This window comes from uncultured Actinomyces sp. (assembly GCA_900541895.1).
In the GTDB taxonomy this organism is placed as follows: Bacteria; Actinomycetota; Actinomycetes; order Actinomycetales; family Actinomycetaceae; genus Pauljensenia.
Genome location: UWSI01000007.1, coordinates 1 through 57,671 on the forward strand (window position 1 = coordinate 1; position 57,671 = coordinate 57,671).

Sequence of the window (57,671 nt, forward strand, 5' to 3'; positions counted from 1 at the left end):
ACCTGGTGCCGGGAAGGTCTGGCACCGTGTACAAGAACTGGCTGGCCGAGCGCGGAAAAGACTTCCGTGCGGGGGTGCGAATCGCGACGCTAGATCCCCTTCCAGGGACAGCAAGAACGCCATCGCTTGGCCTGCTCCAAGGACGCAACCAGCGTGCCAGGCGCCTGTCACATCGTCACACTCGCCGGGGGACGACCCAGGTGAGGTACGCCGCCGCGTCCAGCAAGACACGACCGGTCACCGCGGACGCAGGGGGGGGATCGCCTCTACCAAATCCGGCTTCTCCTGCGCGCCTCGCGTGATCGGCTCACCAAGCGTCAACGGGAACGACTCCATGCAGCCTTCATTGCCGACGAGGCGCACATCGGTGTCGAAGTCGCCTACCACTGCGCCCAGCAAGTCCGAGACGTCTTCCACCAAGCCACACCCGTCCAAGCCCAACGCCTGGCCACGCACCTCATCGAGAGACTACCAATGTGTCCCATCCCCGAAATCACCCGCCTAGGCCGGACCCCACGCAAGTGGAAGGACGCCTTCTTAGCCTACCTCGACACAGGCGGAGCCAGCAACAGGCCAACAGAAGCCATCAACGGACATTATCGAACTAGGCAGACGCACCACCAGAGGCTACCGCAACCCTACCAACCACCAACTCCGAATACTCCTCATCGCAGGAAGCCTAGACGCCTCCACCCACACTCAACTCTGAAGAGCCCATAAAGCGATCACTGCCCGATACTCAGCCCTTGACGCCGCCTGCCTCAACGCCCTTGAAGAAGTACTTCTGTGCAAAGGCAAAGAGAACGATCAAGGGGATCAAAGCAATCATCGTTCCAGCCGCAACGACGCGTTGGTCTGTACCAAATGATGACTGAAGATACTGCATACCAACCGTCAAGGTGTACTTCTCAGGCTCGTTCAAAACAACCAACGGCCACAGGAAGTCATCCCACGCACCGATAAAGGACATAAGCGCCACAACCGATGCCATACCTTTGACATTTGGCCACACGATGTGGCGTAGACGCTGGTATGTGGTTGCGCCGTCAATTGCTGCTGCATCCAGAATCGAATTTGGGATGGCGCGTGCTGCGGTGTACATCAACAGCACATTCATCGCTGAAATTGCACCTGGAAGGAACACCCCGACGAGGCTGTTCGCAGCACCCAAAGACTTGATAGTGAGGTACTGAGAAGTCAGCGTCACTTCACCGGGAAGCAGCAGGGTTGACAGCATGATTGCCATGAACAGCCCCTTGCCCCTGAACTTCATCTGCGCAAAGGCATAACCAGCAAAGGTCGAGAAAACAACATTTGTCAGCACTGTTCCAATACCAACAAGCAGCGAGTGCCAGGCGTAGCTAATGACAGGAACTGTTCGTAAAACTTCTGAGTAATTATCCAGTGTTGGGTTACTCGGGATCAGGCTGGGTGGGAACGCATAAATATCATCCCCAGGCCCTTTGAGGGAGGTCGAGAGTTCCCAAAGGAAGGGGCCAACTGTGATAACGAAACAGAAAAGTAGCAGCAGATAACGACCGATGAAACCGGGAAGCGTTGGCTTGTCAAAACCCGCTTCTCCACGTCGCCTCCACGGAAGCTCACGTCTGGGGGTTTCACTTCGAGTATTCACGGTTGCGGTACTCATTCCCTGATCCCTTCCGTGTTTGATACGCCTACTTCGGCAAGTTCCTCGCGCTCAACGTGGGCATCCGTCTCCTTCAGAGACGTCTGGTCTTTAAGCCGCAATTCATGCGCCTTCTGTGCTTCCTTGGACTTCTTCCGCAGGCGAAGAGCAGCACGGATTTCAGGTCCCTGATTAATCCACGCAACCAGCAAGAGAGGACCAATAGTCAGGAAGAAGAGAGCTACCGACAGCGCGGAAGCATAGCCAAGATTTCCGCGGAGTCCCTTTCCGGTTGCTTGAATCAACATCACAATTGACTGAGCTTGACCGCCTGGCCCACCAGATCCATTGGTCAGCACGTAAATCTCAGAGAAGATTCGCATTGCCGAGACCGTAATGAGCGCTGAGATTAGCAACATTGCTGGCTTGACGGCAGGGACGGTTACGGTCCAGAAACGACGCCACGCGCCCGCACCATCCAGTGCGGCAGCCTCGTGTAGTTCCTTATTTACGCCGGCAAGAGCCGCAAGATACACGACCATGTAGTAGCCGAGGCCCTTCCACACTGTCAGCGACGTTGACGACAGAAGAATGAGCCAGCGATCAACGAGGAAGTTAATCGAGTGGTCCGTCATACCGACGAATTGCAGCGATTGGTTAATAAGACCCTTCGAGTCAAATAGCCAGGACCAGATAATACCGACCACCACGACCGAGGCGATGACCGGGAAGTAATAGCTCGTCCGGAAAATAGAAATTCCGGGGACTTTTTTCTCAACCAGTAGTGCGAGCAGAAGAGGAAGGAAAGTCAGTAGGGGGACACAGACCAGAACGTAAACCAGTGAGGTCGTCAGAGCGTAGCCAAAGCGCTCGTCACTGAAGAGAGTGACAAAATTCGTCAGTCCAATAAACTTGGCAGGCTTGAGCGGGCGCGCATCAGTAAATGCAAGAACAACGGTGTTCAAGAAAGGCCAGATGGAAAATACCAAGACCCAAATGACCGCCGGCGCAAGCAGGAGATAGGGAGTTAGCTTTGAGTGGGATTTCATGTGTTGTTCCTCCTTATCCCAAAGAAAGTCGGTACACAGAGCCGCCACTGATAACAAGAGCGGCGGGGACGGTGGTGTTGGGAGAAGCTAGCTCCCAACACCACCAAGTGATCAGAGAATCACTTTGCCAGGTTATCGTTGCAGTACTTGACTGCCTTATCAAGGGCGTCCTTAGAGGAGATTTCACCCTTCACAGCAAGAGCAAGCTGCTGCTTGACGTAGGTACCCATCTCGTCGGTGAACTGCAGCGGAGACTGCTCAACGGTGTTGGGCAGTTCCTTTGCGGCCAGCTCAGTGGCCTTCTTCTGCAGGTCAAGAGAGACAACAGAGGTGAAAGCCTCGGGCTTCTCGTTACCGGCCTTGGTTCCGGGGAAGAAGCCCTGAGCGATCTTAACGAACTCAACCTGGTTCTTCGTATTGGTCACGTACTGTGCAAACTTCACGGCAGCGGCCTGGTTCTTAGAGTTCTTCGCAACCGAGATACCCTGGATGAACACCGGTGCGTGGCCGATGCGCGGGGTAACCTCGGTCTGATCGATCAGAGAAGGAGCATCTGCCTTAAGCGCGGATGCAAAGCCAGCTGAACCGGTGGTCCAGGTGCTCTTCCCCTGCTTGTAAAGCGCCGCATTGCCCTGGTAGTCAGCGTTCAGGGCCTCGGCAGGCATTGCGCCATCCTTGTAGGCCTTCTGGAACTGGTCGATAATCTTGGCAGCTTCATCGGTGTTGAAGACGAACTTTCCGTCCTTGTAGATATCAATACCAGCAGCAGAGAAGGTACCAATGTCGGGAACGGAGGAGATCATCTTGACCTCGCCGTTGCTGGCCTTAGCAACATTCGAGGCCATCGAAAAGAGTTCGTCGAGGGTGGTCGGAAGCTTAGAGGTATCGACACCTACTTCTTTCATCTTGCCAACGTTGTACCAGTTCAGATCGGTACCCAGGTACCAGGGGTATCCATAGTGCCCCTCGATATTGGGGAACTGGTAGGCCTTTGCAGCACTATCGACATACTCGGAGACCTTCGCTCCTTCAACCTTGTCAAGATCGACAAGAAGTCCGGTATCCGCAAGCTTGTATGCGAAGCCCGGGGGCAGGTTCAGAACATCGGGAAGTTCACCGGAGTTAGCTTGCTGGAGGATCTTGTCCTCGTAGCCGTCGCCGGGCTGATCAATCCACTTGACCTTGATGTCGGGGTTCTCAGCCTCGAAGTCCTTCACCAACTGCTCGAAGTAGGGGGTGAAACGATCGTTCTTTAGTGACCAAGTCTGGAAGGAAATCTCAGTAGTGCCGCCTGCTGAGCTAGAAGCACTAGAGGTGGAGCTTGCACCGGATCCGCCGGTGCAAGCGGCGAGGCTAAACGCCGCAGCAAGTGCGACACCAGTCACGATAGTGCGCGTCTTACGCATGGTCTTCTCCTTCGAAGGTTTTTTCGTTGAACGCTGTGGAATTAGGAATCCCACGTTGAGAGGAAAATATTCTTTTCCTCGTCCTTGCTCTCGCCCGAAGAACGATAACAAGAACGATTCAATTCGATTCGACGGACATCGCCCGCTAATGCGAGTTCCATCCAGCGATCGAAATATTCGTGCCGAGCGTCGGTGTCGACGCGCGTCCACTCCTGTGCAGTCAGGGGGAGGGACGAACGTTGCTCACCAAGAGCTCGCGCATCCGCCCAACGCTGAGCAGCACGATGGAAGGCCTCTCCAATGGGTTTTGGATTGCCATCCTGTCCCAACAGTCCCAAGGAATGCTCGAGTGCCGGGAAATCTGAGAGGTCACGGGAGACATCGTGGGAGCACCACCAGGTGACTCCTTCGAGGCCGGGAGATACTCCGCCACCTCGTTCTCCCATGAGAATTTCTACGGTGTCTGTGAGGAACTGAGGAGCCTCTTCTGGATCCACGTAGTTCTCAGGTGCACCGATTTCTTGAAGCCATACGCCACGCGAGGGGTCCTCGGCCCACGCAGCTGCGAGTTCGCACAGGTAACGGGCAAACCACACGAGCTGCGGGGCACGAGCACCAAGACGCGGACCAACCCGACCAAAAATCCATGAATGGACAGTGGTGAGATCTCCCAATGACGTGGCCATTTGGGGAGAAAAAGGCTGGTCGTTTTCAAACCATAGATCGTCATCATGACTGTGGGTGCGAACGCCTTCGGGCCACTCTTCACGGGCAGTACCGAGCATTTGCTCCAACCAGCGTCCCGCTTCTTCCTCAGTGACTTTGTGAGGGAAAGGATGACGCGATGCGGCAAATTGGAAGAACTCATTGCCAATCGACAAGCCACTAGCAGCGGGGATGCCACGCAGCGCCTGTGCCATCTCGCTGATCAGATTGCGTTCTGCTTGAACGACATCCGGGTCAGTAAAGAGATTGCGTCGATGCCACGAGGTGACCCACGAAGGTAGGAAGTCAAAAGATGAGAGGTGTCCTTGAAGGACATCCACAGTCACCTGAAGACCGCACTCCCCCGCAATTTCAACCACGGTTGCAACATCGTCAATTGCCTTTGAGCGAATGAGAGTGCGATTGGGTTGAAGGAGCGGCCAGATCGGGAAAATCCTCACGTGGTCGGCACCGATAGCGCGGATCGCGTGGAAATCATCCCGCACGGCCTCGGAGTCAAAATCCAACCATGAATGGAACCATCCCTGCCGCGGAGTGTAGTTCACACCGAACTTCATGACGACTCACCTATTCACTTCGCGAAGGAAACCCGCAGCGTAGTGATCTGGAAGGCAGACAGATCGAAGGTCCACTTCCCTTGGCCGCCGCGGAGCTCGGGTTCGCTATCGCTCGGACGGTAACGCAGATCGCAAGCTGTGACAGAGCCAGCTTTAGGGGCACGGAATGTGACGCGTGAGGGCCCACCTTCAGCCTCGTACAGGCGGATCACAAGGTCACCACTGCGGTCAGGAGCCAAAGCAACTGACTCAACGACCGCACCACTAACACTAAAAGGAGCTTCGACGGGAGCGCCGCTGACCTCTCGCTCACCCAGGTTAATCTGCTGACCGGCAGCGACTGCCTCGAGAACCGAGGCATCGGGAACGATCCTAAAGTTCCACTGGTGCTGTCCCTGATCCTGATCGGGATCGGGGAATCGGGCCGACTTCACCAAGGTTGCGCGCACCTGCGACCAGGTACCTCGCCTGTCATTTTGGTGACGCGTGACATCCCACCCATAGGTGGCATCGTTTGCGATCGCCCACGAACGCGAGGCATTTTCCAAGCGGATCCAGCGGTGAGCAGAAACCTCAAAGCGGTAGGCATCCCACGAGGTATTCTCATGGGTTGGACGGGTAATGTACCCCATCTGCGTTTCGTACTGGGCGTGATCGGTGTGTAATTCAACCGGGATCGAAAGCTTGAGAAGCTTTTCATGCTCGTGCCAATCGGCCTCAACATGGAGGTCAATTGCTTTGCTTCCCGAGGTGAAAATCCAGACCAGCTCCATGCTGGAAGAATCAATACGCGCGGTGGAATGAATCTCTACCCGATCGTGTTCGACGACGACATTGGACACCGAACGATCGGTGACAACACGTAGTGAATTGCGGTAGAAGGGATCCAAATCCCAGGCGTCCCACATATTCGGGAAGTCCTGATGAATATGGAACTCTCCGGCCTTTTGACCGGCAGGAATCCATTCACGATCAGATTCAATTTCTCGCAGAGAGGTGAGTTCGCCACTTGCAGAAACACGCGCCTTAAAGAAGGCGTTCGTAATTTCGTAGCCATCGTCAACCTGGAGCAGGTGAACTCCCTGGGAGTCCTTTTCTTCCGCAGGCGCAGCAACCGACAGAGGTGCAGTTCCACGAAGCGGGAAGGAGGACGCATTAGCAAGCAATTCCCCGCTTTGGCCGTCCTTGCTTGACGCAGTAAGAACCGTGAGCGCCTTCTGAATGAGCGCTTCACAACCTTCGCGAATCTGCTTGTGAAGCTCACGGACTTCGCGGTAAACCCAAGCGATCGATGTTCCGGGCAGGATGTCGTGGAACTGGCAGAGCAAAAGGGTGCGCCAGTAAGAACGAAGCTCCTCATAGGGGTAATCCATCAAGCCTTGAATCGCAGCGTAAGAACACCACAGTTCAGTCTCGCGCAGGATTGACTCGCCGCGGCGGTTCCCTTGCTTCGCATCGATCTGTGAGGTGAAAGTGCCGCGGTGCAGCTCAAGATAGAGCTCACCAACCCACACCGGGATCTGGTCAGCATCTTCCAAAGCCCGATCAAAGAACTGCTTGGGAGTTTCCATGACAACTTCAGGGGCGCCGCGTAGTGAACGGAAGCGGTCAATGCGCTCAAGCATTTCACGGGTGGGACCGCCACCGCCGTCACCGTAGCCGAAGGGCATCAGGGAAACACTTGCATGTCCCTTGTCCTTGAAGTTCTCGACGGCGTGAGTGAGGTTTTGGCCGGTGACTTCCGCACCGTAGGTGTCCATCGGCGGGAAGTGCGTAAAGATTCGCGATCCATCAATGCCTTCCCACAACAGGGTGTGGTGCGGGAAGGTATTGACCTGGTTCCATGAAATCTTTTGCGTCAGGAAGCGTTCGATTCCGGCTTCTCGAGCAATTTGAGGAAGCGCGGCAGAGTAGCCAAAAGAGTCAGGAAGCCAGATTTCTTGGCACGAGGCGCCAAGTTCATTTTCGAAGAAGTCCAAGCCCTCAACCAGCTGGCGGCACATTGCCTCGCCGCCGGGAAGGACAGCATCCGGTTCGACCCACATTCCGCCTACGGGAACGATTCGGCCCTTTGCGACGAGCTCACGTACGCGCTCGAAAAGTTCAGGATCGTCTTCCTTCAGCCAGGCGACATGCTGGGCAGCAGGAAGGGCGAAGATCAAGGAAGAACCGTCCTCGATAAGACGGACGACGTTGGCAAGAGTCCTGTTGACCTTGCGACGCGTTTCGCGCAGTGGCCACAGCCATGCAGAGTCAATATGTGCATGGCCAACAGCGCTGATTCGGTGTGCTCCGGGGTAAGCAGCAGCCTCCATGAAAGGCTTCAGAAGTTGACGTGCTGCGCCGGCAGTTCCAACCACATCGTCAAGATCGAGGCAATCGAGCGCACGATTGAGTCCCAGCAGGACATCCCATTCATGATCACCAAAGTGAGGCGCTGCCTCGATCATCTCGTGCAGAACTTGAATATCCAGTGCCAGTCCGTAGACATCTTCGTTTACGACGACAAGGTCTGCTTGGCGGAAGTGGTACAGCTCCTGGTGCGAAGCAGTGAGCTTATCGCCATCATGAGTGGGCTGGAAGGGAGGAATGCCCAAAAGCAAGGGGTTTGCCGCTGCCTCAATGACGTAGTCGATGTTACTTCCGGCCTTTTGCGCGACAGGAAGCCACCGGCTTCGAGGGTTCAGGGCCTTGATAGTCTTCCCTGACAGGTCCCTGACCAGTGCTTCAGCATGGAAACCTACCGAGTGTTCCTCGAATCCCAGATCAATGCGAAGCTCAAGACGCTGACCTTGCAAAAGTTCCACGTCGTTGGGAACTTGACCATGGAGCTTGAACCACGTTGTCTGCCATGCTCCGCCCCATGTCTGTCCCAACTCAAAAGGAGTGAAGTCGGCTTTCATGGCCTGCGCAAAACGAACTGGCTCCGAGATGACACCATCTTCTAAGGGCTGGCGCCACTGAGTGACATGCAGTGAAGAAATCTTCGTGTACTCGCGCGGAAGGATTCGTTCCTTCAATGTGCGTGTCACACGCTGCATGAGGATTTCTTGATTATCGTGCATCACGTCTCCGTCTTCTGCAGTGCTTCTACTTCGAGGCACTGCGTTTAGAATAGCAACTAATCCGGTTTAGTACGAGGTAAACTTGTAACAATCCGATTACGACCAGAGAAGGTATCGCAATGGCGCGTCCAACAATCCGTGATATTGCGCGAGAAGCAGGCGTTTCCCGCGCAGCCGTATCATTCGCCCTCAACGATCGTCCCGGCGTTTCGCCTACCACGCGAGCAAGAATAATCGATATCGCAGCCAAGATGGGATGGCGCCCAAATGCAACAGCACGTGCACTTTCTTCCTCACGTTCCAACGCAATTGGCTTGGTCTTGCAACGTCCACGTGTCAATAATTCTTCAGAACGTTTCTTCTTCGAATTCATTACCGGTGTCCAAGATGCCTTAGACAACAGCGGCATTGATCTCCTCCTCCACCTTTCCCACTCAATGGAAGAAGAACTTAAGGCATATGAAAACTGGTGGGCTCAAGGACGCGTCGACGGAACAATCGTGGTTGACCCTCGCGACGATGATCCCCGTCCATCAAAGCTCAATGAATACGGGCTTCCAACCGTCGTTATCGGGCAAAAGTTTGATGAATGCGGCGCGGTTATTGGTGACGACGAACAAATGGTGCGCCTTCTTGCACTTCACTTGGCCGAGCAGGGATGCCGACACATTGCATTCGTCTGCGGCTCTTCATCCTTCACACACATCCAGCAGCGCATTACCACCCTGCACAATTTTGGTCAGGAGAACGCAATCTCAATCACTATCGCGGCGAATAACGAGTTTTCTGAGGCCTCGGCGCTTCATGCAACACGAGCACTATTAGCTAAAAGCAACCTCCCCGACGGGATCATCTTCGCTAACGAAATCTTGACCTTGGGCGGCTTACAGGCAATTGCTCATGCGGGGCTGAAAACCGGTAAGGATATTAAGGTTTGCTCCTGCGAAGACTCCCCTATGTTAGGAATGTTCTCTCCCGCTGTTACTGCAATATCTCGAAATCCTGCAACACTTGGGTTTGCAGGTGCACAACTCCTTCTAGAACAGCTACAGGGTGAAAACCCCCGTACAGTTTCCGATCAAGAACCCACGCTTATCGTTCGGTCTTCAACCACGTCAACCCAATAAGCTACTCATCCTCTATTCGGAGATGAGTGAAAACACATGCGTATACCTTTGATGGGGATAGGGATTTTAGTAAGCTTTCCCTTATCTAATTAAGGAAGGTATATGCCTCGTCATCGTATTGTCATCATTGGTTCCGGCTTTGCAGGATTGACTGCCGCACGTCGCCTCAAGCATGCAAATGCAGACATCACCATTCTTGCCCGTACATCACACCATCTTTTCCAGCCGCTCCTCTATCAGGTTGCTACTGGAATTCTTTCTGAGGGCGATATCGCGCCAACGACGCGTGAAATTTTACGCAAGCAAAAGAACGTCGAGGTCTTCCAGGCACTCGTCGAAGATATTGACGTCGAGAACCGAATTGTCAAGTGGCGTAACCACAACAAGCACGAGCAGACCGAATACGACACGCTGATCGTGGCCGCGGGCGCCGGCCAGTCCTACTTCGGCAACGATCACTTCGCGGTCTTCGCGCCGGGCATGAAGACGATCGACGACGCCCTCGAGCTACGTGCGCGTATTTTCGGCGCCTTCGAGCTGGCCGAGATCGAGACCGACCCGGCTGCGGTCGAGAAGCTCCTAACCTTCGTCGTCGTGGGCGCCGGCCCGACCGGCGTGGAGATGGCAGGACAGATCCGAGAGCTGGCCTCTAAGACACTCAAGGGTGAATTCCGGCGGATCGATCCAACTCAGGCACGAGTCATTTTGGTTGATGGCGCCTCCTACCCGCTGCCGCCTTTCGGCGAAAAACTTGGCCATAAGACCTGGGAAGAACTGGAAAAGCTCGGCGTTGAGCTCAAAATGGATGCTTTTGTCACCAATGTTGACGCTGAAGGTGTGACCCTGAAGTACAAATCAGGTGAAGAAGAAACCATCGAATGTGTCTGCAAGGTATGGGCAGCAGGCGTTTCAGCCAGCCCCCTTGGAGCACAGATCGCAAAGGCCACGGGTGCTGAGGTTGATCGAGCAGGCCGCGTCCTGGTCAATAAGGATCTGACTCTTCCCGGCCACCCTGAAATCTTTGTCCTGGGTGACATGATGGCCTTCCCAGGTGTCCCCGGAGTGGCACAGGGAGCAATCCAGTCGGCGCGTTTCGCTGCAGATACGGTTCTAGCTCGCCTCGACAAGCGCTCCCCCAAGCGAAGTGAATTCTCATACTTCGACAAGGGATCCATGGCGACCATTGCCCGCTTTAAGGCTGTCGTGCAGATGGGCAAGATGGAACTGACTGGTTTCATGGCATGGATTTCATGGTGTTTCCTCCACCTGCTCTACATTGTTGGCTTTAAGTCGCAGGTGGGAACGCTGGTGAACTGGTTCTTCAGTTTCCTTTCCGGCGCTCGTTCTCAGCGCACGACCACAAACCAGCAATTGGTTGCACGTCTAGCGATGGAGCAGCTGGGTAGCGGAGTTTCCGGCAAGCTTGTCGCCGGAGAAGACGTCGTCGAAGAGATTGTTCAGGCAGCCCAAGAAGAATCTCACGAGGCCGAGGGTTCGCAGTCGGATAACGCTGAGTAGACACCGCGTAAGTCTGCAAAAAGATTGGGGTCGGAAGCTTAAAGCTTCCGACCCCAATTCTGTGGGCCCTACCGGGCTCGAACCGATGACCTTCTGGGTGTAAACCAGATGCTCTAGCCAACTGAGCTAAAGGCCCAAAGCACGTTCTTTAATGAACGCACCAGTACAGCATAGAGTACAAGCAGCAATTACTTGGAATCAGACGCTGTGAGATGCATTGCGCACACTGCAAAAGAGTGAGCATAATGCGGTCACGCAAGACGAAATCGCGCGAAAACTCAGTGCTTTCTTGAACGTGCGGTGAGACGGATTCCGGCCCATTCAGGAGCCAGCGCACTCGCTGAAGTCGCGTGGAGACCGGCAGTGTGAGCAGCTTCTTCAACATCAGAAACCGGGACAGTTCCGGGGCGTCCAGGCTTGGGAATCAAGACCCAGATCAGTCCTCCATCGTCAAGGTTTGACATGGCATCAACCAACAGGTCCGCCAGATCTTCCTCTTCGGCATCATCCGCGCGCCACCATACGATCGCTCCATCGACGACATCTTCGTAGTCGGGATCGACAAGCTGATGACCGCTCTCTTCTTCAGCAAGTTGGCGCAGCGCTTGATCCGCATCATCGTCAACGTAGAACTCTTGAATAATCTGACCCTTCGTGAACCCTAGCTTGACACTCACTGGAGTTCCCCTTCGAGCCACGACACAGACAGTGTTACATCGCTTTTCACGGCTTCAATCGTAATGCACACAGCGCAATTATTTTTTATTTCTCTCGATTCCTGTGATTTTCTCAGCAAAGCACCATCTTTGGCCTTGACAAATGAGGCGTGAATCATGGGCCAGAAGTCCCATTTTCACTCGCATTTTCCACTCGCAGGTACCAAAATAGACCTGTAAGCACGAGGGCGTGCCCCACCAGGCGCTTCCGCTAAGTTAATCAGAGGAGTTCGAGATCCAGTGAGCGAGAACCACCCCGTCGTCAACGGGTTACTCAGCCAGGTACCCGACAATGACCCCGCAGAAACCTCAGAATGGGTCGAGTCACTGAGTGGCCTGATCGAAGAAAAGGGCGGCCCACGTGCACGCTACATCTTGCTGCACATGCTCGATGAGGCACGCCGTAAGGGAATCCAACTTCCTCAGGAATACACGACCCCCTACGTCAACACGATTCCTGTCGATCAAGAACCTTACTTCCCCGGTGACGAGGCCATGGAACGCCAGTACCGCCGTTGGATCCGCTGGAACGCAGCGGTCCAGGTCACCAGGGCTCAGCGTCCGGGTGTCAAGGTCGGTGGACACATCTCCTCCTACGCCTCGGTTTCAACGCTCTACGAGGTTGGCCTCAACCACTTCTTCCGCGGTAAGGATCACCCGGGCGGCGGTGACCACGTATTCTTCCAAGGCCATGCCTCTCCCGGACCTTACGCACGCGCTTTCATTGAAGGGCGTCTCTCCGAAGAAGAGATGGACGGATTCCGTCAACAGGTTTCCACTCCTCACGGACTCCCCTCTTACCCCCACCCTCGCCAACTCCCCCACTTCTGGGAGTTCCCGACCGTCTCCCTTGGCCTCGGGCCAGCAGAGGCGATCTACCAAGCCTGGTTTGATAAGTACCTGCACCTGCGTGGCATTAAAGACACCTCATTGCAGCGCACATGGGCCTTCTTGGGCGATGGCGAAATGGACGAGCCTGAATCGCGTGGCATGCTTCAGCTTGCCGCGCAGCAGGGCCTGGACAACCTGACTTTCGTCGTGAACTGCAACCTGCAGCGCCTTGATGGCCCTGTTCGCGGCAATGGCAAGATCATCCAGGAACTCGAAGCCTTCTTCAAGGGTGCGGGTTGGAACGTTATTAAGGTCATCTGGGGTCGTGGTTGGGACCAGCTCTTGGCCTCAGATAAGGATGACGCGCTTATTCACTTGATGAACGAAACTCTGGATGGTGACTACCAGACCTTCGGTGCAAATGATGGTGCATACATTCGTGAGCACTTCTTTGGCCGCGATCCGCGGACCAAGGCAATGGTTCAAAACTGGACCGACGATCAGATCTGGGCGTTGCAGCGCGGCGGCCACGACTACCGAAAGGTGTACGCCGCCTACAAGGCTGCAACCGAGCACACCGGTCAACCGACCGTTATCTTGGCTCACACCATTAAGGGCTATGCGTTGGGTAGTCACTTCGCTGGTCGTAACTCGACGCACCAGATGAAGAAGCTCACCGTGGAAGACGCGAAGCTTCTGCGCGATCGCCTGCAGCTTCCCATCACCGATGAAGAGCTGGAACGCGATCCCTACATGCCTCCCTACTACATGCCGCCGGCAGATCACCCGGCTCTGCTGTACATGAAGGAACTGCGTGAGAAGCTGGGCGGTTGGGTTCCCGAGCGCCGCGATCACCAGCCGAAGCTCCCTGAGCTTCCCTCGAAGCCTTTCGAGGCTCTTTCTAAGGGATCCGGCAAGCTCGAAGTTGCCACCACTATGGCTTTGGTGCGCCTGATCAAGGACCTCATCAAGGACAAGAACGTCGGCAAGTACTTCGTTCCGATCATCCCCGACGAGGCACGCACCTTCGGTCTGGATGCCATCTTCCCCTCGGCGAAGATCTTCAACACGACGGGTCAGGCCTACACTCCGGTTGACGCAGATATGATGCTGTCCTACCGCGAGTCCGAGCAAGGTCAGGTTCTGCACACCGGTATTACCGAGGCCGGTAGTGCGGCAGCATTCCAGGTGGTCGGCACCGCCTACGCCACTCACAACCTGCCGATGGTTCCCTTCTACATCTTCTATTCGATGTTCGGCTTCCAACGCACGGGCGATCAGTTCTGGGCTGCTGGCGATCAACTCTCGAAGGGCTTTGTTATCGGTGCAACCGCTGGGCGTACAACCCTCACCGGTGAAGGCCTGCAGCACATGGATGGCAACTCCCCCGTTCTGGCATCCACTAACCGCGCCTTTGTCACATACGATCCCGCTTATGCCTACGAATTGCGGTACATCATGGCCGACGGCCTTGAACGTATGTACGGCGATGCAGGTGGACGCGATCCGAATGTCATGTACTACCTGACGGTGTACAACGAGCCCATTCACCAGCCAGCAGAGCCCGAAAACCTTGATGTCAACGGGCTTATTAAGGGCATCTACAAAGTCGACGATCATGCGAACTTCGGAGGCCCGAAGGCTCAGCTGCTCGCATCCGGTGTCGGCGTGCCGTGGGCACGCGAGGCACGAGAGCTGCTTGCACGTGATTGGGGTGTCGACGCGGCAGTTTGGTCGGTCACCTCGTGGACCGAGCTCCGTCGCGAGGCCCTGGACGTGGAAGAGTTCAACTTCCTCCACCCGAACGAGCCTCAGCGCACACCCTTTGTTTCCAGCCAGCTGCAGGGAACTGAAGGCCCCTTCGTGGCGTCTTCTGACTTTGACCGCCTTCTGCCCGACCAGATTCGTCAGTGGGTGCCCGGTGACTACTACGTCTTGGGTGCTGATGGCTTTGGCTTCTCTGATACTCGTCGCGCGGCTCGCCGTTGGTTCCACATCGATGCCGAGTCGATGACGGTTCGCGTTCTGAAGGCACTGGCTGACCGTGGTCAGATTGATCCTTCGGTTGTTCAGCAGGCGATCGACCGCTATCAGCTGTTCAACTACGCGATTTCCGGAGCGGATCACACCGGCGAAGAGTAAACACTTCTCAGCCTGCGTAACGACAAGTGCAGGCAAAGCTCAGTGGGTGGTGAGGTTCTCGAAACCTCACCACCCACTTTTCGTTCTGCTATCAATACAACACAGATTAAAAGCAGGAGTCTGAAAGTCGAAACTGCTTGCGCTCTTTCAGCCTCTGGCGTAGTGTCTGTTGTGTAGGCATCGATGCACCGTGTCAGTGGCGATATGGAGGCAAGTGGCGTGTTACCTGAATCTGCAGTGCTTACCCCCCTTCAGCAGCACTGTATCGGAACTCCCCAATCAAGCTACAACGGGATTGAAACAATCTCATGGGATTTCACAACAAATGTTGATGCAATGTTTGCTGCCGACACCCTATTCCAAACTTTGATTGATAACCTTACCAACGCAGCGAACGACGCTTATGCCGCTAGACGTATCATGGATGGTCAGGCAGCAGCGTGCGTTCCACTGGCGCGAGGAGATTTAAGTCGTATCGAAAACTCGGCATTAGACATCGCAACACTCGTTAAGAGTTTGCGGAGTACACTATCTACCTACGCGTGGAATATGAGAAAAATCCGCGACGACTTCCGATCGATAACTGCTGACGCACAAAAGGCATCTCTAGCCGTCAGTACCTGCGGAGAAAGCGCGTTTATTCATCTAGAGGATTCCCAACGCGCATCCCTACAGTCTTTGTTCGATTCTTTAGCTCAGCGATGCTCATGGGCAAAAACTGCAATGGAGCGAGCAAACTACGAATTTAGTACTGACCTTGCCAAAATCGACACAAGCTTTGTTGAACAATTACTCTTGGATCTGGTTGAACGTTTTAAAGATAAGTTCATTCCCCCTAGGGGACATAACGCAGCCTTCAACATGCCAAAGTATCTTCACGGGTTACTCTCCGATGGCGCAAAGACTGTACATGGCATCTATTTGTACGCTGAACACGCTTCCTTCTCACCCGGTGAGCAGTTTAAAAACGCGTCAAAATTAGGACGTTTTCTTGCGCGCGGAGAATTTGAGAATTGGAAGCCGCAACGTGGTAGACACGCAAAAATCACCATCGAAACTCCACTTGAGCCCCTACCCCGCTCTGGAGCTACAGGAACAGCAGAAGTAGCAACGACGACTAGTACACTCCCAAAGTCTGTCACTCTTATCGAAAAAGGGGGCAAGATTGGAGGTGGTGCAATCGCGATCCTTGGCGGCGGAATTACTGCTTACGAGTCCTACCAATCCGATACCTACCACCATCCCGAAATGGGCGAAGGGACAAAAATCGCACGTGCCGGCATCAAAGGTGCATTAAGTGCTGGTGGCGGCTGGGGCGGCGCAGTGCTAGGCGCAAAAGTTGGGGCGGCAGTCGGAGCCTCGCTAGGTCCTCTCGGAATTGTTGCAGGAAGTATAGTCGGTGGTCTTCTAGGCGGGTGGCTAGGAGGCAACATCGGCAACGGTAGCGCAACACTTTTCAACAGTTACGCACTGTCCTCTTAGGGAAAATTATGGATTCAAGCATTCTTTTTACTGCTTTAGGTCTTCCTTTTGGCTGTTTGGGACTGTACGTCTGGTACGTGGAGACATATACGGACACCCCATTGGCTCAGTTTTGGCGGGCATACGGCAAGACGATTGCGCCACGGCGCGTCAACGAAATTGCCATTCCGTTGTGGATGCTTTGCATGATCTCAGGTTCTCTCTTGCTGTTTTCTATAAAGATCGCTCTGCCACAGCACATCCAATCGGTTATTGCTGGAAGTATTCCTTTCTTCCTCATACTCAGCATCGTCTATTTATTGCCGATTCCTATTCCACACCTAGTAGACCAACAATGGCAGTGGCATAAACGCCACGGTTTCATCGACGAAAACGGCAAAATTATCACATCAACACCACATCAGACCAACACGCAGACGTACCCCATTGGACAGCAAACCATGACTATCAAAACCAGTATGGAACTACCCGAGACATGGAGAGCACTCGATCTCAATAACCCCAATTCCCCCCTTATCCCTCATCTCCCCCATACATTGACGACACTCAACAACCTCAAAAACTCACTCTTCATCGCTGTCAGCACCCCCGAAAGAACCACAGGGTTCCGGCCTAACTTCATCATCACAATGGATCCAACCGACCAAAACCCCATTCCCCTGGAAGACGCAATCCCAGGATGGCTAACGATCGAGGAAATACCATTCCCCATCCACAGTCCAGACGCAACCATGTCAAGCGGAATCTACATAGATGACCATCAGTCCTACACCGCTATCCAATGGACATGGACACAAAGAATTGCAGAACATAATATCCGTGTCTATGCCACACTGACCTCTACAACAACCAACATCAACCACATCGCCGACGACCTACCAGACATGATCAGTAGCCTAGAAATCACACAATGAACACCAACACACCAAATCCCAATCGCCCCGCGATCGTCATCCCCACAACCTTCGCTCCCTCTTTCATCAGTGTGGCCATCAACCCCCGTAATGGTTTTGAAGAATGGCAACATGTGGAAACACGCGCCGGGCGCCACTTATCGGAAGTATCGACAGGTAGCTCCCTAACGCCCACTGCGCAGGCGCTACTCGCGCCAATTACCGCATGCACCGGACCAATTACCCTCTATTCGTGCTCCCCCGCATATACACCCGATGCCACACGCAAGTTATGCGTATTCCAAGCAAAGGACCACTCAACAGTCCTTCGTAGCGTTGGCGACACAACTCACGTATATCTCATTGATACCGAGGAAGTTCCTCACGTGGTCCTAGCAAATAGCCCTTTACACACCAGAGAAGGGGACAATGACGCCCCGAACTATATTTTTGATGAAGCAATTCGCGCAATGAGCCACGCAAATTTCGAGCAAGTACAAAGGCTCCTTGTCGATTCCACCGCTCAAGATAAGTACCGCAATTTCGCGTCATATATACAAAACGGGCTGTGGGAATACACAGCGTGGACACGATGGAGGCGAACAGCCACGACCTATGCGCCTACTTCAAGCGTTACTGCACTCTCCACGCCAGCGTCAAGTTATCGCTTTGAAACACCTATAGTTCCTGAGAGCTATCTATCCTCTACTACCTCGTTACCATCAAAGGCAGTAAATAGACAGTACGCTCCCCTAGAGCCCTGCTACGAAACACTGCTCTGGTGCTTACTGGCGGCCTACTTTAACTTCACGCCACACACGCTTAAACGCTAGGAGCCGTTAAATGTATGACTTTATCGAATGGAACCCGGAGCAGGTAACCGAGTGCGCAAAAAAGTGCGATGCTGCAGGTGAGATCTTCTCAAATAGCAAGCTCGCCTCAATTTCTACCGGTACTCAACACCAAGAAGCCCTCGACGAACTTATTCAAGAAATTAACGGTCTTATCGCGGGGCTCACACTTGCATGCGCTGGAGTCTCCCAAGCAACAACAGCGGTCAATCAAGCCTTCCAGGAAGCAGAAGAACAGAACCGCCATGCGTTAGAAACAGATAAGATTTACGGTCACAACAAAGGCAAGTAATACCAAAATTTCAACATATAAGCATCGGTCGAGAGCACAGTAGCGATGAGCAGCGAACTTGGTGTAGTTATCCCAGGATTAATTCTCTTTCTCATCGGATTATTTATCTGGTGTTCAGAAACATACAGCGATGCACAAATCGCTGTTTTCTGGAGAGATATGTCCAGTGATTTCTATTCAAAACGAGGAGCGAGCATACGCCGCCTCGCATGGACGTTAGCAGCAATTTCCAGCGGCACAGGCATACTTCTAGAAACAGCCGGCGCACCGCGCTCACTCGTTTTTATCATTGCTATCTTCGGGCTTCTCTTTCTTCTCATTGCTGTCCTCTATTTCCTTCCGCTCCCAGTCCCTCGCTGCATAGACGCGCAGTGGCAGTGGCACAAGCGCCAAGGATTTCTCGACGAAAATCGCCAAATCATCGCTCCTACACCGAACCAGGTCAATAATTTGACATTCACATTTGGAGATATCTCAATGTCTTTAACCGCGACAATGGAACTCCCCGACACATGGAGGGCGTTATCTCTCCCGAATCCGAAGGCGATACTCACTCCACAGATTCCACCAATAGTTAACGCGACCTCCACGCACCCCCGCTCCCCGTTAGATGATGCTCTCTTTGTTGCAGTCGGAATTCCGGAAAAAACGACAGGCTTCCGACCGAATTTCATCGTGACCATCGATTTAATGGGGGAAAGCCCGATACCCCTCGATGGAATTATTCCCGGCTGGATGACTATCGAACAGACAGGGTTTTCGATCCCAAGTGATGACACACTAATGACTACTGGCCTTTACGTTGACGAAGGACTCTCCTACACAGCGATCCAGTGGACCTGGACTCAGACAGTTAGTAACAGAACTGTCCGCCTCTATGCGACAGCAACCGCAACAACGACTTCAATTAATTCAATCGCTGATCAACTTCCCCGGATGCTCGAGACTTTGCAGGTGATTTCATGAATACTAAAGGTCGCCCCACAATTTCAATTCCGACTTGCCTCACAGAAGCGTTTCGCGCTGCGGCTCTCACATCAGGAAATGGCGAAAAAGTATGGTTAGAAGCTGAAGAAGCGGCTGGACAGCACGTTGAATCCGTTTTTTCTGCAGGCTGCCTGACCGAGGACGCGGTGAATCTGTTTGCCCCTATCCAGAAGAGCACTCATCCGATCACTATTTATTCACTCTCACCTCATTACACACCCAACGTAATACGTCAACTCTGTATTTTTCAGGCCCCGGTTTCGACAACAGTTTTACGCTCCGTCGGAGAAGAAAGTCATATCTATCTGATCGATACAGAAGAAACCCCCCACGTTTTACTGGCAAACTCACCGATCTTCACTCGTGAGAACGATTTCGACGCTCCAAGATACATTCAGTCGCAGGCAGTTGACGCACTTAGTAGAGGTGATATCGAAGAAGCCAAAGGACTGCTCGTAGATCGGACAACTCGATATATGAATCCAAGGTTTCACCAGGAAATTGAGGAAGATAACTGGGAATATTCGGCGTGGACTCGATGGAAGCGCGTTGCCAGCCGCTATGAGCCAATTTCCAGCATCGCAGCGCTATCAATGCCTTCGGCAAGCTACAAGATCGCAACCTCACGTGTGCCATCCAGCTACCTCGCTCCGCCCTGCATGGTTCGTAAACAACGTTCAGATCCGGCACGAGTTGGGCTCGAGGGCTACTATCAAACGATGCTCTGGTGCGAGCTCGCGAATTACTTCAACCTCTAGGAGGTAAGGTGTCTCAGGATATCGATTGGCGTCCAGAGCAGGTGGCGCAAGCGGCGAAAAAAGCTGATGACGCCGGAGAAAGTGCGACAAAAACACGACTCTCTTCAATCCCAGCTGCTGGCAGCAGCCAGGAAATACTCGATTCATTGATTGGTGAAATGAACAATCTAGCCGATCAGATAGCATTCGCTGCTGCAGGGATATCGCATGTGGTGACAGAGGTAAACCAAGCATTTATCCGCGTTGAAGCAGACAATCAGGATTTAGCCAAATCGGCGATTCTTTTATCCTGAAATAACCACCAATTTGGGAGCCCACCTGGTTTGGGACGAGAGAGAATATCCCCCCGCCCCAAACCAAACAAGAAGATCAATCGACCTGTGCGCCTCGGTAATGAGGGTTCGCAAGGTTTTCCGGCGAAAGAATCGCCTCGACCTCTTCATCCGAAAGCAATCCCATCTCTGCAATCACTTCGCGGACGGTCTTCCCCTCTGCAGCAGCGCGCTTACCAACAACATCGCCGAGGTGGTGCCCGATCACATCATTGAAGTACGTAACAATACCAATAGAATTCTCAACGTAGGATCGGCAAACCTCAGCATTTGCCGTGATTCCATTGACGCAGCGCTCACGAAGAGTGTCGCACGCATTCACAAGAAGATCGATGGATTCGAAGGTTGCTTGCGCAATAACAGGCTCCATGACATTCAACTGAAGCTGGCCAGCTTCAGCAGCCATTGTCACAGTTTGGTCATTTCCGATGACCTTAAAGCACACTTGGTTGACGACCTCGGGAATAATCGGATTCACCTTTGCAGGCATGATCGACGAACCTGCAGCCATCTCAGGAAGATTAATTTCATTCAAACCGGCGCGTGGCCCCGAAGCAAGCAAACGAAGATCATTACAGATCTTCGACAGTTTCACGGCTGTGCGCTTAATCGCTGCATGCATGGACACATATGCTCCGGTGTCGGAAGTTGCCTCAACCAAGTGGGTCGCAGCCTTAACTCGAGAGCCGGTAATACGGCGCAGGTGACGGACAACCACGTCCTGGTAACCAGTAGGGGTATTTAGCCCCGTACCGATCGCCGTTGCACCCAAGTTTGTCTCAAGGAGAAGCTCTGCATTCACTTCAAGACGCGGATCTTCCTCACGAAGCGTAACTGCAAAGGCCGACATTTCCTGTCCAAGCGTCATCGGCACCGCATCCTGCAGCTGAGTACGCCCCATGGTCAGCACATCACGGAATTCATCGCCCTTCGTTGCGAAAGCATCGGCAAGATCCTCCACAGCCCTGCGAAGCCTCTCGATCTTTCCGTGAAGTGCCAAGCGGAACGCAGTCGGGTAGGCATCGTTCGTCGACTGGGAATGATTCACGTGGTCATTGGGGTTGATCACGTCATAATCACCGCGGCGAAGCCCTAGCATCTCCAGTGCGCGATTCGCGATGACCTCATTGGCATTCATATTGACGCTAGTACCCGCGCCACCTTGGAATTGATCAATCGGAAATTGATCCATGCAGGTTCCATTAGTCAAAATATCGTCACAAGCCGCAACAATAGCCTCTGCGGTCTTAGCGCTGATCACGTGAAGTTCGCGATTTGCCAGAGCACAGGCCTTTTTTACCTGGACGATTGCGCGGATCATCTCAGGAACTTGGTTAATTGTCCGTCCACTGATTTGATAGTTCTCAAGGGCGCGAAGCGTGTGGATTCCCCAGTATGCATCATCAGGAACTTCTCGCGTACCCAGCAGATCCTCTTCGATTCGTGCCACCTGTTTTTCTCCTTGAGTTGGTGTGGTCGCAGACAATAACACCATTCTAGGTCAGAAGTTTGAGACTACCTCACCAGCTCACCGACACTGCTCGCAATATCTCCAATGGTCACCCATTGGGATACCACGGCATCCGGGATACTGATAGCCAGTTCATGCTCGACGGCTGAAACAGCGGCATACAGAGATAAGGTGTCCAGATCAAGCGCGCTCAATAAACATGCATCATCGATATTCTCTGGAACTACTGAAGCGTTTGAAACAAGCGCATCCCGTACAACCTGACGCACATGGTTAGCGCGTTCCTCTGCCGCCTGCTCACGTGCACCTTCAATTGCCTCAACGGGTGCAGCTTCAGAGTTCGAGGCTAATGCCTGTCCCAGCGCATCGCCTAAAAGGTCACCGATAGTACCCATAGATCATTAGCCTACGCGGTTGAGCCAGCGAACGGGCGCTCCTGCTCCTGCATGACGGAAGGGCTCCAGCTCATCATCCCAAGCCTGGCCCAAAGCCAGATCGAGGCCTTCACGCAGTTCTTCATAAGAACTTGCCTTTTCGATCGCTGCACGCACGCGGTCTTCGGGAACGACGACATTACCAACGCTGTCCATCTGCGCATGGAAAATTCCCAATGACGGAGTATGCGACCAGCGTCCTGCATCGCAAGAGGGGCTGGCTTCTTCGGTGACCTCGTAGCGCAGGTGCTCCCAGCCGCGTAGTGCCGAGGCCAAACGAGCTCCCGTACCGGCACTTCCCACCCAGGAGTATTCGCAGCGGAGCATTCCCGGGGCCGCCTCTTGGGGGGTCCACTGAAGGTGAACTTCGCTTCCCAAGGCAGCACCGACAGCCCACTCGATGTGCGGACATAGAGCGGGCGGCGTTGAGTGTACGAAAAGTACACCGCGGGTATAGGACCCTCGCATTGTGGCCTCCTGTGTTTGAGGATCGTCTTCCCCTACGCCCTCAATCCAATGCCACAGCAAACGGTGTACGTTCATTCTAACGCAAAAACTGCGGCGGATCGCGTGGGATCCGCCGCAGTTGCGCAAAGATCAGTTCGACATCTGTCTTTTAATAGTTTGCCTCGCGAATTTCACGTAGAGCGCGTTTACGCGTCTTGCGATCCAGTCGATCAATATAGAGCATGCCGTCAAGGTGATCGCACTCGTGCTGAATACAACGAGCCATCAGCTCTTCACCCTCGATCACTACTGGCTTTCCATCCAAGTCAACACCTTCGCAGCGGGCATACCACGCACGCTGCGTGGGGAACCAGAGCTGGGGAACAGACAGACAGCCTTCATCACCGTCCTGATACTCATCTTTGCTGAGCTCAACAATCTTCGGGTTCAGAACGTAGCCGATCTCTCCATCAATGTTGTAGGAGAACGCACGCAACCCCACACCGATTTGGTTTGCCGCAAGACCTGCGCGCCCATCCATATTGACAGTCTCAAGCAAGTCTTCGACCAATGACTTCACAGAAGCATCGATATCAGTAATGGGATCACAGGGGGTTCGAAGGACCGGATCACCGATCACACGGATCTCACGCAGAGCCATTTACTTACCCTCCCCCATCAGCTCACGATGAAGCTGCTCAATACGCTCAACCGCAGAGTCGACCGGAACCTCGAAAGACTCACCACTTGCGCGGAGACGAATCTCGACCTTTCCCTCTGCCAATCCTCGGCCAATAACAACCGCAATCGGAAGACCGACCAGTTCGGCATCGGCAAACTTCACACCGGCAGATACCTTGCGACGATCATCAAAGAGGACATCAAAGCCATCACGGTCCAATGCCGATGAGATCGACTCAGCGGCCTCGAAAACCTCGTCCGTCTTACCCGTAGCAAGAACGTGAACATCGAATGGCGCAATATTCGCAGGCCATGCCAGACCACGCTCGTCGCTATTGGATTCAGCAAGTGCGGCCAGGACACGGGAAACACCAATGCCGTATGAGCCCATGGTGACAACCTGGCTCTTGCCATTTTGGTCGAGAACAGTCAGGCCCAAAGACTTTGCGTACTTGCGGCCAAGCTGGAAGATATGACCAACTTCAATACCGCGTTCCAAGTGAAGCGGACCAGAGCCATCTGGAGCCTGATCGCCCTCGCGGACCTCGGCGGCCTCGATGGTACCGTCGGCGGTAAAATCGCGCCCCATCGTCAGCCAGTACACGTGCTTTCCGGGAGTATTTGCACCAGCGATCCACGTGGTCCCATCAACCACGCGAGGATCAACCAAGAAGCGAATACCACCCACAGGGTTACCATCCTCATCAAGGTGGCGAGCAGGTGAATTCGGTCCTGCAGCCATGGGACCGATGTAACCGGGCACCAACTCGGGGTGCTTTGCCAGATCTTCCGGACCGGCCATCTCAACTTCTGCTGGCGCGACCGAAGCCTCGAGACGCTTCATATCGACATCACGATCACCGGGCACACCCAAGAGGACGACCTCACGCTCGCCGTCAGGATGCGTGAGTGTGACAACGAAGCTCTTCAATGTATCCGAGGCTTGCCACGGGCGATCATCGCGGGGGTAAAGCTCATTCGAGCGCTCAACCAAGGCCTCGATAGTCGGCGCATTGGGAGTTTCGCGCATCTCAGATTCGGGCATGCCATCGAACGGAAGCGGCTCGGGAGCAGGAGTCACCACGGCCTCGGCGTTGGCGGCGTAGCCTCCTGGAGAGCGCACGAAAGTATCCTCACCGATCGGGCTGGGGTGAAGGAATTCCTCGGAACGAGAACCACCCATGGCACCCGACATGGCGGAAACAATCACGTACTCCAAGCCCAGACGCTTAAAGATGCGCTCGTAGGCATCGCGCTCATTCTGGTACGCAGCATCCAGACCAGCATCATCAATATCGAAGGAATACGCATCCTTCATGATGAACTCACGGCCGCGGATCAGACCCGCGCGCGGACGAGCTTCATCACGATACTTCGTCTGAATCTGGTAGATCGTCAGAGGCAGGTCCTTGTACGAGGAGTACTGATCCTTCACCAAGAGGGTGAACATCTCCTCGTGGGTAGGAGCCAAGAGGTAGTCCCCGCCCTTGCGGTCTTGCAGCTTGAACAGGGTCGGACCGTATTCATCCCAGCGATCGGTCGCCTTGTAGGGCTCTGCAGGAAGAAGTGCAGGAAGGTGGACTTCCTGGGCACCGATACGGTCCATTTCTTCACGAACAATTGCCTCTACCTTGCGCAACAGACGCAGGCCAAGAGGAAGCCACGTGTAGATACCAGGGGCAGTACGACGAATGTAGCCCGCACGGACAAGGAGCTTATGGGAAACAACTTCGGCATCAGCCGGATCTTCGCGCAGCGTGCGCAGGAAGAAAGAGGAAAGAGTTCTTAACACACCTCAATCCTAAAGCACAGCGGGCACAGGCACGAAGCCTGCACCCGCCGTGGACTATTGTTCAGCTCACAAAGCCTCTGCTGCTTCTTTCAAATCACGCAGCATCGACATGGTTGAGTAGGACTCGGCACACACGCCGGCCCAGAGGCGCCAGAGCGGAGTCGACTCGGTAGCCTGGTGGCGCTCACGCAGGTGAAGGCGGGTACGGCCATTGGCCTCGGGAAGAAGAGCAAAAGTGCAGGTACCGGTGTACTCATCCACTTCGTCTTCCCACTCCAGATTGCGTCCCGGGGCGGGAACACGGATCACCAGGCAATCACCCTCCTGGCGGATCAGGACACGACCGTCCTCATCTTCTTCAAAAGCAGCATCAATCACTTCCCACACGCGAGTCGGCAGTGCGTCAATCTCTACCGCACGATCAACGACGACATCGGCATTCAGAAGCTCAAGATCGCCGGGAAGGGAAACCGAGGCCTCGGAACGAGTCAGTCCAATACGACGCGGAAAACCCGTCGCGTAAATTGCGCCGGCACAGCCCAGGACCCCCAGAGCAGCTACGGTACGAATCTTCATAACAAATCCCCTTTGATCAGGCTGTTACATTCAATGTTCTTATATGGAAGGATACGTGAATTCTTCGCGATTGTTGCCTTTATCGAATAACCGGAAGAACCTCGACAGATCCCTCACCTTCTTCGAGTCCCATTTCTTCGGCAAGCAGGTTCGCATGCTTAATGAGGGTTGGGACAATGTCATCTTCAGGAACGGTTTCGACAACCTCCCCACGGATGAAGATCTGTCCCTTACCATTGCCCGAGGCCACACCGAGGTCTGCCTCACGAGCCTCGCCTGGACCGTTGACAACGCAGCCCATGACGGCAACGCGCAAGGGCACAGTCAGATCCTTGAGGCCTTCAGTGACATTTTCTGCCAGTGTCCAGACATCAACCTGCGCACGCCCACAGGAAGGACAGGAAACAATCTCGAGGGTCTTTTCACGCAGGCCCATGAACTCCAAGAGCTTCGTGCCGACCTTGACCTCTTCAACAGGAGGTGCAGAAAGAGAAACACGGATCGTATCGCCAATACCATCAGCCAAGAGCACACCGAAAGCCGCGCAGGACTTAATGGTGCCCTGGAAGGCTGGCCCGGCCTCGGTCACGCCAAGGTGAAGCGGCCAATCGCCCTTTTCAGAGAGCAAACGGTAGGCCTGAATCATCGTCAAAACATCGTGGTGCTTGACCGAAATCTTGAAATCATGGAAGTCGTTCTCTTCAAAGAGGGATGCTTCCCAGACTGCTGATTCAACAAGGGCTTCAGGGGTTGCACGACCGTACTTCTTGAGAAGACGCGGATCCAAAGAACCCGCATTCACACCAATGCGCAGCGAGGTTCCATGATCGGAAGCAGCGCGGCAAATTTCCTTGACCTGATCGTCGAACTTACGAATATTTCCGGGGTTTACGCGAACCGCACCGCAACCGGCCTCAATCGCTGCAAAAACATACTTCGGGTTGAAGTGAATATCGGCAATAACAGGAATGCGCGATTGCTTAGCAATAATTGGCAGTGCTTCAGCATCCTTATCAGTCGGGCACGCAACACGAACAATGTCGCAGCCCGCTGCGGTGAGCTCTGCGATCTGTTGCAGCGTCGCACCGATATCGTGGGTCTTCGTTGTGGTCATTGACTGAACAGAAACGGGAGCACCCCCACCAACAGGCACATCCCCCACCATGATTTGACGAGTCTTGCGACGCGGAAAAGGAGCTTCGTGGACGCTGGGCATCCCTAAGTTAATTTCAGTCACCTTGTCATTATCTCCCACTTGTATGCAGCTGGCACCCGGGCCAGCCAGACGCTGATGAAACCGATGAAAGCTCGCAGCGATGTGAGCGGCCTATTGCAGAGTAATTGGCGCGACAATATCTGCAATCATCAGCAGAACGGTCATCGCTACCAAGATCGTGCCCATCGCGTATGTCAGTGGCATGAGCCGTGCAGTATCAACCGGCGGCGGCACTTTCCTTCCACGTACCCGAGCAAGGCCTCGCCGAATCCATTCATAGATTGCCGGAACGATATGTCCTCCATCGAGCGGCGGGAAAGGAAGAAGATTAAACACAAAGAGCGCCATATTCAGGGAAGCCAGGATCGACAGCAATAGTGCAGCCGAACGCATCCACCCACCGCTGCTCGACGTGACGTCAGACGAGGTTGCATCTGCAGCAATCCTGCCGATACCGACAACCGACATGACCCCGCCCGAATCACGGGGTGCACCTGTGAAAATCGAACGACCAACATCCCACAGGGCAATTGGTAGACGGGCAACGACGCTCACTGTGCCGGTAAAGGTCTCCCCCACGGCTGAGGCAACAGTTCCCGCGCTGGCGGCTTGATATTCGGTCCCCGCAATGACACCGATACTGACGCTGTCTCCTGATCGCAGCGGATCGACTTTCACGTGGAAAAGTTGGCCATTTCGCAAGTAGTCAATATCGATACTGCCCTGTGAGTCTGCAATGCTTTGACGCATCTGCTCCCACGAGGTGACGGCACTGCCGTTGACCCCCGTGATCGTATCCCCCGCTCGAATACCTGCGGCGTATGCCGGCGCGTCGACGGTGGTTCCCTGGGCAGTCAGCTGCTGGGGAACCTCGCTCAGTGTCAACGAGGCTTTGGGAATTCCAATCCCAACCAGAGCAATCGATAGGAAGAGAATCGAAAGGAATAGATTGACCAGAGGACCACTGATCATGACGATGATCTTCTGTGCGGGATGAAGAAGATAAAATGCGCGAGAGCTGTAGCCTTCCGGAATTTCTTCCATACTGGCCTCGCGAGCCTCCTGTGCAAGGGTCGGGTTTCCGCGTCGATTCGTCGTTTTCACCCCGTCGCGAGCCGGTGCAAACATCCCTACCAAACGGACGTAGCCACCCAGAAGAATCGCTCGAAGAGAATAGGTCGTCTCCCCTTTTTTAATGCCAAAAATCTGAGGTCCAAAACCGACAGCAAACTCAGGAACGTAAACGCCAAATTTTTTTGCAGGAATCATATGGCCGCATTCGTGAAGTGCGACAGAAATCAACAACCCCACGACGATGACTAGAACACCAATAATTCCCACGAGAAACCTTTTTCTTTCCTCTCACATAATGTGAGAACGAGCAGAAGCCTTGGCCCACTCTTGGGCGCCAAGAATATCGTCCAGCGTAGGCTCATCGATACCTTGGTGCTCGGTCAGAACCTCCTCAAGAAGATCCACGATCGACAGATACGCAAGCTGTCCGCGTAGAAATGCATCAACAAAAACTTCGTTTGCAGCGTTGTACACAGCGGGATGGGTCGGCGATTCACTAACAGCCGCACGTGCCAAATTGATTGCCGGGAAAGTCTGCGAATCAACCGGCTCAAAAGTCCATTCTTGTCGCTGAAGGAAATCCACTGGTTTTTCGATATCTGGAAGTCGCTTCGGCCATGTCAATCCCAATGCAATAGGAAGCTTCATATCGGGGGGCGAGGCTTGCGCAATCGTCGCCCCGTCCTTCCAGGTCACCATAGAGTGGACGATGGACTGAGGATGAACGACTGGGACGATATCCGAGGCCGGAACATCGAACAGAAGATGTGCCTCGATGAGTTCTAGGCCTTTATTGACCAGAGTGGATGAATTAATGGTGACAACGGGTCCCATATTCCACGTTGGGTGCGCCAGCGCCTGCTGCGGGGTTACTTCCGCCAGATCAGCGCGTTTCTTCCCCCTAAAAGGCCCTCCCGAGGCCGTGAGGACCAATTGGGCAAGCTCACTCTTGCCAGTGACTCGCTGTGCGGTCAAACCTTTTTCGTGAACTCCACTGGCGAGACATTGGGCAATGGCCGAGTGTTCTGAATCGACAGGGACAATTTGCCCATCACGCTTCATTGCCCGCCGGACTAGGGGCCCACCAACAACCAGAGATTCTTTATTTGCCAAGGCAAGAGTCGATCCGGCCTCGAGGGCCGCAAGGGTAGGCCCTAGCCCAACACCGCCGGTAATACCGTTGAGGACGACTGCGCGAGGGAAGGATCCCGCAATTTGTGTTGAAGCATCCGATCCGACCAAAATCTCTGGAATTTCACCAGCAGTCGCAGCAATCAGGCGCTCAAGCCTGTGCGCATCACCATCGTGGATTCCAACGACTCGAGGCCGATAACGAACACATTGTTCTGCCAAAAGCTCAAGAGAATGGCCGCCAGCGCTCAGGGCAACAACCTCGAAATCTTCGTGGTGCTGGTCAATAACCTCAAGAGCCTGTGTGCCAATTGATCCCGTAGAACCAAGCAGAACAACCTGTGTACTCATGTGTCAGTTCACTGAAAGAAGGATTTCAACGGCGCGCCCAAGATAGGCATCGACCGGACCCATTGCATAGGCTTTTTTACCACGTGCGGACTTGAAAAGCGTATGCCGCACATCATCAGCAGCCAGATCCTCACGATCATCAAAGAAAGCTGCAATCTGATCCAAAAGGTCATCGACCTGTTCAGCGTTATAGCCAATTCCCGAACGGGGATGTGAAAAACGCTGTCCGTAGGGGCGAAGCAGGCGCGGATACAGTGTCGTCGCACGATCGGCTACCTTTTCGTACCAAGCGCCTTCGCCATTAACAGCGATATGGTCGGCGCGGTCACGCTGAACAAAAGCAGCTTCAAGTCGACTCATTGCCGCATCTACCGCTTGGGTGTCATAGCCATTACGTTGCCTTGGGAAGGACGCTTGACGAACCTGTTCAGCACTGAACTGTTCAGCCGGAAGCCCTCCTTCGTATGCATGACGAGCATCGATGAAGAACTCGTCTACGGCATCCCTACCGTAACCGCGCCGGAAGATTCCCGTAGTCGGGAAAGCGTCGCCCATCACTTCTCCTCTTCGTATGCACTATTCTCACGTACACTCTGACGTGCACGCTCACGGTTATTAACAGCCGTTGCGAGCTGGCCGCAAGCCCCGTCGATATCGGAACCCCGTGTATCTCGAATCGTTGTCGAGATTCCATTGTCTCGCAGCGTCTTCACAAATGCATCCTGCGCCCGACGGGTGGATGCGGTCCAGATCGAACCAGGGGTGGGATTCAAAGGAATGGGATTGACGTGTGCCCATCCCCTGCCTCTCTTATTGAGCTCATCTGCCAGCAACTGAGCACGCCAAACCTGATCGTTCATGTCTTTAATCAGCGCATATTCGATAGAAACGCGCCGACCAGTAGCCACAAAGTACCTGCGTGCCGCATCCAGAAGCTCTCCTACTTTCCATCTGGAGTTAATGGGGATGAGCTCATCACGAAGGTCATCATCCGGGGTGTGCAGTGAGACCGCAAGAGTCACCGGCAGACCTTCTTGAGAGAGACGATCAATTGCGGGAACCAAACCGACCGTTGAAACAGTCACGTTCCGTGCAGACATCCCAAAACCGGCAGGTGCGGGATCGATAATACGGTGAAGAGCCGCGACTACCGCCTTGTAGTTCGCTAAAGGCTCCCCCATTCCCATGAAGACCACATTTGACAGGTGTGTTGGAGAGCCTCCAACCAGCCCTTCTTCACATGCTTGGTGGGCAGCGCGCACTTGGTCAATAATCTCTGCGGTTGAGAGATTTCGGGTTAGTCCCATCTGACCTGTAGCGCAGAAAGGACAGCCCATACCGCATCCAGCTTGGGAAGAGATGCAAAGCGTCGTACGGTCGGTGTAACGCATCAAAACGGATTCAACACGGGCGCCATCATAAAGCTCCCATAGGTGCTTGAGTGTTTCTCCGCCATCAGCTTCCAGAACGGCAACCTCACGAACAAGAGGCGGAAGGAGAGTCGATGCAATAAGATCGTGGGCACTCTTTGGCATGTCCGTCATCAAGGCAGGATCGCTGACATGACGCTCAAAGTAGTGGCGCGACAGCTGATCAGAGCGGAAGGAAGGAAGTCCGGCCTCGGACACAAACTCCTTGCGTTCCTTCTGATCGAAATCTGCAAGGTGGCGAGGAGCCTTACCGCGCCGACGCGCTGTAAAAGTAACTCGAGGCTTCGCATCAGGCGAGGTCGCACCCTCAGGTAACTGGTCTGTCGGGCGAACTTCTCGTCTTGCTCGATTGCTTGTGCTCATTCGTTACTCCTCCTCTCCCCGTGCATAGCCTAGTCGCATGCACCCTCAAGTGCTTTCATTCAGATGCGAACTTAACGCAAAGCGAAAATAAAGATCACATAGAAAACCGGGGCGGTCATCAGCAGTGAATCGATACGATCAAGCACACCACCGTGCCCGGGGATCAATCCCGACATATCTTTGAGCCCAACCTCACGCTTAATTAAAGATTCGGTAAGGTCCCCGATCGTCGCACACACACAGCCACAGACACCGGCAATAACACCCCACCACCACGTTGCGCCCAGCAGCATAAATCCGCCGATTCCCGTGAGGATGCAAAAAAGCAAAGAGCCGATAAAGCCTTCCCATGACTTCTTCGGAGACAGTCGCGGTGCCATGGGGTGTTTACCAAACATAATTCCCGCAAGCCATCCACCGATGTCATTAAAGGCGGTGATAAGGACATAAACACCGATCACCGCGGGCGAGCGAAAATCTCGCAGCAAGAGGACAACAAAGCAGGCCAAGAAAGGAACGTAAACGGCACTGAAGACACTCGCAATGATGTCAGTGATTCTGGAAGGAGTCGGCGCATCAACCAGTCTCCATGCGACGACAGCAAAAACCGTCAAGTACAGCGCCATTGTGACGGCCTCGGGGCCCAAGAACCACGCGCACACCATCATCCCAATTGCGCCAAGATACAGCGGCGCCATGGCAAGACGTGTGCCCACGCGAGCAAAGGCTCCACCCAACTCCCATAAACCGAGGAGGGCAATGCAGCATACAAAGGCGACAAAAATACCTTGAACAACAAGCAGTGAAGCGACAAGAAGAGCAATCAGCACGACAGCGGAAGAAATGGCTGCCGGAAGGTTCCGACCCGCACGCCCGGTGGGTGCAAGTGGCTGATTGTTTTCGCGCGGCTCCGGAGAGAAGACGCGCGAAAACACTGAGGGACGCGGTTGATGGGATGAAGCCGACATCAGATTGTCAGGAGTTCGCTTTCCTTCGTAGCCAAGAGCTTGTCGATCAGCTCAACACGCGCCTTCGTTGCGGATTCGAGAGCCTTTTCTGCGCGTTCGACCTCATCCTCACCTGCGTCGCCGTCCTTCTTTAGGCGATCAAGAGCTTCCTTGGCCTTACGACGGATAGAACGAACAGAAACGCGAGCGTCTTCGGCTTTGTTCTTAGCCTGCTTCACGTATTCCTTACGACGCTCTTCAGTCAGCGCAGGCAGAACCACGCGGACAACATTGCCGTCATCGGTCGGGTTGACACCCAGATCCGACTCACGCAGGGTCTTAATAATTTCTTGAGTCGCGGTGCGGTCGAAAGGAGAAATCAGAACCGTGCGGGCCTCGGGAATCTGGAAAGAAGCAAGTTGCTGCATGGGAGTCGGGGCACCGTAGTAGTCCACCAAAAGCTGTTCAAACATACCGGCATTTGCACGGCCAGTGCGGATATTTCCAAACTCATGGCGGGCAGCCTCGACCGTCTTATCCATCTTGTCTTCTGCTTCGAGCAGGATGTCATCAATCACGGAAGTGTTCCTTTCAGTGTGATTCGCTGAGCACAAGCGTACCGATTTTTTCGCCTCGTAGCGCTGCAGTAACGTTACCAGCTTCGGACATGCCAAAGACGCGCATTGTGAGACCGTTTTCCTGGCCAAGAGCAAACGCTGCCGCATCGACAACTTTCAGGCCTCGACTCAAGGCGTCTTGGTAGGTGACAAAGTCAAGTTTCTTCGCATCGGGGTTAATGCGGGGATCGTCATCATAGACGCCGTCTACGCCATTCTTTGCGACAAGCAGTTCATCGCAATGAGTTTCCAAGGCTCGCTGAGCAGAGACAGTATCGGTGGAGAAATATGGAAGGCCCGCGCCAGCACCGAAAAGAACGACACGGCCTTTCTCCAGGTGACGGATTGCGCGCAGAGGAATGTAAGGTTCTGCGACCTGCTGCATAGCAATCGCACTTTGAACACGCGCCGGGACACCGGATTGCTCAATAAAGTCTTGAAGCGCCAGGGCATTCATGACGGTTCCGAGCATTCCCATGTAGTCTGCGCGGGAGCGGTCAAGCCCCTGCCGAGAGAGCTCAGCACCACGGAAAAAGTTACCGCCACCAACGACGACTGCAACCTGGATCCCAGCGTGAACGGCATCTGCAATCTGTTCTGCGATTGAGCGGACTACCGTGGGATCGAGACCGACGGAACCTCCGCCGAAAGCCTCACCTGAGAGTTTGAGCAGGACACGACGAGCAGCTGGCATGAATTCTTCTCCTTTGAATATGTGCTGAGTCGAAAGAGATAGGGCGATGGCCCCGCCAGAAGCGGGGCCATCACACGAAATCAGGCGCCGACGTGGACGCGCACGAACTGGGTGACCTTTGCACCAGCCTCGCGCAGGACCTGTCCGACGGACTTTGAAGGATCGCGAGCAAATGCCTGATCGACCAGGCAGTTGTCCTTGAAGAATGCCTCAAGACGTCCCTGAACGATCTTGGGGACGATCTTCTCGGGCTTGCCTTCCTCGAGGGTGATCTTCTCGAGGGTGGCGCGTTCCTTTTCCAAGATATCGGCCGGGACCGAGTCGCGGTCAAGGTAAGCGGGCATGTAGGCAGCGACGTGCATCGCGATATCGTGTGCAACGCCTGCTCCAGCTGCGTCGGTGACGACGAAGACGCCAACCTGCGGGGGCAGGTCGGGGCTGGTCTGGTGCAGGTAGAGATCAACGTTCTCGCCCTCAACACGAATCACGCGACGGATCTCGAGCTTTTCGCCGATAACTGCGGCCATTGCATCAAGCTGCTCCTTAACGGTGGAGTCAGCCATGGGGGCTGCAAGCAGCGAGTCGACATCAGAAGCACCAGAAGCGACTGCAGCTTCGAGTACTGACTTAGCGAAGTCAATGAACTTCTGGTTCTTTGCGACGAAGTCGGTCTCGGAGTTGACCTCAACCATAACACCCACGCCATCTTGAACCGAAGCGGCAAGCAGGCCTGCAGATGCCTGACGACCTTCACGCTTGGACAGCGACTTGAGGCCCTTGAGGCGAATGATCTCGAGAGCCTTCTCGGCATCGCCATCGGCTTCCTGGAGAGCCTTCTTGACGTCCATCATGCCTGCGCCGGTCTTCTCGCGCAGAGCCTTCACATCAGCGGCAGTGAAATTAGCCATTACTGAATTCCTTTCTCAGCTCAGTCCTGTGCAGGCTTTTCGGACTCTTCGACAACGGCTTCTGCTGCGGACTCGTCAGCCGCAACTTCACCTTCGAGGAGCTCGCGCTCCCACTCAGCCAGAGGCTCAACTGCAGAGGAATCCTCAGAAGCATTCTTACGGCCGGCGCTGCGTGCAAGCAGGCCTTCAGCAACTGCGTCTGCAATCACGCGGGTCAGCAGTGCAACCGCGCGAATCGCGTCGTCGTTGCCGGGAATGCGGTAGTCGACCTCGTCCGGATCAGCATTGGTGTCCAGGATGGCAACGATCGGGATGTTGAGCTTGCGAGCTTCAGAAACAGCGAGGTGTTCCTTCTTGGGGTCAACGATCCACACTGCGGAAGGAACCTTGGCCATATCGCGGATACCGCCGAGGGTGCGAGCGAGCTTGTCCTTCTCGCGACGCATCATAAGCAGTTCCTTCTTGGTGCGACCGGAAGAGGCAACATCATCGAAGTCGATCTGCTCAAGTTCCTTCAGACGCTGGAGGCGCTTGGAAACGGTGGAGAAGTTGGTGAGCATACCACCGAGCCAGCGGTGGTTCACATAGGGCATGCCAACGCGCTGTGCCTGCTCGGCGACAGCTTCCTGTGCCTGCTTCTTGGTGCCGACGAAGAGGATGGTTCCGCCGTGTGCAACGGTTTCCTTGACGAAGTCGAAGGCGATATCGATATCGGCAATGGTCTGCTCGAGGTCGATGATGTAGATGCCGTTACGCTCGGTCAGGATGAAGCGCTTCATCTTCGGGTTCCAACGACGGGTCTGGTGCCCGAAGTGAACGCCAGATTCCAGAAGCTGGCGCATGGTGACGATTGCCATTGCATCGTCCTTTCCCCGCTGAGCGGGATCATGGGGTTTCCCCCGGTTTTCTCGGTTAATGTGCCTTTCGGCCCTGGTGCCATGACGTTGCGACCCATTGGACCGTGACGCAACTGCCCCGGCACTTTCACTTCCGTGAGGTGCTCGGAAAATGGCACGCGAAGTCATCCGCATAGCGAATGCTGTTCAATCCTACCGTATTCGTCACGGAGATTCGGCCTTCAGAAGGTGTGCAATGACGAAATTGAGCTTGTGATTGCTCACTTTTTATCCACAGGTCGTACGTCCTCTCCGTGTTTTCCACAGGTTCAAGCATGCTCATGCATACAGATGACTTTTAGAGAGATCGTGGACTATGGCGACATTTCCTGATCTTCGCAAGATGCTGACACACATAGGACTAGCAACACTCGTTGCCTTTGCATTTCTAGGTCTACCGGCATACGGTGCCACGCAGTCTCATTCTGTTCCGCAGTGGCACCATCCTTTCAGAGGCGGATTCACCCTGGTTAAAGCTTTTAACCCACCAGATAGACCCTGGTTGAGTGGATCTCGGGGAGTATGGCTCGACCTCCATAACCCTCAAGGAACAATCGAGTCACCATGCGATGGCAGGGTGATCTACAGCGCCGAGCTCGCTGGCCGAAAGGTTCTTTCAATTGACTGCGGCGGGATCCATTCGACTTTCGAACCTGTGGTGACCACGCTGCGCACCGGCCAAAGTGTGAGGCGAGGAGAGCAAATTGCTTCAGTTCCTCCTCTAGGGAGCGAATGGACAAGCACATCTATTCGAGAAGCACAGATTCACTGGGGCGCAAAAGTCTCACGCACTCGATATATCAACCCATTGCGAATGCTCACTGGGCACCCCAGGCTTAAAACCCTTTGAACACGCTAGGCACGCGGGTGTGCTTGTCGATAGATTGCACTTAGACGCTGGGCATCAACATGCGTATACCTTTGCGTTGTTTGAAGTGAGGAATGCCCAAGCATTTCTTGCACTGCTCGAAGATCGGCTCCCCCACCCAAAATATGCGTTGCTGCGGTATGCCGAAGGGCGTGAGGTGCAATATCTCGAACCCCTGCACGTGCACACATCCGGTGGAGCATTCCTCGGATTACGCGCGGATCGATACGCTTACCTTTGTCACCGACAAAAAGTGCCTTCCCTGCTTCTGGATGGGCCAACTCTTGTCTTGGCCCATTAAGCCAACGCTGAAGGGCATTGAGACAAGTCCGGGTAAAGGGAACAATGCGTTCCTTATTTCCTTTACCGATCACACGAAGGGTCATTCCCTGTTGATCAATCGAGGTCGTATCCAAGGAACAGACTTCACTCACACGCATTCCAGTCGCGTAAATAGTTTCTAGAATTGCCCAATCTCGTACTGCTGCTGGTGAGGGATCATCACTGGCTTGGAGCGCAGCACATGCAAGGAGGCGTTCAGTATCAGAAACTGTTTGGACCTGAGGAAGCTTTTGATCACCGCGAGCGCTGGTCACAAGCAGCCCGGGATCAGTTGTGAGATAGCCCCGACGGTGAGCCCACGCCGTGAATGAGCGTATCGAGGCAGTCTTCCGTGACACAGTTGAGCGTGAGTTCCCCTTGCGAAGTTCATCCGCAAGCCACATGCGAATTGCCCGCAAGGTAACGATGTCATTGACGTTTTCTACTGTGAGCTCATCGGTATCGGTATGTTCGAGAAATGAGTGCAAGTCTCCGATGTAGGCACGCAGAGTATGCGGAGAAACTACAGCATTAGCGCGCAGGTAGGTCTCCCACGCTTCCAGCAGTCTCTCATCCATACCGAGCAGTTTAGCGATGTGGGGATTTACTTCGGTGCCAGCCGCGCTCATCATTTGCGACATAACCCTCTAATTGAAGTCGAACAAGCGCGATCTTCACGCTCTCTTCATCCAGACCAGCAGCAACCGCCGCTCTTTCAATTGTCATTGAACTCCTCTGCGGAAGCGCCTCAAATACTCTGCGCATCAGTGGCTGAAGCGCATCAATCCCATGATCGGAAGCTACTGGGTCTCCAAATAGTGGCATTTGGTTTTCTTCAGGGAGCTTCTCCCCGATCATGTCGACAATATCTGCCCAATCACGAACGAGTATTCCTCCGTTACGCAACAGTTCGTGGACGCCTCGTGAAGCCTCTGAATAGACCGAGCCCGGAACTCCGCCAACGGGGGTCCCCATCTCTAGTGCCCAACGCGCAGTTGCCAGCGCACCAGAGCGTGGTGAAGCCTCGACGACGACAACCCCAGCGGCAGCTGCGGCGATCAGGCGGTTCCTTCCTAAGAAGCGCCACTTAGCTGGACGGAAAGTGCAGGGAACTTCGGATACTAAGGCCCCTCCACACCTCAGAATCGCACGAAATAGATCGCTATTGCTGGCTGGGTAGAGGTTTCCCAATCCGCCAGCCATGTAGGCACAGGTCTGGCCTCGAACATTAACGCTTCCCTGGTGCACCGCGGTATCTATGCCTATTGCTCCGCCCGAAATTGTCCCATAACCACGATGCGACAGCTCTGATGCCAGTTCACTTGCTACTTCGTTCCCATAGTGCGATGAGGCTCGAGCGCCAACGATTGCGATAGCAGGTGACTTCGGCATCTCTCCGATGACCCAGAGCAACCGAGGCTGCCCTTCCCCTAGTTTTTCAAAGCCACCTGGCCAGTCAGGATCGCTAGGAAGAACAAGACGTCCACCGATTTTATTCAAGATTTCCAATTCAACGTGTGGATTCGCAGCCAAAGCGCGCGGTCGCCAGCGTTTCCAGCAGGAACGAAATACTTCTTCCTCACTTCTCAAGCACTGAGGGATTACCGGCGTCGAGGCTAATATCCAAGATTTCGCTTCTTCGTCTCCCAAACGTAGTCGCAAAAGATCAAGGTGCACATCCGATGGTTCGCTCACGCTATTCCACCAGATTTCGTCGAGTAGTTCGGGGGTCTCACCCAATGCCATAGTTCTCGCCTCCTTGCCTGAGCTGGAGAGCTGCAGAGAACTCATCCAGTCCAATCGAGTTTTTTCCCGAATAATCCGCGCAGGTCCACATAAGTCGCAGTAAGCGATCCGCTCCCCTCATTGAGAGCCGACCTTGATCAACTGAGTGATCGATCATGCTCAGGATCTGATCCGAAGGTGGGTGAAGCGATCGAATCCACGAGCCCGCGACATCCCGATTCAGACGCCATTGAGTATCTTTAAGCCGATGAGCAGCTCGTTCACGCGCTTCGAAGACCTTGTCTTTGAGTGAATGCGAGGTGAAGTGAGATGCACAAGCAAGATCCGCCTGGCTGGGAACACGCATTGACAGTGTGATGTCGATGCGATCAATCAGAGGTCCTGAAAGACGTGCCAGGTAACGCCTCCTTTGGATGGAGGAGCAGGAACACGAACGAATTCGTCCACCCAGGTGCCCACACGGACAGGGATTTGTTGCCATCACCAATTGGAAAGAAGCTGGGTAACGCGCCGTATGGCCTGAACGTTGGATTCGCACCCACCCTGACTCCAATGGTTGCCGAAGAGAATCCAGAACTGCCGGCGCAAATTCTGTGGCTTCATCAAGAAACAGAATTCCTGCATGCGCCAATGAAGCGGCACCCGGGCGGATCACACCGCTGCCACCACCGACCATTGCAGGGATCGACATCGAGTGATGCGGAGCTTGAAATGGAGGTTCTGTCAGCAATTGTCCGCTGCTCAAGTCCCCGGCAATCGAATGAATAGCGCTAGCAGTTAAGGCATCGCTTTGTTCAAGTTCCGGAAGGATTGAAGGAAGTCTGGAAGCCATCATCGTCTTCCCGCTTCCAGGTTCCCCGATCATCATCAGATGATGGCCGCCCGAGGCCGCGATGGCGACCGCTTCGATTGCCGAGTTATGTCCACGTACTTGAGAAAAGTCTCCTACTCCCCCGCTTCGCATTCCTTCTTCTCCGGCATTTTTAAGCACCGATTCTTGAGCGGCTAGCCCAAGTACTCGTGCTCGTTTTGCCTGCCCGCCGAATGCCTGGACGAAGTCCGCGAGGTGCGCGAATGCGCACACTTCTATCCCTGGAACGAGTTGGGCTTCGCTGCGCGCCTCAAGAGGAACGAATACTCGGGTAATTCCCGATCGTCGCGCCGAAATTACCGCGGGCAAAATTCCCGGAAGAGTATGCAGACTGCCGTCCAAAGCAAGTTCGCCAATGAAGACTTCACCTGCAACTCCTGTGCTTTGGATCTTCGAAGTTGCCAGAAGTATCGAGGCGGCAATGGAGAAATCAAATCCCGAGCCCGATTTTGGAAGCCCAGCGGGAGAAAGTCCGACCGTAACGTGCCGGTCGAGAACTTCCAACTCACAGGCTTGGAGGGCTGAGCGAACACGATCGCGAGCCTCTCTTAGGGATGCATCCGGAAGCCCGACGAGGGTGAAATTCACCAGCCCGCGGCCGACATGCGTTTCAACGTCGACGATATTTCCATCTAGGCCCACCAGAGCAATTGCGCGTGTACGCGCAAGCGAAGAAGTCACGCGATCCCCCTGAGCCATTCGATCTTCGGGGGATACCGCAAGAAATCTACACTTCCGCCTTCTCGCAGTTCTTGTCCGCAGGCACGAGGCACCGTCAACGCAACAATGTCGATACGCAGTTTTGAGAAGAGCCTGCGCTGGCGAGCCCACTGGGCCGCAAGCCGGCGAAGTTTCAATACCTTCCGAGTATCAATTGATTCGAGCGCACTGCCGTAACCAATCCCGACGCGAGTGCGTACCTCGACAACGACTGCGGTATTTCCTTCGCGCGCAAGAATGTCGAGCTCTCCGCGGTTTGAGTCGCGCCAATTCCGTTCAAGAACTTCTAGCCCCTGTTCTTCAATGAAACGACACGCATAGTCTTCCCCCGCTTGACCGAGGTATTTTCTGTAGTCCACCACAGCTCCTTCCCGTTGAAGGAAGGATGACAAAACAGGGATTACAGGGAAGTATTCACACGAAATTCTGTGGAAAACACCGATGAAATGTCATCCCTGTGGACAATGCACCGGCCGCAATAATGAGATGCGCAATAGACAATGAAGCACGCATCGGATTAGCCGATACGTGCTTTCCACTAGCAATACCAACTTAAGCGAGAGGTAGCTCAGGCTTATTGAGTTCCTCGACGTTGACATCCTTGTAGGTAACGACGCGCACTGAGTGTACGAATCGCGAGGAACGGTAAATATCCCAGACCCATGCATCGGTCAGGGTCAATTCAAAAAAGATATCCCCGCCAACTGGACGAGCCTGCACATCGACGTGGTTACACAGATAGAAGCGACGTTCAGTTTCGACGACATACTTGAACAAGCCAATGACATCGCGATATTCGCGAAACAGTTCAAGTTCGAGGTTGTTTTCATACGATTCGATATCGCCAGCCATGATCGCCTCCTGTGTTGCTCCCAGTATCTTAGAGCGCGACCGAGTAATTCAGCTTTCGACACCCGGAAGCCGCCATGAGCGCCGGTGAAGCACCGAGGGACCCAAACGCCTCAAAGCTTCGATATGCGCGGCCGAAGAATACCCTTTGTTCGATGCCCATCCATATCCCGGGTCCTCGTATTCTTCCATCAAGCGATCGCGAAAGACTTTCGCAGCAACTGAAGCAGCAGACACCGTCGCACACGATGCATCCGCCTTAATACGAGTGACAACCTTTGGGGTAGAGACCGTGGGATAAAGAGGACCATCAAGATCATCAAAAAGATCCGGAGAATCACTGAGCCAATCGTGGCTTCCATCCAACATGACGATATCTGCTTGAAAACCACGATCAGATGCGGCCTTTAAAGCACGCCGTCCGGCAAGTCGAAGTGCGGCAATAATTCCATAACGATCGATCTCATCGTTGCTTGCCTGGCCAATTTCAATGCAGGGACTCCACTGAAAAACAGGCTCAAATAAGGCCTCGCGAGCGCGAAGACTGAGCATCTTTGAATCAGCGAGCCCCGGAAGAACTGGAATCCCGGCAGGAGGAGCGAAAGCCAAGCCAACGCATACCGGACCGGCAAGAGATCCGCGTCCAACCTCGTCCATGCCAGCAACCACACCGAAACTACCTTGGAGCTCTTCTTCCCACTCACGGGTGGGAGTAATTTTCGACGAGCGCCTCGGTGCTTCTCTGCGGCGAGAAAAAGTCTGCTTGGATGCGTTCATTTGGCAGCGGGGACGTCAGCGAAGACCGAGCGGTCCCCCAACCAACTGAGGCGATTGCTCGGCCAAATTACTGCGAAAGCGCGCCCGACTACTGCACTTTCAGGCACATATGGGGTTTGTCCGTTCCCCATGTGATAACGAGAATCCGCAGAATTTGAACGGTTATCTCCCATAACCCACAGAGAGCCTTCAGGAACAGTGACGTCGAAAGTTATTGCCGAGGCCGCACCGTGGTTGGCGATGTAGGGCTCGGTGATAGTGACGCCATTGACCTGAAGCTTGCCATCTGCCGTACAACAAGTCACGTGATCGCCGCCAAGACCGATAACTCGCTTCACCAAGGTTTGTTCTCCACCTGCCGGAAGCAATCCGGTAAATTCAGCCACTTTTCGCAAAGGCGAAGAGGTATCTGTTTCGCTCTTGGCGAGCCATCCCAAAGTGTCATCAAAAACGACAACGTCTCCTCGCTTAATGTCTCCCGTGAAGTGGGAAACGCGAGATACAGCGATGCGGTCTTTTTCGACCAGAGTATTACGCATCGATGCAGAAGGGATCCAAAAGACCTGCACAAGGAAGGCGCGTAGAAGCGAGGAGATCACCAGGGCACAGACGATGATTACGGCAAGCTCACGCAGCCAATTGAAGGGGTTCTTCCGTGCCCGACGTTCTTCGCGCTCGATGTCCTTAATCGAAGGGCCGTGAGCAACCGGCATTCGGACGGCTTTCCCACGTGCGCCTGATCGACTCATAAACAGATCCCTTTCCTATGTCTACCGTAAATTCTCACACGTATGCGAAAACCCGGCATCCTTAAGGATACCGGGCTTATATCGCGAGCGAGTGTCACTCGGCAGATCCGGAGCGGTGCTCCTTGATCTTTGCGGCCTTACCGTGGCGCTCACGCAGGTAGTAGAGCTTTGCGCGGCGCACGTCGCCCTTGGTCACGACCTCGATCTTGTCGATCGTGGGGGCGTGCAGGGGGAAGGTACGCTCAACACCGACACCGAAGGAAACCTTGCGGACGGTGAAAGTTTCGGAAACACCGTGGCCACGGCGTGCGATAACAACGCCCTGGAAAACCTGGATACGTGAGCGGTTACCTTCGATAACCTTCACGTGAACCTTAACGGTATCGCCTGCACGGAAAGCAGGGATGTCTTCGCGCAGCGATGCTGCATCGACGGCGTCCAGCTTTTGCATTTTCACTCCTTGACGCTTCTGCCGCAGGTCAGTCACGTCTTTTCGGCAGGTCAAGCCTGCGTTTCTTCATGTATCTGCATGATCCGGCGGCCCCCCGCGGCAGGATACGCCACACACAGACCGTATAATTTTGCCACAGCTCAGGTACTAAAGAACACCCCGAAAGCCCAGAAGTGTGAGCACCAAGCGGTGATTTCGCTAACTCTCCATGGGACGAATCATGACGACGTCGGTGGCCTCGGTATTGGCACTCAAACGGAAACGACGCCTTCCTGCCTTTTTAAAACCATGCTTGCGATAAAAACGTTGTGCGCGTTCGTTATAGATGTGTGTTCCTAAAACGATTTGGCTTGCACCTTCTTCTCTGGCACTACGAATCGTGTGCTCCAGAATCGCACCAGCAATACCAGTTCCGTGAGCCTCTTCGCGCACATAGCACTTTGAAAGATAGGCAGCATGATCATCCAAGGGATACTTGCCATTTCCACGCGGCATTTCTTTCGGGCTATGCAAGAAAATCAAGGTGTAGGCAAGCAGCTGGCCTTCACTCTCCGCTAGGAAACAGCGCGCGTTGGGATCAGCAAGAAATTCCTCAAAAACCTGAGGATTCAACCCATCAGAAATAAAAGCCTGGACATCTTCCCCAGGAATAAAGTCCGGAGGTGCCATGGGGAAAGTGAGGCTCGCAAGCTCACTGATGCGCTCGGCCTCGTCAGGGCGCGCAGCACGAATCTCAACGGGTGCAACGCGATCCTCACGCATCAGCACACCGTTTTCCGCCAGAATTTCCCTGTCCCGGGTACTCAGCTGATCAGCTGAAGAGTGCGCTATACGGGCAACAATATCCGGACGTCGTTGCGCTGTTCGCTCAAGACTGCGATCTAAACGCCAACGATCGATCTTTGCGTGGTCCCCGGACATCAATACATCGGGAACCTGGTGCCCGCGCCACTCTTGTGGCTTCGTGTAAACCGGGTATTCCAAGAGACCAATACCGCTGTGGGATTCTTCAACCAGAGAATCGGGGTTCCCAATCACTCCGTCAATCAATCGACCGACAGCTTCAACCAGGACCAAGGCTGCCACTTCCCCACCGTTGAGGACGTAATCCCCGATGGAGAATTCTTCAACGACGACACCTCGGTTACGGTAGTGATCAGCAACGCGCTGATCAATGCCCTCGTATCGTCCGCAGGCGACGATGATTCGATCAAAATGTGAAAGTTCCTCAGCTTTTCGCTGGTTAAAGGGGATTCCCGAGGGGGTGGGGATTGCTAGAACGCACTTTCCCGGCTCTGTTCCGATGACGGTGTCCAGCGCCTCCCCCCAGACATCAGGCCTCATGACCATACCCGCACCCCCACCATACGGGGTGTCATCAACCGTTCGATGACGATCATGAGTCCATGAACGCAGGTCATGGACTCGAATGTCCAGCTGACCGCTTTGACGGGCCTTCCCCATGAGAGAGAGGTCAAGAGCGGCAAAGTACTGCGGGAAAATGCTCAGCAGATCGATACGCATAGGCTTTCTCTTCCTCAGCGGGCCTCAATGGCTTGATCATCAAAAAGCCCGGGGAGCGGCTCGATCGTCACAGTACCGTTTGGGATGTCAACCCTGGGAACAAGTTGATGGACGAAGGGAACCATGACAGTGCCTGCGGAGGTCTTCACTAAGAGGAGATCCTGAGCGGCACCCATTTGAAGCCCTTGAACCACGCCCAATTCGTTCCCTTGAGGATCAAGTGCGCGCAGCCCCTTGAGCTGGTGCGGATACCACGCATCTTCTTCTTCCCTCTCGTCGACAAGCAGACGAGCGCCGCGCAGTACTTCGGCGTCCTCGCGGCTTGAAACCTCATCAAAAAGGGCGATGACACGATCTTTTTGCTGACGAATTGAAGAAAGCGTGAGCGTGGGGAACTCCGTATTCGAGGTCGAGAAGCTTTCTCCAGGGGTAAAAAGCTGCGGATCGTCGCTTCGAATATCCACAATGACTTCCCCACGCAGTCCGTGTGCGGGTCCGATCTGTGCTGCCGTCATGAGCATGGGATGAATCCTTTTCGGGGGTATGCCAAACGGGGACCTGTTTAAGTCAGGTCCCCGTTTGAGATCACTAAGTTGTCACTCGCGGTCGGTGTCAACGACATCAACGCGGACATTTCCCCGGGGAGAAAGCGCGTTCATTACCGTGCGCAGCGCACGGGCCGTACGACCTCCGCGGCCGATGACACGCCCCAGATCCTCAGGGTTCACACGAACCTCAAGCATCTGCCCACGACGCATATTGCGAGAAGAAACCCGCACGTCCTCGGGGTGATCAACGATTCCGCTGACCAGGTGTTCGAGTGCATCAGCAAGCATGATCAGGCTTCCTCGCCGGCTTCTTCAGCCTTGGGCTCTTCTGCAGCTTCTTCAGCGGCAGCAGCCTGTGCGGCTTCCTCTTCAGCCTTGCGAGCAGCTTCTTCCTCAGCCTTCTTGGCGGAGGCGTCTGCCTTGCGCTTCTCAGCAGCGGCTTCGGCGTCCTTGATCGCCTGAGCAGCAGCGGCTGCCTTGTCGGCATCTGCGTACTGCACGCGGGACACTGCGTCTGCCTTGCCATTGAAGCGAGCGATGTCACCGGTCAGGACCAGCAGGTTACGAACCTGGTCCGAAGGCTGTGCGCCAACGCCGAGCCAGTACTGAACGCGGTCAGACTTGATCTCGATGGTCGAGGGGTTCGGGGTCGGATCATACAGACCGACCTCTTCGATGACGCGTCCGTCACGCTTCTTGCGCGAGTCAACGACAACGACACGGTAAACGGGTGCATGGATCTTGCCCATGCGCTTCAAACGAATGCGAACTGCCACTGTTGTGGTCACTCCTGTTTCAAATCGGTGTGGAATAGACATACGTCAGGTAGGGAAACACAGACGATGATTATCCCGGGACGCGACGAACTCAGATGAGAGGGCTCTTCGCACGTCGAGTACAGCGATTAATTATGCCAGTTTTAGCTGGTCTTTCCAAGCCAATCGGCGCCAGACTAAGCCAATTCACGGTGGTCTTGGTCACCGCTTACGCGAAGACGTCGACGAAAGCGCGACAAGCTCTCCACCTCGGCACACCCAAAGGGGTGCAAGAAGCGCATCAATATCGTCGGGACAAGCTGAGTATCCGACAAGATCAGCGCTTCCTCCAACGAGGCCTTCACCAATTCCCAGATAGCGGCGCGTTTCCAGCGTTGCCCTTTGAAGAATTTCACGAGGCCTCAATCCAAGTTCACCCCAGGCACGCAGTTCCGCAAGAATACTTCCGGGTTGTTGGTAGCCGCCCGTATCACTTGCAGGCAAGACCGTAATTCCAGAGTCGAAGAGCTCTTGAGCTTGCTCGTATCTGCGTTGCCACAGCGTGTTCATTGTCGCTGAATATCTGGGATATTTACGTGCCGCCTGCTCAGAAAATTCCTTGAACAATTCGCGCTGAAGCATGGTGACAGATACCGCGATCCCGCGTTTTTTCGCTTCGCAGATCTGATCTTTATCCATGCCACTAGCATGTTCAATATCATCAACGCCTGCTTCAATGAGGTCATCAATGACGCGCGAGGAAAAGGCATGAACCGCCACACGACCTCCCGCCTCGTGGACTCCGGCGACGGCATCGATAAGAATTTCGCGGGGCCACAGAGGCTCAAGATCGGCCTGTGCTCCCCCGCTACGGTCAATCCAGTCACCAACGATCTTCACCCACCCGTCACCGCGGGCACACTCTTCACACGCAATATCTGGTAGCTCACGAACATCGCTGACCTCACGCGCAAGACCTCGGATATACCTCATTGGCCTTGCGATATGACGACCGCACCGAATGAGAGTTGGATATCGGGACTCACCATTCACCCACGAAGTGTCGACGGGAGATCCACAATCGCGTAGAAGAGTCACCCCCGCATGAAGCATGGCATCAAGTTGCTCACGCTGTTGAGTGCGGCCAAGAGACGTCGCAGCTGCACCGACACCGATATGACAGTGGACATCTGCGAAAGCGGGTGCAGCCCACCCACTGAGAACTTGCGAATAGGTAGGAATCTCATCGACGGGCGAGATTACTGGAGTTAAATTCCACTGACCACTGACCCATCCTGAATCAGTAAAAAGATGCCCGTCGAAATACATCAGCCTCGGCCGAGCATACGCCGGATATCTTCGGGAAGGTCATCCAAGGTTGGGCGCGGAGCATTGGGGGCCTGCGCGGGTGTTTCAGTGACACCAAATGCGGATCCCGCCGGGGATGAAGGACGCTGCTCACGAGGAAGCATCGCCTCCAATTCCTGCTGACGACGCTTCGCCGGGTTACCACTTCGCGCCTTCTTCGCAACACGTGCGCGCTGAGCGCGGTCCTTACGCGCCTGGGCCTTTTGCTTCGCCTTACCGCCGCTACCGGGCATCGAACCAAATCCGGGCATTCCTCCCGGACCCATCTGACCCATCTGCCCCATCATGGTCTTTGCGGCCTCAAAACGCTTGACCAGGTTATTGACCTCAGCGACCGTCACGCCCGAACCACGAGCGATGCGCGAGCGACGAGAGCCATTGAGAATCGAAACATCGGCACGCTCAGCGGGAGTCATTGAACGGACAATCGCTTCGACGCGATTGACTTCGCGCTCATCGAAGTTCTCAAGCTGATCGCGCATCTGAGCCATTCCGGGAATCATGCCCAGAACCTTCTTCATTGACCCAAGCTTGCGGACCTGCTGAAGCTGGCTAAGGAAGTCATCAAGCGTGAGCTCACCAGACATGGCCTTCTTGGCCATCTTCTCAGCTTCTTCTGCATCCAAGCGCTTTTCGGCTTGCTCGATGAGCGTCATGATATCGCCCATATCGAGGATCCGAGATGCCATACGGTCGGCATGGAAACGCTCGAAGTCGTCCAAACCTTCACCCGTCGAGGCAAAGAGGATCGGAGCCCCCGTTACGCCGCGCACGGAAAGGGCGGCACCGCCTCGGGAGTCACCATCGAGCTTGGAAAGCACGACACCGGTGAAACCAACACCGTCACGGAATGCGGTCGCGGTATTGACCGCATCCTGACCGATCATAGCGTCAAGGACAAACATGACTTCGTGCGGATTGACGGCCTGGCGAATAGCAATCGCCTGATCCATCATCTCTTGATCGACACCCAAACGGCCCGCGGTATCGACAATCACAACATCGATGCCGTGAGTGATCGCATAGTCCAAACCGGAACGCGCCACCTGAACCGGATCACCAACACCGTTACCCGGCTCGGGGGCCCACACCTGAACGCCCGCGCGCTCACCGACAATTTGAAGCTGGCCGACAGCATTGGGACGCTGAAGGTCAGAGGCGACAAGCAGGACGCTCTTTCCCTCTTCACGCAGCCACTTACCAAGCTTTCCGGCCAAAGTCGTCTTACCGGCACCCTGCAGACCCGCGAGCATGAAAACTGTCGGGCCTCGCTGAGCAAAATGCAGCTCTCGGGTTTCGCCACCCAGGATCTCAACAAGTTCATCATGAACAATACGGACAACCTGCTGGCCGGGGTTAAGCGCGCGGGAACGAGCCGCTCCATACGCCTTCTCGCGAACCTGAGTGGTGAACTGACGAACGACAGGAAGAGCAACGTCAGCATCGATCAGGGCACGACGAATCTCGCTAATAGTCTGATCGACATCAGATTCCGTCAAAACTCCGCGCGAACGGAGCCTCTTAAAAGACGCGGTCAAACGATCAGAAAGATCCGAGAAAGCCACTGTGACTACTCCTCACGAGCACAATTTCTAAATAACTAAATGTTAAGAGTAGTGGGTTTTAGCCCACGATTGCATCAACAAAGGACTGCGGATCAAAGGGGGCAAGGTCGTCCGGCCCTTCTCCAAGTCCCACAAACTTGACGGGGACACCCAATGCTCGCTGGACTGAAACAACAATTCCGCCCTTAGCTGAGCCATCCAGCTTGGACAGCACAATACCTGTTACCCCAGCGACCTCAGCAAAAACTTCGGCCTGTCGAAGACCGTTTTGACCGGTCGTCGCGTCCAGAACCAGAAGGACTTCGCTGACTGGTGCACGCTTTTCCATCACGCGCTTGACCTTACCCAGCTCGTCCATGAGCGCAGACTTTGTTTGAAGTCGGCCCGCGGTATCGACCATGACGACATCACAGCCCCGTCGAATACCTTCTTCAACCGATTCAAATGCAACGGATGCCGGGTCAGCACCTTCACGATCAGAACGGACAACATCAACGCCGACACGACTTCCCCAAGTCTCAAGCTGTTCAGCGGCAGCAGCGCGGAAAGTATCCGCCGCCCCCAGCAGAACCTCGTGTCCTTCGGCGCGGAAAATACGTGCCATTTTTCCAGTGGTTGTCGTCTTACCAGTTCCGTTCACGCCAACCATCAAGATAGTCGCGGGGACCTGAACGCCGTCAACATCTCGAACCGCTAAGTTCACAGAGCGATCCATATTGGGATCAACAAGCTTGAGCAGTTCTTCGCGCAAAAGAGCTCGCACAACCTGGGGATCTGAAGTGTTCTCAACCTTCACTCGCGTGCGAAGGGCTTCCATCAACTCATCGGTTGCTTCCAAGCCCAAATCTGCGACCAGAAGAGAATCTTCCATCTCTTCCCAATCCGCAGCGGATAGATCGCCGCGAGAGAGCAAAGAAAGAAGGGATTTGCCCAACGCTCCCGAACGCGCCAAGCGCGCACGAAGACGTCCCATTCGTGAGGGAATAGATTCGGGGAGCTCAACAGAAGTGCTTTCCGGGTGTTCCTCTCCAATTCCCGAGGCCGGGGTTTCCTCCTGCGAGGACATGTGCTCGGCATGAGGGGCAGCAGCCTCAGAGCGGTCAGCAGTTTGCGCTGCAGGACCATCTCGGGAACGCTGGGCTCCTTCAACTTCGCTTTCCTGAGCTTGCGGAAGCGAAGCCTCAGGGACAACGGAGGTCGATGGGGGCACTTCACTGTGTGTGCGTGACGACTTGAGCGAACGCACAACAAACGAAACAACCGCGACAAGAACGACAATGACGCCCGCCAAAATGATGGGGGCCACGGGGTTATGAATAAAGTCCATGACAGCCTGCATAGGTCAATCTTCCCTTAGTGCGCTTCTCTTATGCATCTTTCGAGGTATCGACCTCAGTTGGGGCGGGCTTCGCGTGTGCCCCACGCCTGGTAGCGATATCTTCAATGCGCTCAGTCATTGCTTCAACGGCTTCAAAACCTGGAAGGCCATCGGCCACCATGTACCCACGAGAGCCCTTTGAGGACTCAAGGACAGCGTTCATGTTCTCTTCACGAACACTAATGTGCGGAATCTGGGTGGGGATCTCTTGCCCGGACTGATTGCGCAGATGATCTCTCCACTGATCAGCACTTCGCCGGTGCAATGCAAAACCTAAAATGACGGCCGAGGCGATGGCAAGCATGACGATCATCGTGACGATGTAGACCGCAATTCCTTCAATCATGCCTTAACTTTCCCATCCCACACGCGACTGTGCCAAGTGGACACGATTTATTCGTTTCAATCATTGAGGCGCTGAGAAACCACACGCGTCACGCCATCTCTCATCGTCACACCATAGAGTGCATCCGCAATCTCCATCGTACGTTTTTGGTGAGTGATGACAATCAGCTGCGAAGTCGCGCGAAGTTCTTTAAATATTTCCAGCAGACGCGACAAATTGATGTCATCCAAAGCCGCTTCGACCTCATCCATCACGTAGAAGGGAGAAGGACGAGCTTTAAAGATTGCAACCAAGAATGCCAAAGCTGCCAGGGAGCGTTCTCCACCCGAAAGCAAAGAGAGCCGTTTGACTTTCTTCCCGGCAGGTCGCGCCTCAATCTCGATTCCCGTATCAAGCATGGAATCAGGATCGGTCAAAACCAGACGTCCCTCTCCCCCGGGGAAAAGAACACTAAAAACATGCTCAAAGTGGCGCGCGGTGTCCGCCCATGCTTCCTCAAATGCTTCCTGGACCAAGCGATCAACATCGTCGATGATCGTCAACAGATCAGACTTAGATTTCTTCAGATCCTGTACCTGGGCAACTAAAAACTCATGGCGTTTGGCAAGTGCTGCGTGTTCTTCCAATGCCAGTGGATTTACGCGTCCGAGTTTTTCCAGCTCTTTCAGTGCCTGATCAAGGGTGCGAACCTGCTCTTCACGCACATAGGGACGAGCGGGGTTTTCAGCATCTTCTCCTGCCTCGATATCTGATTCTGCGGATTCTTCGCTCAAAACGGGAACAAGATTGTGCGGACCGTAGTGCTCAATCAGTTCATCGCCTTCTAAAGAGAGCTCCTCCATGGCACGCGTCTCTAGTTGTTCAACCCGCATCCGCAATTCGGCACGCAGAATCTCAGCTTGCTGCGAGGCTAAAGTAAGCTGCGAGATTTGCGAACGAACGTCATCAAGTTCTCGACGTACGGAAGTAAGTTTCTCCGAATCAGCCTTTCGTGATTCTTCAATCGCATCACGGCGCGCTTTTGCTGAGGCAACCGCGCTCTGAGCGCGAGCATAACCTTTCTGCGCTTCTTCCAAGACTCCTTGAGCGCGCGCCAGTTCACGCCGACGACGTTCTTCCCTCCGCTGATAAGCAATGCGTTCTTCACGACTTCGCGCGGCCGCTTGGCGAAGGTTTCGCGCTCTAGACGCGGCGCCTCGTGACTCTTCTTCTGCAGCTCGTAAAGCCAAGCGGGCCTGGGTTTCTTCGTCACGGGCTGCACGTGCGGCTGCCGCACATTCTTCTGCGTGACGGCTGGCGGCCTCGAGATCAACATCGGGTGCTTCCAGAGCTGCGTTTTTCAGACGCTGCTGAGCATTTTCATGAGATTCACGCGCCTGTTCCAACTGCTCTTGCGCACGTTTGAGGGTTTCCTCGGCACGAGTAGTCTCAGCGCGGGCAGCACGAAGCGCGCTGTGAACGCGCGCGGCTTCCTGCGCAATCTTTGCTTGACGCGCATCTTCTTCACGAAGTGTCTTCAGAGCTTGATTCGCGCCGCGAACTGCCAGGTCAAGAGCTGCGTTGGCACGTGTCAATTCTTCTTGGGCGCGTCGCTCTTCCTCCATAGCTGCGCTTGCGGCTGCCGCTGCTTCCTCATATTGCGCGCGAAGGGCAAGTGGTGAGGCGCTTTCTTCGCCTGCGACCAACATGGACGTGCGTGAGAGAACATCTCCCTGAGTCGTAGCAACACGTTCGATTTCCGGGTGTGTTAGTGCTTGACGAGCTTCCTCCAGAGTCTCACACACCCATGAACCCGCAAGAAGAGCATCGACAAGCCCATCGAATGCTGTCGAAGTGACGAGATCCTTTGCCCATGCACCTGCAAGGCCATTAAGTTTCGGTGCTTGTTGAGAATTCGATGCATCGTCGACAAGAAGACGCACTTGTCCTTGAGCCTTTTGACGCGCATCGGCAGCGGTCTTCCACGCATGTTCTGGGGTATCGATGACTAGGGCATCAGCAAAAGGAGAAAGCAATTGCGCAATTGCGTTTTCATAGCCCGCACGAATGTGAAGCGCGCTGGGTAGATCACCCTTCGCACCGGGAGCATTCATATACGAGGCGGTGCCATCACTGGGAGTAAGCGTTTGGACGAGTGCGTCGCGGCGTGCTTCCCAGCGTACGCGTTCTGCCCGGGCATCACGTTCTCGCGCCAGAAGTTCATCGACCTTTTCGCGCGCTTCCTCCCGCTTCACTTGCGCGATATTCAGGGCTTTCGCGGCAGTTGAATCGTTTTGGGGATCGCTTTCCGAATAGGTTTCGGCCTCGCGCGCAGCTTGAGCCTCGCGCTCTCGTGCCGCATCCAGTTGATGCGCCGCGCGTTGTGCTTCCGATTGCGCAGCATCCAGACGTGAGGCAGCCGAGGCCACCCCAGCACTCAGTCGCGCACTTGCCTCGCGATAATCGGCGAGCAGACGATTCGTTTGCGCAAGGGCACGCTGGGCCTCGTCATCACGTTTTTCAGCCTCACCACGTTGCCTCAGTGCCTGATCAACGCGTTCTGAAGCACTTTGCACGCGCTGAAGAATCTGCGCATCCTCATGGCTCGCTGCCTGCGCACGTTCATCCAAAGAAGCTGGGTCCTCACTTTGAGGTGCCAACTCTGGCTGAGAATGTGTCAATACTCGTTCGCGAGCAATCGTCATGGTCGCGTTGAGGCGTTCAGCGATTGCGGTGAGAGCCTGCCATTCCTCCATCGCTTGCGCGGCATGCGGATGACGCTCGGCTTCCTCTGCTTCTAACTCACGGATACGCGCTTGTGCACGTGCCTCTTCTTCTTGAAGGGAGGTCAAGCGTTCATGCTGTGTGCCTGCGTCCTCGGACCCTCGACGAAGCTTATCGCGAGCAATGACCAAATCATCAGCAAGCAATCGCGCCTTCGCATCACGTACCCGCGCTTGAATGATCGACGCACGCCGGGCAATCTTTGCCTGACGGGCAAGCGGACGTAATTGACGTTCAATCTCACTGGTTAGATCAAGAACTCGAACCAGGTTCTGATCCATATCTGAGAGCTTTCGAAGCGCGCGCTCTTTCCGCCTGCGGTGCTTCAAGACTCCTGCCGCTTCTTCAATGAAGCCACGCCGTTCCTCGGGAGTCGAGGACAAAATCGTATCCAGTTGGCCTTGGCCGACAATGACATGCATCTGTCGCCCCATGCCGGTATCCGAAAGGAGCTCTTGAATATCTAAGAGCCTAGCGGGAGTTCCATTAATGGCGTATTCGCTTCCACCCCCTCGAAAAAGCGTGCGCGAAATAGTGACCTCGGAATAGTCAATGGGGAGAAGGCCATCTGAATTGTCAATGGTGAGATCGACTTGAGCACGTCCCAATGCGGCCCGGCCAGATGTGCCGGCGAAGATTACGTCGGCCAAGCGGGGGGGCCGGCGAAGTTTCCGCCCGCCATATTGGCGCCGCGAAGAGTTTTTGCCCCCTGCTCCCCCATCACCCAAGCAAGAGCATCAACAACATTAGATTTGCCGGAACCATTCGGACCGACGACACAGGTAATCCCAGGTTCAAGGCGAAGAGTCGTTGCGCTGGCGAAGGATTTGAATCCTCTCAGGGACAGGGTTTTCAGGTGCACGAGACCCAGCCTAAAGCTTCCTGAAGGTTTTCAGCGGATTATTGATCAATGCGTGCCGCCCTCGAGCATATCGCGGGCAAGTTCCAGCGCTTTGTTGCAATCAGGTCCCTGAGCGCGAACATGGACGTGCTCGCCATGACGCACACCCAGGGACATAATTTCAAGGACAGACGAGGCATCGACATCGTTGATCCAGACCTGAACATCCAAGGATGCGAGTGCACGGACAAGAAGAGCGGCCGGACGTGCATGTAAGCCTGCAGGATCAGTGACAACCATATCGGCTTCGCGAAACTTCTTCGATGCATCAAGGGATGAAAAAACATTCGAATTCGCGTCAAGGCTGACGCTAGTGATCTGACCAAGTTCACCGCGTGCTCTGCCTGCCATATCGATGACGCTCTGATAGGCAGCTGCAGCAACTTGGCGAAGTCCCATTCCGCCCCGTGCAGCAACCGCGGCAGCAATTGTGCCTTCGACAAGAGGCACATTGATGCACATACAGTCTTTTGGATCGCCTCGGAGTTCGAGCACAGTCTGCGCCACCATGGTTGCTGAGCCAAGGTCACACATCAAAAGAACGCCCCTGCAACATTCTTCATCGCCCGGTTTGTGAACCTGTGCTAATGCGCGGTCAAGCGCGTTTTCAACTTTGTGCATAGATGTACCCAAAGCACCAGTGTCATCTCCAGCTGCGATCTCAAAGTGAACGTCGGGGGCCATCTGCGTTGCGAGGTCAACGACTCCTTTTGCCAGTTCGTGGCTGTGAGAAATGATCACAAAAGAAACACGCGCCATTGGGGGTGTCCTATTCTTCAGCGGCAGCACGCACTGCCTGCATGATGATGATTGCTGATGAAACGGCACCCGGGTCTAGATGCCCAACGGAACGTTCACCCAGGTAGGACGCGCGCCCCTTCAGTGCCTTCATTCCTTCGGTGAGGGTAGCGCCGCGCTGGGCAGCTTGGGCAGCGCAAGAGAGAACCTCATCAACAGAGGCACCTTTCTCACACGCATCGCGAGCGGCATGAGCGGCGGGAAGCCACGCGTCAAGCATGGTCTTATCCCCGGCCTCGGCATTCCCTCGGTGAGCAATACCTTCCGCGATGGCCTCGTACAGGAGGACAATCGTTTCACTGGCACCAAGGCCGGGATGCTCTGCAATGGCGCGCCCTCCGCGCAGGAAACCTGTTCCATACAGCGGACCCGAGGCCCCGCCAACGTGTGCAAGCAAGGTCTTTGCGACCAGGGTGAGACCTTCGCAGAGGGAGGCGGGAGCCTGCTGTCCAAGGAGTTGACGAACCTCAGTGAAGCCACGCGTGATATTGATGCCGTGGTCACCGTCACCGATCTGTCGGTCAAGTTCGGTCAGTCGTTCTTCATCTCGAAGCAAAGCGGTGGCGCAAAGGTCCATCCATTGCTCGAGCCATTGCGTGTTGATGGTGGTCATTATTCACTCCATGAGGGGGCAAGTGTCGGAGCATCGTAGAGGTTAAGGATATCGGGATTTGCACGCATAAGTGTGATTGACAGCCCGTCCATGTCTGCACTGGTGACGAATCGTCCAACTTTGGTGCGCGCGATACTTATACCCGCATTTTCTGCGCGTTCATTGACGCCCAAAAGGGCGCTTTCAATGTCATTGGGGTCTGCCTGTCCAAGATCGTTGACCAGAACGATCAAAGGATCACTTCCAGGGACAAGTTGAGAAAAAACTTCATCGACGCAGTGTTCAATCACTTCGTGGCGCTGCGAGAAGACGCGGCGATCTACTCCCCTCTCGCCATGAATTCCCACTCCCAGCTCGGCCTGCCCCGCGGGGATATCGTAAACGGGAATTCCTTGCTCATCTGAGGGAGCACGGAAGGCGACGCCGTAGCTGACAATGGATTCGCCGATTTGATTGGCATAAGAGACGAGTTCTTCACTGGTTTGCCCCAGCCAGGCTGCAGCACCCAGGATTTTCTCATACAGCACGCTCCCCGCAATTCCGCGAGCGCCTTGAGACACCTCTCGAGTCGCGATATCGTCGCAGACGCGAATGAGCGTGCATTCAAGCCCAGAATCTGCTGTTAGCTCCGCGGCCAACTCAAAATTCAATACATCGCCGGTGTAGTTCTTCACCAATGCGACAATCGTATTCACGCCCAGCTCGGTCGCCACTTTTTCTATCAACTGGGCGATGTCAGGCGCTGAGGGCGATGTAAAACGAGGCCCCGTCACGCAGGCGTGAAGCATCCCAGGAGCAACAAATCCGGAGTCAAGCGGCTCATGTCCGCCACCGCCACCGGAAATGAATGCGAGGGCAGGGTGCGAATCTGAGTGGACGGTGATCACAACTTGCGATTCAGTCAACCGTACCTACCCCCTGATCAGGCCTTTCTCTTCATAATACTCGCCTACATCCTGAAAATACTAGGGCACTCGAGTAGTCAAATAAGGTGTTCAGGGGCGAATATCCATTAAGCGCAAAACCTCACCGGCCAGCAAAACCGAACCAAAGACGACAACACCCGTCGCAGGTGCACTTTCGTCTCCAGATTCACCAAGGTTTACCGCGGTCGCGATTGCTTCGAGGATATCTTCTTGGACATCCACGCGGTCGGAGCCAAAAACTTCTCGTGCGATCTGTGCAATTTCTTCTGCAGGCTTTGCGCGAGTCCCCGGCATCTGCGTAATAACGATGGAATCCAGATAGGGTTCAACTTCGCCGAGAACTCCCTCGATGTCCTTATCCCCCATTGCCGAGTACACACCAACGACTCGCTCAAAGTCAAAGGCCTCGGAAATCGACTCACCCAGAGTGTGCGCACCGGCGGGGTTGTGCGCAGCGTCAACGATAATCGTCGGCGAATGGCGCACGACCTGTAGGCGCCCGGGCGATGTCGCGCTGAGCATGCCAGCCTCGACAACCTTGGCGTCTAGAGCTCGACCTCCCATGAAGGCCTCAACTGCTGCAATAGCTGCGGCCGCATTGCTTGCCTGGTAATCACCGAAGAGAGGGACAAATACGTCTTCGTAGACAGCGGCGGGTGTGCGTACGGTAATCATCTGCCCGCCGACTCCCAACTGGCGATCGAGGACTTCATAGTCCCTGCCCTCAAGGCGAACAATCGCATCGACTTGGGCGGCATGCTCTTCAATGACCCGAAGAGCTTCTTCTTGTTGCTTGGCAACAATCACGATCTGTCCAGGCTTGATAATCCCTGCTTTTTCTTCCGCAATTTCACGAATTGTCGAACCCAACCACTTTTCGTGATCGATGGCAATGGGCATGATGACACCGACACCGGCATCGATCACATTCGTTGCATCCCAGCGGCCACCCATACCGACTTCGACGACGGCAGCATCGACAGGGTGATCAGCAAATGCCGCGAAGGCCATGACTGTAAAGACCTCGAAGAAGGACAGTTTTGTCCCATCAGTTTCGGCGTGGGCGCGGTCGACCATCTCGATGTAGGGTGCAATATCCTCCCACGTGCGAACGAATTCATCGGGAGAAATTGAGTCACCTTCGATTGTGATACGCTCACGAACGTCAACCAGATGCGGCGAAGTAAAGCGACCAGTGCGCACGCCAAAGGCACCCAGGAGCGCATCGATCATGCGGGTCGTGGACGTCTTCCCATTCGTTCCGGTGATGTGAACGCTGGGGTAGCTATTTTGAGGGTCACCCAAGATGTCTAGGGTTTCGGTCACGCGGTCAAGAGTTGGCTGAACCTGATGCTCCGGAACGCGAGCGATGATCTGTTGGTAGATTTCTTCAACTCGCTCGAGGACTGCTGCTGTGTGTGCGGCATCATCAAGGGCCTCGCGATGC

The 57,671-nt window shown here is 54.6% G+C and carries 54 protein-coding genes and 1 tRNA gene (1 of these 55 running past the window's edge); 10 read left to right on the forward strand and 45 right to left on the reverse strand.

Going from position 1 to position 57,671, the window contains the following annotated elements; genetic code table 11:
• Positions 1 to 285 precede the first annotated feature (285 nt).
• Positions 286 to 720: a transposase gene (locus QZR18_RS03140; RefSeq protein ID WP_295910349.1), complete on the forward strand. Its 435-nt coding sequence runs from the start codon at positions 286 to 288 to the stop codon at positions 718 to 720.
• Positions 721 to 739: 19 nt separating this feature from the next.
• Here the strand turns inward: QZR18_RS03140 and QZR18_RS03145 are convergent, their stop codons facing one another.
• The 5 genes from QZR18_RS03145 to QZR18_RS03165 all read right to left on the reverse strand — a co-directional run bounded on the left by QZR18_RS03145 (position 740) and on the right by QZR18_RS03165 (position 8,430).
• A complete protein-coding gene (locus QZR18_RS03145; RefSeq protein ID WP_178707339.1) occupies positions 740 to 1,648 on the reverse strand; it encodes a carbohydrate ABC transporter permease in 909 nt (302 codons plus the stop codon).
• Complete coding sequence (locus QZR18_RS03150) at positions 1,645 to 2,676, reverse strand: carbohydrate ABC transporter permease (RefSeq protein ID WP_178707337.1); 1,032 nt, start codon at positions 2,674 to 2,676, stop codon at positions 1,645 to 1,647. The genes QZR18_RS03145 and QZR18_RS03150 overlap by 4 nt, the downstream gene beginning before the upstream one ends.
• Before the next feature lie 119 nt (positions 2,677 to 2,795).
• Positions 2,796 to 4,082 carry an extracellular solute-binding protein gene (locus tag QZR18_RS03155; protein ID WP_178707335.1) on the reverse strand — a complete coding sequence of 429 codons (1,287 nt, stop codon included), beginning with the start codon at positions 4,080 to 4,082 and terminating at the stop codon, positions 2,796 to 2,798.
• Positions 4,083 to 4,123: 41 nt separating this feature from the next.
• Positions 4,124 to 5,365: a hypothetical protein gene (locus tag QZR18_RS03160; protein WP_178707333.1), complete on the reverse strand. Its 1,242-nt coding sequence runs from the start codon at positions 5,363 to 5,365 to the stop codon at positions 4,124 to 4,126.
• 14 nt (positions 5,366 to 5,379) lie between these two features.
• A complete protein-coding gene (locus QZR18_RS03165; protein WP_178707331.1) occupies positions 5,380 to 8,430 on the reverse strand; it encodes an alpha-mannosidase in 3,051 nt (1,016 codons plus the stop codon).
• A 119-nt stretch (positions 8,431 to 8,549) separates the two neighbouring features.
• Between QZR18_RS03165 and QZR18_RS03170 the strand changes: the two genes are divergently transcribed.
• The gene (locus tag QZR18_RS03170) at positions 8,550 to 9,557 is read left to right on the forward strand and encodes a LacI family DNA-binding transcriptional regulator (RefSeq protein WP_178707328.1); all 1,008 of its coding nucleotides are present in this window, start codon (positions 8,550 to 8,552) and stop codon (positions 9,555 to 9,557) included.
• A gap of 102 nt (positions 9,558 to 9,659) precedes the next feature.
• Positions 9,660 to 11,075 carry an NAD(P)/FAD-dependent oxidoreductase gene (locus tag QZR18_RS03175; RefSeq protein ID WP_178707327.1) on the forward strand — a complete coding sequence of 472 codons (1,416 nt, stop codon included), beginning with the start codon at positions 9,660 to 9,662 and terminating at the stop codon, positions 11,073 to 11,075.
• A gap of 62 nt (positions 11,076 to 11,137) precedes the next feature.
• On the opposite strand, the gene QZR18_RS03180 is transcribed toward QZR18_RS03175, so the two are convergent.
• Positions 11,138 to 11,211, reverse strand: a tRNA-Val gene (locus tag QZR18_RS03180).
• A gap of 142 nt (positions 11,212 to 11,353) precedes the next feature.
• The gene (locus QZR18_RS03185) at positions 11,354 to 11,752 is read right to left on the reverse strand and encodes a DUF3052 domain-containing protein (RefSeq protein ID WP_178707325.1); all 399 of its coding nucleotides are present in this window, start codon (positions 11,750 to 11,752) and stop codon (positions 11,354 to 11,356) included.
• 279 nt (positions 11,753 to 12,031) lie between these two features.
• Between QZR18_RS03185 and aceE the strand changes: the two genes are divergently transcribed.
• The 7 genes from aceE to QZR18_RS03220 all read left to right on the forward strand — a co-directional run bounded on the left by aceE (position 12,032) and on the right by QZR18_RS03220 (position 20,320).
• Complete coding sequence (gene aceE / locus QZR18_RS03190; protein ID WP_178707323.1) at positions 12,032 to 14,764, forward strand: pyruvate dehydrogenase (acetyl-transferring), homodimeric type; 2,733 nt, start codon at positions 12,032 to 12,034, stop codon at positions 14,762 to 14,764.
• Positions 14,765 to 14,983: 219 nt separating this feature from the next.
• The gene (locus tag QZR18_RS03195) at positions 14,984 to 16,246 is read left to right on the forward strand and encodes a hypothetical protein (RefSeq protein WP_178707321.1); all 1,263 of its coding nucleotides are present in this window, start codon (positions 14,984 to 14,986) and stop codon (positions 16,244 to 16,246) included.
• A gap of 8 nt (positions 16,247 to 16,254) precedes the next feature.
• Complete coding sequence (locus tag QZR18_RS03200) at positions 16,255 to 17,160, forward strand: hypothetical protein (RefSeq protein ID WP_178707319.1); 906 nt, start codon at positions 16,255 to 16,257, stop codon at positions 17,158 to 17,160.
• An 822-nt stretch (positions 17,161 to 17,982) separates the two neighbouring features.
• Positions 17,983 to 18,282: a hypothetical protein gene (locus tag QZR18_RS03205; protein WP_295910331.1), complete on the forward strand. Its 300-nt coding sequence runs from the start codon at positions 17,983 to 17,985 to the stop codon at positions 18,280 to 18,282.
• Between the two features lie 45 nt (positions 18,283 to 18,327).
• Positions 18,328 to 19,248, forward strand: coding sequence for a hypothetical protein (locus QZR18_RS03210; protein ID WP_178706295.1), 921 nt, complete (start codon positions 18,328 to 18,330; stop codon positions 19,246 to 19,248).
• Positions 19,245 to 20,027: a hypothetical protein gene (locus tag QZR18_RS03215; protein ID WP_178706292.1), complete on the forward strand. Its 783-nt coding sequence runs from the start codon at positions 19,245 to 19,247 to the stop codon at positions 20,025 to 20,027. The genes QZR18_RS03210 and QZR18_RS03215 overlap by 4 nt, the downstream gene beginning before the upstream one ends.
• An 8-nt stretch (positions 20,028 to 20,035) precedes the next feature.
• Positions 20,036 to 20,320 carry a hypothetical protein gene (locus QZR18_RS03220; protein ID WP_178706289.1) on the forward strand — a complete coding sequence of 95 codons (285 nt, stop codon included), beginning with the start codon at positions 20,036 to 20,038 and terminating at the stop codon, positions 20,318 to 20,320.
• 76 nt (positions 20,321 to 20,396) lie between these two features.
• Here the strand turns inward: QZR18_RS03220 and aspA are convergent, their stop codons facing one another.
• The 38 genes from aspA to QZR18_RS03405 all read right to left on the reverse strand — a co-directional run.
• Positions 20,397 to 21,809, reverse strand: a complete 1,413-nt coding sequence (gene aspA / locus QZR18_RS03225; protein ID WP_178706286.1) for an aspartate ammonia-lyase — start codon at positions 21,807 to 21,809, stop codon at positions 20,397 to 20,399.
• A gap of 65 nt (positions 21,810 to 21,874) precedes the next feature.
• The gene (locus QZR18_RS03230) at positions 21,875 to 22,225 is read right to left on the reverse strand and encodes an acyl carrier protein (protein ID WP_178706283.1); all 351 of its coding nucleotides are present in this window, start codon (positions 22,223 to 22,225) and stop codon (positions 21,875 to 21,877) included.
• Positions 22,226 to 22,231: 6 nt separating this feature from the next.
• A complete protein-coding gene (locus QZR18_RS03235; RefSeq protein WP_009748084.1) occupies positions 22,232 to 22,732 on the reverse strand; it encodes a DUF3145 domain-containing protein in 501 nt (166 codons plus the stop codon).
• A gap of 148 nt (positions 22,733 to 22,880) precedes the next feature.
• Positions 22,881 to 23,372 carry a peptide deformylase gene (gene def, locus QZR18_RS03240; RefSeq protein WP_178706280.1) on the reverse strand — a complete coding sequence of 164 codons (492 nt, stop codon included), beginning with the start codon at positions 23,370 to 23,372 and terminating at the stop codon, positions 22,881 to 22,883.
• Positions 23,373 to 25,184: a proline--tRNA ligase gene (locus tag QZR18_RS03245; RefSeq protein WP_178706277.1), complete on the reverse strand. Its 1,812-nt coding sequence runs from the start codon at positions 25,182 to 25,184 to the stop codon at positions 23,373 to 23,375.
• Between the two features lie 66 nt (positions 25,185 to 25,250).
• On the reverse strand, positions 25,251 to 25,760 hold the full coding sequence (locus QZR18_RS03250) for a hypothetical protein (protein ID WP_178706275.1): 510 nt from the start codon (positions 25,758 to 25,760) through the stop codon (positions 25,251 to 25,253).
• Between the two features lie 79 nt (positions 25,761 to 25,839).
• Positions 25,840 to 26,976 (reverse strand): flavodoxin-dependent (E)-4-hydroxy-3-methylbut-2-enyl-diphosphate synthase, encoded by a 1,137-nt coding sequence (gene ispG, locus QZR18_RS03255; protein WP_178706301.1) that lies wholly within the window; start codon positions 26,974 to 26,976, stop codon positions 25,840 to 25,842.
• 111 nt (positions 26,977 to 27,087) lie between these two features.
• Positions 27,088 to 28,317 (reverse strand): RIP metalloprotease, encoded by a 1,230-nt coding sequence (locus tag QZR18_RS03260; RefSeq protein WP_178706272.1) that lies wholly within the window; start codon positions 28,315 to 28,317, stop codon positions 27,088 to 27,090.
• A 21-nt stretch (positions 28,318 to 28,338) separates the two neighbouring features.
• A complete protein-coding gene (gene dxr, locus QZR18_RS03265) occupies positions 28,339 to 29,532 on the reverse strand; it encodes a 1-deoxy-D-xylulose-5-phosphate reductoisomerase (RefSeq protein WP_178706269.1) in 1,194 nt (397 codons plus the stop codon).
• Between the two features lie 3 nt (positions 29,533 to 29,535).
• The gene (locus tag QZR18_RS03270) at positions 29,536 to 30,087 is read right to left on the reverse strand and encodes a DivIVA domain-containing protein (RefSeq protein ID WP_178706266.1); all 552 of its coding nucleotides are present in this window, start codon (positions 30,085 to 30,087) and stop codon (positions 29,536 to 29,538) included.
• Entirely contained in the window at positions 30,087 to 31,325 is a 1,239-nt protein-coding gene (gene rlmN, locus QZR18_RS03275; protein ID WP_178706264.1) for a 23S rRNA (adenine(2503)-C(2))-methyltransferase RlmN, read from the reverse strand. Before rlmN ends, QZR18_RS03270 begins: the two co-directional genes overlap by 1 nt.
• A gap of 71 nt (positions 31,326 to 31,396) precedes the next feature.
• Positions 31,397 to 32,293: a phosphatidate cytidylyltransferase gene (locus QZR18_RS03280; RefSeq protein WP_295910338.1), complete on the reverse strand. Its 897-nt coding sequence runs from the start codon at positions 32,291 to 32,293 to the stop codon at positions 31,397 to 31,399.
• A complete protein-coding gene (gene frr, locus QZR18_RS03285; protein WP_009748074.1) occupies positions 32,293 to 32,850 on the reverse strand; it encodes a ribosome recycling factor in 558 nt (185 codons plus the stop codon). The genes QZR18_RS03280 and frr overlap by 1 nt, the downstream gene beginning before the upstream one ends.
• 13 nt (positions 32,851 to 32,863) lie before the next feature.
• Positions 32,864 to 33,583, reverse strand: coding sequence for a UMP kinase (gene pyrH, locus QZR18_RS03290; protein WP_009748073.1), 720 nt, complete (start codon positions 33,581 to 33,583; stop codon positions 32,864 to 32,866).
• 80 nt (positions 33,584 to 33,663) lie between these two features.
• The gene (tsf, locus tag QZR18_RS03295; RefSeq protein ID WP_178706258.1) at positions 33,664 to 34,491 is read right to left on the reverse strand and encodes a translation elongation factor Ts; all 828 of its coding nucleotides are present in this window, start codon (positions 34,489 to 34,491) and stop codon (positions 33,664 to 33,666) included.
• A 20-nt stretch (positions 34,492 to 34,511) separates the two neighbouring features.
• Positions 34,512 to 35,348, reverse strand: a complete 837-nt coding sequence (rpsB, locus tag QZR18_RS03300; protein ID WP_178706255.1) for a 30S ribosomal protein S2 — start codon at positions 35,346 to 35,348, stop codon at positions 34,512 to 34,514.
• Between the two features lie 894 nt (positions 35,349 to 36,242).
• Positions 36,243 to 37,154: a tyrosine recombinase XerC gene (locus QZR18_RS03305; RefSeq protein ID WP_178706253.1), complete on the reverse strand. Its 912-nt coding sequence runs from the start codon at positions 37,152 to 37,154 to the stop codon at positions 36,243 to 36,245.
• A gap of 10 nt (positions 37,155 to 37,164) precedes the next feature.
• On the reverse strand, positions 37,165 to 38,322 hold the full coding sequence (dprA, locus tag QZR18_RS03310; protein ID WP_178706246.1) for a DNA-processing protein DprA: 1,158 nt from the start codon (positions 38,320 to 38,322) through the stop codon (positions 37,165 to 37,167).
• Positions 38,309 to 39,874: a YifB family Mg chelatase-like AAA ATPase gene (locus QZR18_RS03315; protein ID WP_295910339.1), complete on the reverse strand. Its 1,566-nt coding sequence runs from the start codon at positions 39,872 to 39,874 to the stop codon at positions 38,309 to 38,311. The genes dprA and QZR18_RS03315 overlap by 14 nt, the downstream gene beginning before the upstream one ends.
• A complete protein-coding gene (locus QZR18_RS03320) occupies positions 39,871 to 40,272 on the reverse strand; it encodes a YraN family protein (protein WP_295910340.1) in 402 nt (133 codons plus the stop codon). Before QZR18_RS03320 ends, QZR18_RS03315 begins: the two co-directional genes overlap by 4 nt.
• A gap of 193 nt (positions 40,273 to 40,465) precedes the next feature.
• The gene (locus tag QZR18_RS03325; RefSeq protein WP_009748064.1) at positions 40,466 to 40,765 is read right to left on the reverse strand and encodes a DUF2469 domain-containing protein; all 300 of its coding nucleotides are present in this window, start codon (positions 40,763 to 40,765) and stop codon (positions 40,466 to 40,468) included.
• Positions 40,766 to 40,813: 48 nt separating this feature from the next.
• Positions 40,814 to 41,539 (reverse strand): ribonuclease HII, encoded by a 726-nt coding sequence (locus tag QZR18_RS03330; RefSeq protein WP_178706237.1) that lies wholly within the window; start codon positions 41,537 to 41,539, stop codon positions 40,814 to 40,816.
• Positions 41,536 to 42,252: a signal peptidase I gene (lepB, locus tag QZR18_RS03335; RefSeq protein ID WP_178706298.1), complete on the reverse strand. Its 717-nt coding sequence runs from the start codon at positions 42,250 to 42,252 to the stop codon at positions 41,536 to 41,538. The genes QZR18_RS03330 and lepB overlap by 4 nt, the downstream gene beginning before the upstream one ends.
• A gap of 130 nt (positions 42,253 to 42,382) precedes the next feature.
• The gene (rplS, locus tag QZR18_RS03340) at positions 42,383 to 42,739 is read right to left on the reverse strand and encodes a 50S ribosomal protein L19 (RefSeq protein WP_019127080.1); all 357 of its coding nucleotides are present in this window, start codon (positions 42,737 to 42,739) and stop codon (positions 42,383 to 42,385) included.
• Positions 42,740 to 42,937: 198 nt separating this feature from the next.
• Complete coding sequence (trmD, locus tag QZR18_RS03345) at positions 42,938 to 44,263, reverse strand: tRNA (guanosine(37)-N1)-methyltransferase TrmD (RefSeq protein WP_178706235.1); 1,326 nt, start codon at positions 44,261 to 44,263, stop codon at positions 42,938 to 42,940.
• A 14-nt stretch (positions 44,264 to 44,277) separates the two neighbouring features.
• A complete protein-coding gene (rimM, locus tag QZR18_RS03350) occupies positions 44,278 to 44,784 on the reverse strand; it encodes a ribosome maturation factor RimM (protein ID WP_178706233.1) in 507 nt (168 codons plus the stop codon).
• 75 nt (positions 44,785 to 44,859) lie between these two features.
• Complete coding sequence (locus QZR18_RS03355; protein ID WP_019127083.1) at positions 44,860 to 45,099, reverse strand: RNA-binding protein; 240 nt, start codon at positions 45,097 to 45,099, stop codon at positions 44,860 to 44,862.
• 2 nt (positions 45,100 to 45,101) lie between these two features.
• Entirely contained in the window at positions 45,102 to 45,587 is a 486-nt protein-coding gene (gene rpsP / locus QZR18_RS03360; RefSeq protein ID WP_019127084.1) for a 30S ribosomal protein S16, read from the reverse strand.
• 201 nt (positions 45,588 to 45,788) lie between these two features.
• On the reverse strand, positions 45,789 to 46,895 hold the full coding sequence (locus QZR18_RS03365; RefSeq protein ID WP_178706231.1) for an amidohydrolase family protein: 1,107 nt from the start codon (positions 46,893 to 46,895) through the stop codon (positions 45,789 to 45,791).
• Positions 46,895 to 48,499: a signal recognition particle protein gene (ffh, locus tag QZR18_RS03370; protein ID WP_178706229.1), complete on the reverse strand. Its 1,605-nt coding sequence runs from the start codon at positions 48,497 to 48,499 to the stop codon at positions 46,895 to 46,897. Before ffh ends, QZR18_RS03365 begins: the two co-directional genes overlap by 1 nt.
• Before the next feature lie 58 nt (positions 48,500 to 48,557).
• Entirely contained in the window at positions 48,558 to 49,838 is a 1,281-nt protein-coding gene (ftsY, locus tag QZR18_RS03375) for a signal recognition particle-docking protein FtsY (RefSeq protein ID WP_178706225.1), read from the reverse strand.
• Positions 49,839 to 49,866: 28 nt separating this feature from the next.
• Positions 49,867 to 50,223, reverse strand: coding sequence for a hypothetical protein (locus tag QZR18_RS03380; RefSeq protein WP_178706222.1), 357 nt, complete (start codon positions 50,221 to 50,223; stop codon positions 49,867 to 49,869).
• Between the two features lie 56 nt (positions 50,224 to 50,279).
• Complete coding sequence (smc, locus tag QZR18_RS03385) at positions 50,280 to 53,594, reverse strand: chromosome segregation protein SMC (RefSeq protein WP_366921409.1); 3,315 nt, start codon at positions 53,592 to 53,594, stop codon at positions 50,280 to 50,282.
• 29 nt (positions 53,595 to 53,623) lie between these two features.
• Positions 53,624 to 53,848 carry an AAA family ATPase gene (locus tag QZR18_RS08280; protein WP_178704166.1) on the reverse strand — a complete coding sequence of 75 codons (225 nt, stop codon included), beginning with the start codon at positions 53,846 to 53,848 and terminating at the stop codon, positions 53,624 to 53,626.
• 45 nt (positions 53,849 to 53,893) lie between these two features.
• Positions 53,894 to 54,646 carry a dihydroxyacetone kinase phosphoryl donor subunit DhaM gene (gene dhaM / locus QZR18_RS03390; RefSeq protein WP_178704164.1) on the reverse strand — a complete coding sequence of 251 codons (753 nt, stop codon included), beginning with the start codon at positions 54,644 to 54,646 and terminating at the stop codon, positions 53,894 to 53,896.
• A 10-nt stretch (positions 54,647 to 54,656) separates the two neighbouring features.
• Positions 54,657 to 55,298: a dihydroxyacetone kinase subunit DhaL gene (gene dhaL / locus QZR18_RS03395; protein ID WP_178704161.1), complete on the reverse strand. Its 642-nt coding sequence runs from the start codon at positions 55,296 to 55,298 to the stop codon at positions 54,657 to 54,659.
• Positions 55,298 to 56,203, reverse strand: a complete 906-nt coding sequence (locus QZR18_RS03400; RefSeq protein ID WP_295910344.1) for a dihydroxyacetone kinase subunit DhaK — start codon at positions 56,201 to 56,203, stop codon at positions 55,298 to 55,300. The genes dhaL and QZR18_RS03400 overlap by 1 nt, the downstream gene beginning before the upstream one ends.
• A 90-nt stretch (positions 56,204 to 56,293) precedes the next feature.
• Positions 56,294 to 57,671, reverse strand: partial view of a folylpolyglutamate synthase/dihydrofolate synthase family protein gene (locus tag QZR18_RS03405; RefSeq protein WP_178704158.1) — the 3' portion only. 323 nt of this gene lie beyond the right edge of the window; the window shows 1,378 of its 1,701 coding nt (coding positions 324–1,701); the start codon falls outside the window, past its right edge — the gene reads right to left on this strand; it ends in the stop codon at positions 56,294 to 56,296.

Coding starts and splice junctions, on each gene's coding strand:
- dxr (WP_178706269.1), bottom strand. CDS start 29,532: ATGAGTACACAGGTTGTTCTGCTTGGTTCTACGGGATCAATTGGCACA.
- QZR18_RS03280 (WP_295910338.1), bottom strand. CDS start 32,293: ATGTCGGCTTCATCCCATCAACCGCGTCCCTCAGTGTTTTCGCGCGTC.
- ispG (WP_178706301.1), bottom strand. CDS start 26,976: ATGCCCAGCGTCCACGAAGCTCCTTTTCCGCGTCGCAAGACTCGTCAA.
- QZR18_RS03145 (WP_178707339.1), bottom strand. CDS start 1,648: ATGAGTACCGCAACCGTGAATACTCGAAGTGAAACCCCCAGACGTGAG.
- QZR18_RS03150 (WP_178707337.1), bottom strand. CDS start 2,676: ATGAAATCCCACTCAAAGCTAACTCCCTATCTCCTGCTTGCGCCGGCG.
- QZR18_RS03160 (WP_178707333.1), bottom strand. CDS start 5,365: ATGAAGTTCGGTGTGAACTACACTCCGCGGCAGGGATGGTTCCATTCA.
- QZR18_RS03250 (WP_178706275.1), bottom strand. CDS start 25,760: ATGAAGATTCGTACCGTAGCTGCTCTGGGGGTCCTGGGCTGTGCCGGC.
- dhaM (WP_178704164.1), bottom strand. CDS start 54,646: ATGGCGCGTGTTTCTTTTGTGATCATTTCTCACAGCCACGAACTGGCA.
- QZR18_RS03175 (WP_178707327.1), top strand. CDS start 9,660: ATGCCTCGTCATCGTATTGTCATCATTGGTTCCGGCTTTGCAGGATTG.
- QZR18_RS03230 (WP_178706283.1), bottom strand. CDS start 22,225: ATGGGTACTATCGGTGACCTTTTAGGCGATGCGCTGGGACAGGCATTA.
- QZR18_RS03305 (WP_178706253.1), bottom strand. CDS start 37,154: ATGGATGAGAGACTGCTGGAAGCGTGGGAGACCTACCTGCGCGCTAAT.
- QZR18_RS03270 (WP_178706266.1), bottom strand. CDS start 30,087: ATGGGCGACGCTTTCCCGACTACGGGAATCTTCCGGCGCGGTTACGGT.
- QZR18_RS03200 (WP_178707319.1), top strand. CDS start 16,255: ATGGATTCAAGCATTCTTTTTACTGCTTTAGGTCTTCCTTTTGGCTGT.
- rlmN (WP_178706264.1), bottom strand. CDS start 31,325: ATGAGCACAAGCAATCGAGCAAGACGAGAAGTTCGCCCGACAGACCAG.
- dprA (WP_178706246.1), bottom strand. CDS start 38,322: ATGGCATTGGGTGAGACCCCCGAACTACTCGACGAAATCTGGTGGAAT.
- rplS (WP_019127080.1), bottom strand. CDS start 42,739: ATGCAAAAGCTGGACGCCGTCGATGCAGCATCGCTGCGCGAAGACATC.
- ftsY (WP_178706225.1), bottom strand. CDS start 49,838: ATGCAGGCTGTCATGGACTTTATTCATAACCCCGTGGCCCCCATCATT.
- pyrH (WP_009748073.1), bottom strand. CDS start 33,583: ATGCCAGCTGCTCGTCGTGTCCTGCTCAAACTCTCAGGTGAGGCTTTC.
- QZR18_RS03215 (WP_178706292.1), top strand. CDS start 19,245: ATGAATACTAAAGGTCGCCCCACAATTTCAATTCCGACTTGCCTCACA.
- rimM (WP_178706233.1), bottom strand. CDS start 44,784: ATGCTCATGACGGCAGCACAGATCGGACCCGCACACGGACTGCGTGGG.
- QZR18_RS03355 (WP_019127083.1), bottom strand. CDS start 45,099: ATGCTTGCTGATGCACTCGAACACCTGGTCAGCGGAATCGTTGATCAC.
- def (WP_178706280.1), bottom strand. CDS start 23,372: ATGGCTCTGCGTGAGATCCGTGTGATCGGTGATCCGGTCCTTCGAACC.
- QZR18_RS03165 (WP_178707331.1), bottom strand. CDS start 8,430: ATGCACGATAATCAAGAAATCCTCATGCAGCGTGTGACACGCACATTG.
- QZR18_RS03365 (WP_178706231.1), bottom strand. CDS start 46,895: ATGTATTTCGACGGGCATCTTTTTACTGATTCAGGATGGGTCAGTGGT.
- QZR18_RS03330 (WP_178706237.1), bottom strand. CDS start 41,539: ATGAACGCATCCAAGCAGACTTTTTCTCGCCGCAGAGAAGCACCGAGG.
- QZR18_RS03205 (WP_295910331.1), top strand. CDS start 17,983: ATGTATGACTTTATCGAATGGAACCCGGAGCAGGTAACCGAGTGCGCA.
- lepB (WP_178706298.1), bottom strand. CDS start 42,252: ATGCCGGTTGCTCACGGCCCTTCGATTAAGGACATCGAGCGCGAAGAA.
- rpsB (WP_178706255.1), bottom strand. CDS start 35,348: ATGGCAATCGTCACCATGCGCCAGCTTCTGGAATCTGGCGTTCACTTC.
- QZR18_RS03380 (WP_178706222.1), bottom strand. CDS start 50,223: ATGATTGAAGGAATTGCGGTCTACATCGTCACGATGATCGTCATGCTT.
- QZR18_RS03155 (WP_178707335.1), bottom strand. CDS start 4,082: ATGCGTAAGACGCGCACTATCGTGACTGGTGTCGCACTTGCTGCGGCG.
- QZR18_RS03325 (WP_009748064.1), bottom strand. CDS start 40,765: ATGGCTGGCGATATCGAATCGTATGAAAACAACCTCGAACTTGAACTG.
- tsf (WP_178706258.1), bottom strand. CDS start 34,491: ATGGCTAATTTCACTGCCGCTGATGTGAAGGCTCTGCGCGAGAAGACC.
- trmD (WP_178706235.1), bottom strand. CDS start 44,263: ATGCGTATCGATCTGCTGAGCATTTTCCCGCAGTACTTTGCCGCTCTT.
- QZR18_RS03170 (WP_178707328.1), top strand. CDS start 8,550: ATGGCGCGTCCAACAATCCGTGATATTGCGCGAGAAGCAGGCGTTTCC.
- QZR18_RS03235 (WP_009748084.1), bottom strand. CDS start 22,732: ATGCGAGGGTCCTATACCCGCGGTGTACTTTTCGTACACTCAACGCCG.
- QZR18_RS03210 (WP_178706295.1), top strand. CDS start 18,328: ATGAGCAGCGAACTTGGTGTAGTTATCCCAGGATTAATTCTCTTTCTC.
- dhaL (WP_178704161.1), bottom strand. CDS start 55,298: ATGACCACCATCAACACGCAATGGCTCGAGCAATGGATGGACCTTTGC.